Genomic DNA, 57671 nt, shown 5'->3' on the forward strand with positions numbered 1-57671 from the left:
TTATTATTGATATAGAACCTACTCGTGAAGGCGGTAAAGAAGCACTCGCCCGAGTGATGAATCAGCCCGAACCCCCTACTGCCATTTTTTGTTTCAGTGACTTAGTCGCATTTGGGGTCATTCAAGCACTGTCAGCACGGGGCATCCAGCCTGGTGAAGATATTGATGTGGTTGGATTCGATAATGTTCCTGAAGCGGAGATGTACCATCCTCCGCTCACCACTGTTTCCTCCTTCCCCCGATCCATCGGGGTAAAAGCAGCGAACCTTTTATATCATAAAATGAACGAACAGGATGAAGAGCTGCAGCGGTTGATTTTAAAGCCTCAACTTCATATTAGAGAAACCTCTCCATCATGATGAAAAAGAGAATTGTGTGCAGCAATTCTCTTTTTTTATTGGTCAAGTCAACAATTTCTTTGTTTCATTTTTCTTTTTTTAAATCACAAAGTCATAAACTTGACACATTTAAAATGCAGGAGTATATTTATCTCGTTGCTTCTTTTAGTATATCGTTATACCTATTTCGTCATATCGTTATTTCTATCAAAAAACAGTTAAAAGTGATTTTTCATGATTCTGATCAAATCATGAAGTTTCACTTCCTAATCAAGGCTGTTATTATTTTTTACATTTTAGTAGAACGATATACTTAATTGGAGAACAGATGAATATTCATTATTTTTTCATCAATAAGGGGTGTTGTGATGGGCTTCGTATTCTTAATTTTGAAGGAAACAATAACAAAGGGTATACAAAGAATTTGACCTTAAAGGGGTTTCAAATATAGGAGTGGGAACATGAAAAATCCTTATATAAAATCGTCACTTGGCATGTATTTAAATTACTTCATGCTTGGCATGATCAATATTATTGTAGCTTCCAACATGGACAGCTTATCTGAACGCTACCAGGTAGATATTCCGAAAATCAGCTTGCTTGTATCGGCGATCGGAATTGGTAAACTCATTGCGCTCTTTTTCTCAGGCCGGTTAGCCGACAGCTGGGGACGTAAGCCTGTCATTATTACAGGAAATTTTCTTTACTTATTATTCTTAATCGGTATTCCAACGACAACAAGTTATACACTGGCATTTATCTTTGCGATTTCAGCAGGTATTGCCAACTCACTGCTTGATTCAGGAACCTATCCTGCTTTGTCAGAGTCATTTCCTAAAAAAGCAAGTTCGGCTTCTGTTTTAGTAAAAGCGTCTGTATCCATTGGGGCGACTGTTCTTCCATTTATCTTGGCGTTCCTAGTGGCACATGACATCTTCTGGGGCTGGGCGTTCTTTGGACTAGGGCTTCTTTATTTACTTGTAGGAATTTACTTAATCTTTATGCCATTCCCGAACCATAAGCAAGTTTCTTCACAAGACGCTCTTCCAGTACAGGATCAGCTTAAGGAAGAACCAAAAATGCTTGGCGAAGGTTTAGCTGTTGTACTGATGGGATTCACATCGACTGCATTGTTTGTCGTATGGCAGACATGGCTTCCGCAGCTCGGGTTGAAATTAATCGGACTTGGCACAGAACAAGCCACACAGCTTCTATCTTATTTTAGTATTGGTGCACTGGTATCTGTTCTATTGCTTTCGATCGTCTTAGATAAATTCATTTCACCGATTATGGTCGCGATCATTTATCCAATTGGGGCGTTCCTTGCAATGCTTTCACTTTTCCAAATCGAAACGTATAGCATTGTCATTGTCAGCACCTTCTTCTTAGGACTATTTACAGCGGGAATCTTCCAGCTGGCGATGAGTATTATGATGAAATTGTTCCCGACAAACAAAGCAACGGCTTCATCCTACGTCAACATTGCGGCAAGCTCAGCGTTTATTCTCGTGCCGCTCATTACAAGTGGATTGGTCAGCTCGTACGATATTAAAATGACGTTATTTTTCGATATGATCATCGCAGTTATTAGCGTATTACTAGCGGTCTTTGTTCTTGGACGCATGAAAAAATTATTTAGATAATTAAAGGAGATGAAATCATGACAAACATACATGAACGAAATATTGATGGGAAAACAAAATTAGTCGGCCTTCTTGCTACACCAATCGGGCACAGCCTTTCACCACGTATGCATAACCTTGGCTATACACTAACAGGTATCAACTATGCTTACCTTGCATTTGAAGTAGGGAATGATGAACTAGAAGCAGCCGTAAATGGTATGAAAGCAATGGGTGCAGCTGGATTTAACGTCTCTATGCCGAACAAAATGAAAGTACTGGATTACTTAGACGAACTAGATGATTCTGCAAGATATACACGTGCTAGTAACACTGTAGTGAACAAGGATGGTAAGCTCATCGGCTACAACACAGATGGTCTTGGATATGTAAGAAACTTGATTGAACATGGCGTTGAATTAGCCGGCAAGAAAGTTACACTTGTTGGCTCTGGCGGCGCTGCGACTCCGATTGCGATTCAGCTTGCACAGTCCGGCATTCGTGAAATTAGCATTTTTGCTCGTAATGATCAATACTTTGTTCAAGCAGAAGAAAATGTAAATTACATCAATAACGAAATGAAATCCTTCGGTGTCAAAGCAAACATTTTCCCACTTGAAGACAAAGACGCATTCCGCCGTGAAGTAGCAGAAAGTGCGATCCTAGCAAACGGGACAAGCCTTGGCATGAAACCACTAGATCAGCTCAGTATTATCGATGATACACTTGATGTACTTCGTAAAGATTTGATCGTGACAGATGTCGTATACAACCCGCAAAAAACAAAGCTTCTTGCACAAGCACAAGAAGCTGGTGCCAAAACGATTAACGGTCTTGGAATGATGCTATGGCAAGGAGCACTTGCTTACAAACTCTTTACTGGTGAAGATATGCCAGTTGATCAAGTAAAACAAATTCTTTTTGAAAATGACCGTTTCTAAAACAAAAGAAAGACGACTTCCTAAGCGGAGGTCGTCTTTTTTTTAATCATGTACCATAACTTGGCGGTAGCGATACAGGATATACAGTGCGCCGATAATGGCCGCAACAGCCACCACTGCATCGAACATAAAGATTTGTAAAATGGACGCGTGACTCTGAATTAAACCTGTTACGACCGGGATGACGATAGCCGACACGCCGCCCGCTGTAGAGATAATCCCAGTCATCGTCCCTTTGTTTTTCCAGAAGAATTCAGCCATCACAGTTAACGTCAGCTGAAAAACTCCTGCTGTTGAAAATCCCAATACAAACGCATTGACGGTTCCTATGACTGGCGATTTCACGACCAAGAGCACACAAATAGAAACAAGTGTAATGATTGGATAGATCAGCAGCACAGTGACCGGACGGACAAAGCGGCGCAGCAGAAATGCGAGCATCACAACAGACAGCAGCCCGCCCATGCTATAGTAACTGAGTAGTTTCACAGCACTGCCCGATGCCATCCCCAAGATGGCCTCACCGTATGTAGGAAGCCAAATTTGCGGCAGTGCATACAGCCCATTTGACGTAAAGCTGATCAATATGAGTGCGATCCCTTCCCTCCAAAATGTAGGCTCTGTCGAGAAGCGCGGAAGTCCATCATGCTCCGTTACCTGGACTTGCTCCACCTTGCGATGATTCGGAAATGGCAAGGTCCACAGCATCACGACATTCACAAGATAGATCAGAGCAGGAACAAAAAATGCTATTCCATAAAACAAATCATGCTCTGCTAAAAAGAAAATCGCCAGTGGCAAAATGGTGGCCCCAATGGAGATAAAGGCCTTCACCATCACATTCGCAGATCCCGAGTTTTGCGGAAAAGCCTCCATTAACGCAGGATATGTTCCTGCATCCATTGCCGAATTCGCGACCCCTGCCAAAATCGCAAACGCAAACGCGATTTGATAATTCGGAGACAATGGGATTCCGATGAGGAACACCGCCATCAGCACACCAGAAACCAAAATGACCGGCTTCCGCCCAAAACGATCTGACAGTACGCCTGATAAACCATACGTGAGCACCCTGCCAATGCCAAGCGCCGAAATCATATAACTAATTCCCGCACTATTGGTATCTAATTGTTCGATTAAAAATGGCATATTTGAAGCCAAAATAATATTGACCATACCTAATAAAAAGTAATTAATATACAGACTAGAAGCCGTTCTCACATACGGATTCCTCATCCTGACACACCCCTCAACACCATCGCAATGAAGTGACAAATAATGGTTACGCTTACAAGATCTCATATGTGAGGAAGAACAGCTTTGCAGCCTTCACGTTCATACATCTCATCATGTCATGCAGCTCACAGCTTACACGCCCTTCATGTATCAAGCATTTCTTCAATTTTTCACTGCTCTTATTTTATACGAATGCGAAAGGTAAAGATAGTGAATTGCTTAAATTTGAGGGGAATTCATCGATCAAGCGTATGACACCATCGATAGAAAAAAGGAGTGGTTCATTCCACTCCTTAAGTGATGTCTCAATTCTGTTCATCGCAGCCCCCAAATACTTAGCTCATAAAAATATTCCGTTCTCTCGATGCATAATCCAAAACGGAAATATTCTGCCAAAAATAAAATCCCCATACCCACTTGAAAATTTTGTTTGCTCAAGAAGGTGATTTAAATGAATAAAGACTTCATTCACATTCACTTTAAGTGCTTCAATTTCATGCTCTCGAAAAAACATTAATCGCGCTTGTGCAGGAGTTACTTTCACCTAGCTGATCCATTCCTTTAACATTGTACAGACTTTTCAATATGCTCTCGATAGTGTTCTCCATGTATTGCAATTTTATGTTCTCTCGATTGAAGGAAAGCAAACACCTTCTGACAAAACAATTGATTTTCCTCGATATCTAAAAAGGGGTTTTCTGGAAGTGTCATATAGCTTAATTCGTTCATTAAGTGTTTTCTTCTGCTTTTTCTTTTTAAGGTTTTGATTTTTGGGTTTCTGTTGTTATTCATAGAAATCACCATTTTAGAGTTACCGTACTTTTTGTATTCAAACATCTTCAGATTTCTAATTAAACAAAAGCACTTGTAGCCTGAAGGACTAATCAAGTGCCTGAATCATTATTTTTCTACTCGTCAATAATAATATTTAATCTTCAAATATTTCTGGTATTTTTTCTTTCCAAATCAACAACAGCTCTATGAATTCCTGGTTCTTCAATCCTATAATGATGTTCAACTGTTGTTTCATTTTTTTGATAATTACACTTGTAGCATTCAATGTAATTTCAAAGTTTACGTATTCTCCATCTATAACATTTTGAATATATCCTAAATACTCATCAACTTCTTCTGTTGTTGAAATATCTTGTATAAAATCTGCGAAAATACTTATTTCTTCTGGGAGTATTATTGCTAAGTTACCAAATTGATCTTCCTTAAATTCATATGAATACTCCATATAAGTTAATCACCTTCATACTTAAGGTTTATAGTGACTAATTTATACAGTCCAACTCATCATCTGTTTCAAAGCCACAAAATTTAATCATCATTTATTTGCTCGTCAACTTCTTCTAGATACTTTTCTGTATCCAAATAAGATTCAATAAGATTATCTAAAAATTCAACACTAACCTCTCGACTATCTTCATAAATATGCATTTTAGCTCCGGCTTTTTCTAGTAAACTGATAATTTTTTTCATCTCTTTCAATTCATCAATATCTAATAAATTATAAGATAAAATAAAATCATTTTTATTTATTGCTTCTTTTATTTCAGAAATACTTTTATCTGTAAGTTTTCTTAGAATCGAGATATATTTGATTTGATTATCATCTTTCTCTATTCGCATTTTTATTTTAGGCATTTATTTTCTCCTCCATAGTTTAGAAATCGTCAATAGGTTTAATTCTTTCTCCAGGCAGACTGTTCTTCCAATTACCTCCATGCCAACCATTAAAATGTTCATTTGGTGTGGCTGGATATATAATTTCACCTTTGTTCGCTAAATGTGGATATTGTGATGCACTGTAAGAATGGTGACCTTGCATAGTTTTTCCATCTACTTTAGGCTTCTTACCATTTAGAATATCACTTAATTGCTGCTTATCCCAGTTTCTGGTTGGACCCTCTTTATTCAAAATCCTTTGACGTTCCTGATACCAAAACTCATTCACACCAGTGTTTCTATGTTTGGCAAACTTTTTATTCCATCTATAATTTTCGTATTCTAATTTCGTAATCGTCCTATTCTCAAATTTGTCTTTCAACTCTTTCATCTTCTTAGCGCTTAACTGCTTTCTTTGTATAGGGTGCTTCTTTAAATCTAATCCCTTGGTTCTTTCTGCTATAATATTCTCAGCAACTTTTTGTTCACCGATCCTCAGACTACCATTGAAGCTCTTTTTACCAAACGGCAAAAGCATCCCCAGAGCCGTGTTCATACTCGCTTCCTGCTGTTCTTTAGAAATTTTATTTCCAAACATATCTCGGCCAGTGATCGCTTCGCTGAAGCCGTTGGTGGCGGTGAGGCCATATAAGCCTTTTTGAGATGTTTTCAAGGCGTCAAAGGATTTTTGTGATGTCTTGTAGATGTCAACTGCCCTGACTGCGGCTGATGTGGCTTGGGTGGTTTTATAGACAGCTTTTCCGCCTTTGAAAATGCGGCCTGCCCAGCCGACGATTGGGATGTAGCCTGCTGCTGCCATGCCTCCTGCCGCGACTCGCTGGCCTGCGGTGAGTTCCTCACCTGTGATTGGATCAACACCTGTTGCGGCACGTTTTGCATCGTTCACACCAGTCAGTTCATTGACGATATTTCCACCGTAATCGAGCGCTTTTTCATACCAAGGACGGTTGGCGAGGGCTTCTTGTTCCTTTGCGATCTCGCGGGCTTCTTCTTGTTCTTTTTTGATTTTCAGATATTCAGAAGTTTGCTTTTCAATATCACTTTTTGCCTTGTAGATTTCGCTATTTTGATACGCTTTTTTGTCAAAATTCATAGGCGAAATCGCTTTTCCGTCATTTGTCGCATTCATCATTTCAGCGTACAATGCCATTGTAGCTTGCTGCTCCGTCTCTGACAAAGCATATTCATCTTTTAAATTTTGATCAAGCTCTCTTAGATCTTTGACTGTCTTTTTTCGTTCATCTTCCGCATCTTCTATTTTTTCGTCAAAGTTTTGGCTATCAAATACCTCTAGTGAAATGAGATCATCAATGTCTTGAAAAATCGTTTTGAGTGCCTTTTTTTGATCCTTTACAATGCTTTTGGCATTTTTAATGCCCATATGTACTGCGTTGTCTAAAAAGTGTTCTTCTACAAAGGTATCGCCACCAAAGCTCGTATCATCAAGTGCCCCAGAAACACCTTCATGAAAGGCTTTTTGCTTATCGATGAAGCTGATAAACATGTCTACATTTCCGGCGAGCTCTTTATAAAAGCTTTTAATGTTATCGGCACCTTTCCCAGTAAAATCATCACCGAGGTTGGCCACACCTTGTAATGCCTTTTTTAAATCTACCATTTGTTCGCGGAGTTCCTGATAGTGTTTTGCCCTTGTGTCCATGGCACTTGTTAGTGCTTTTGCATCAAGTATCTTGCCCAGAAGAAGTCACTCCCTCCATTATTGATCATAAAGTCTATTTTACCGTGCCCCTCAAAACGGAAAAATAGGCTAAATAACATAAATAATGGAATAGGCTCTCTATTTAAAAGTTAAATAAAATAAGCTAGACAATGGACTTTGCTCTGTCTAGCCATACATTCGTTTTATTTATAATCATTGATTGGTCCTTTATCCATCAAAACATCAATTTCATTAGAAGACTTCATTTTTAATTTAGGTCTGCGCTCGGAATTTGGTTTGCTGTAAAGCTCTAGCGGACGGATGATCACACCATCATTTGTATTTTGAAGCATACCCGGCACACAAGAATAAATCCGATCATTATCATTCGCATGTTTGGCATGAATTGTCACAGATGTTCCTTGGTGATTATCGATACTCATAGATACCCTATATCTATAAAAGGAACCTGTTCCGTTTGATTGAGCAGAATAAACAACCGGAACGATAGCAAGGATATCGTCATTTAACCGTAATTTAATGACTTCTGTTTTCATCAATTCACGGTCTCTACCGACATCTCCCATATGCTCTACAGCTCCGTTACCGTAACTTTTGAGAGCAGGAACACCTTTTGCGCCAAACATGGCCACATCTATTTGTTTTCCTGACTTCGTATAGACCAATGCATAAATATCATAATCAGTTCCAGACGCCCAGGATACTGTAGCTGTAATCTCAGGCGTTTTTTCAATGATGATCGGTTTATGACCTTTGTCTAGACTAATTTTACCTTGAACTTTCTCTAAGCTAATTGGTGCAGCGACTTTCTCTTTAGCAGCTGGCTTCATTGGAGCAGGCTCATCAATTAATTTTTCAGAAGTCATTTGAGGAGGTGTAGAAACATCCTGTTCATCAGGTTCAACCTCTACCCCAAAAAGCTTGCATAGCCCTTCTAATCCAGAATCGAAGCCACGCCAGATGGATCGTGCTTTCGTTTCACCATTTCTGATATATAGCTCTACTACGACAATACCCTTTTCATTTGTAAAGCTTACTGGTGTAAGGTATAGTACCTCATCGCCTGTTTGAATTTCTGCTTGCAGATTCTTCACTTGAGAAAAACCAATGCCTTGATCCTCTGTTAGTGTAATCGCCACCTTTGTGATTCCAGCAGGCACTTTGCTCATATCAAAATTCAATTGATGCCTTTTCAACTGACCTGATATCTCTGCTGGTAAAAGTGTCGCGACACCCGTGGCACTCTCCGGCTGATTGTAAAAAATAATGCCATTATCTCCTTGAACTATATCTGAATCTGTTAAGAGAAACGCTGTTAAAGAAATATCAATTGCAGATGATACTTCATAACTGATGGATACTTGTCCCTTTGGAGAGTTTAGTACGGTTCCCATTTGCAGAGTTTGATTCATTTCAACACTCCTATTCTTTATCTACCATTTATCGCTTTTATAGATCAATTATACCAAATTATATAATAGAACCTATGAATATCTTTATCTCATTTCAATCTCTGCAATGATATGAGACAATGCCAATTAAAAACAAACTACTCTCAAAAGGAGAATCATTATGTATAAAAAAATCATTCCTGCTGTTATGGTGATATTCGGCTTTTGGATCCTTCTTCAAATATCCTTGAACATTAAGATATTTCACAATCCAATGAACTATTTTGTCGCTATTACTCTCTTTTTTCTTTGTATTCAGGCATTAATAAAACTTAAACAATGAAAAACCCGAACAAGCATTTACCACGCTCATCCGGGCTTCTATTTTCCTTTATTACACTTCTTCACCGTTCGTTGCGATGACGTTTTGATACCAAGTAAACGAATCTTTTTTAAGGCGCTTCATTGAGCCGTTTCCTTCGTTGTCGCGGTCAACGTAGATCATGCCGTAGCGTTTTTTCATTTCACCTGTTGTGAATGACACAATATCAATGATGCCCCAAGGTGTGTAGCCAATAAGGTCCACACCGTCGTATTCAATCGCTTTTTTCAGTGCTTCGATATGAGAAGCGAGATATTGAATTCTTTCTGGATCGTGAATAGAACCGTCTTCTTCCACTTGATCTATTGCACCAAATCCATTCTCTACGATAAATAGCGGGATTTGATAGCGATCGTAAAAACGATTCAATGTATATCTTAAGCCTGTCGGGTCAATGGACCAGCCCCAGTCACTTGATTTGATATAAGGGTTATCTACACCATGCGGCAGGGCTCCATTGACAATGTCTCCGTTGTGATCAGACACCGTATCACTTTTAACCGTTGTCGACATGTAGTAGCTAAAGCCTAGATAATCCACTTTCCCTTTTCTTAAGCTTTCTTCATCGCCTTCTTCAAATGGAATATGATAGCCTTCGCGTTCGAATTCTTTTAGCGCATAGCTCGGATAGTAGCCGCGAACCTGTACATCTGGGAAGAAATAGCGCTGTCTCATATACTCCTCTGCAAGCATGACATCCTCTGGATTTGAGGAATACGGATAGATTGGCACGTGAGACACCATCGCTCCAATTTGGAAAGCAGGATTGATTTCTTTTCCTTTGGCTACTGCCCATGCACTTGCAAGTAATTCATGATGTCCTGCTTGATACATGACTTCTTTGGCATTTTCGCCTTCTTTGACTGATACCCCTGAATTTGTCCAAAGGAATAGTGGGTTGTTGACATCCATTTTGTTGTTGATTTCATTAAATGTCATCCAGTATGTGACCTTGTCTTTGTATCGATTGAAGCATACTTCTGCGAATTTCGCGAAATACTCAGCGACTTTTCGGCTGCGGAACCCTCCGTACTCTCTTGCCAAATGAAGCGGCATCTCAAAGTGAGACAGCGTAATCACAGGCTCGATGCCATGCTTGAGCAGTTCATCAAATACATCATCATAGAATTGTAACCCTGCTTCATTCGGTTCTGCTTCATCTCCCTTAGGGAAAATCCGGCTCCAGCCAATTGATGTACGTAAACATTTTAGACCCATTTCGGCAAACATTGCGATATCTTCCTTATAACGATGATAGAAATCGATCGCTTCATGATTCGGATAAAATTTATCTTCTTCTACCGTTTCAGTTATTTGTCTCGGTACTCCGTGAGCACCGGCTGTCATCACATCTACAACACTTGGGCCTTTTCCTGCTTCGTTCCATCCACCTTCAAATTGATGTGCAGCTAATGCTCCGCCCCATAGAAAATCTTTTGGTAATGTCATTATTCATTCCTCCTATTTCACAATTGTGATCATGACGTCTGTTGACTGGCATGTCGATTGTTCTTCTACAATCACATCTTCGTACGCTTGTGTATTGGTGATGATGACTGGTGTGATTGTTTTTAATCCCTTGCTTTCAATGGCTACTTGATCAAATGTCATCAACAAGTCACCCTTCTTCACTTTGCTGCCTTCTTTGATATGAAGAGTAAATGCTGAGCCATCTAGGGAAACCGTATCAATTCCTACATGAACTAGTAACTCCACCCCGAATTCTGAGCGCAGTCCAATCGCATGCTTTGTCGGCGCAAGCATGACGACACTGCCATCAAACGGTGCATACAGCTTGTTGTCTGTCGGTTCAATCGCAAATCCTTTGCCCATTGCCCCAGAGCTAAATACGGCATCCGGCACTTCAGATAACGGGAGTACTTTCCCTGCAAGCGGTGCAGGAATGGTTTTTTCATTATTCATCGAAGCATTCATTTTTTCTCCAACTTGATCTTTATCAGACGTTGCACCGGCTGTCTGTTCCACTGTATCTTCCCCATAACCAAACATTTGAATGAGCACAACTGGTAAGATCAGCGCAATTGCGCCACCAATCAATATGGCCTGCTAAAGTTGGGACATTTTCTGCTAATATATGTACATTATAATTATACCGGTACAATTTATCAATACATATATAATCTCAATTAGCATATCAAAGGAAATTTGGTATGTGCTATAATACAAAGACAATAAATCGTGAAAACAAAGAGGAATAGCCATGTTAAAGTATCAACAAATTGCGAGCGATATTGAAAAATATATTGTCACCCATGAGATGCAGCAAGGGGATAAGCTCCCTGTACTCGAAACACTCATGAGCCAATTTGCTGTGAGCAAAAGTACCATTATCAAATCGTTAGAATTACTCGAAAAAAAAGGAATTATCTATCAAGTGAGGGGCAGCGGCATCTTTGTTCGAAGACATCGGCGCAAGGGCTACATCAGCCTTTTATCCAACCAAGGGTTTAAAAAAGATTTAGAGGAATTTCAACTGACTTCAGAGGTTTTAATGCTAGACACCATCACACCTACCGAAGAAGCTGCACTTAATTTGAACATTGAACGAGAAGAGGATGTTTTTTATCTAAAACGAATTCGTTACATCAACGGACAAACCTTATGTTTAGAAGAATCCTATTACCGAAAAACGATCATTCCTTATCTCAACACAGAAATTGCCGCCGATTCCGTTTTTAAATTCGTCAGTGAAGGTCTTGGACTCAAAGTCGGTTTTTCCGATATGTACTTACAAGTAGGCAAATTGAATGAAACCGAAGCGACGCACCTCGGCCTCAAACAAGACGATCCCGCCCTCCGCGTCGAGACGGTCTTTCATCTCACAAACGGCCAGCCCTTCGACTTCTCGAAAATCACCTATAACTACATGCAATCCCAATTTTTTATTCAAGCGAATAATTATTATGGATGATGGACGGAAAAAGCCCCTCATAAGCTGAGGGGCTTTTGAAAATATCCTATCACTTGTAATAGTTATAATCATTGAACGTTGCGATCATATCTTCTTGTGTGGCGTTCTTCCCGCGATTTGTATTAAAATATAACGTTCCGTCATCGAAATCAACAGCTTCTATTTCAAAAAGAGTAAATGCACTGCTCGTAATTCGGAATGAAAGGTCTTTTCTAGTAAACAACTCTTTTGAAAAATCTTTTGCAGGTGTTTCCTTTTGCTCTTTCAGCATTTGATTGATATTTAACGGGTATGTGAGAATGACACTCACATTAGAAGCTCCGCCATTGGAGTCTGGCTTAGATAATGGTACATATAATGTTCCTTGGTAGAAAGAAATACCTTGAAGAATGTACTTAGAAACATCCACCACTGATTGATTTACAATCGCTTTCGAATCATTTAATGTAAACGTTGCCTCATATTCAAATTGTCCTTTTTGGTCATTAAAATTCCCAATAAAAAAGCGATTGCCAGACCTTACAATAAACTTGTCCGCTCCAACAGAATATGTGATACCGCTAATTGATAAATTCGCCCCTTGGTATGGAAGGACATAAGATTTAGCCACTTTGTACGTATTTTTCTTCGTGTTCACACTTAACTTCACTATCTTTTTTACATACTTTACACCATCAGACATAGGCGCTACATATAAGCTAACTTGATCATCACCTTTTTGAGCTTTCACAGCTAAGTCATTGGCATGTCCTAAGTCATTGCTAGTACTGTTGGTGTCAGAGTTTTTAAGGAGCTTCACAGTTCTATTACTTGACGAGCCATTCATTTTAATAGCGTACAATTGCGTTAAGTGATTTGACGTATTTATTTTTGCAGCATAAATCATATTATTATTACGATCTACAGCCATCCCTTGCATAGAAGTGTAGAACCCAGAACCTGACATTGCAGAATACGTTGTATACGTGTTGAAATATCCGGATTGTGCCTTAACAGTCGCGGACCACATACTGCTGCAAAGGATGACAGCCATTAGGATAAAACACTGTACTTTTTTCAATATAAACACTCTCCTATCATTGAAATTTAAATCGTTTGGCTATTAAAAATAAAATCGTCATCCTAGAATGAATGACGATTTTTTTAAAATTGTAAGATTAAACTCTACTTTTCAGCTTTAAACGCCTTTACCGTTTTACTGCTTTCAGACATGCCTTTCCCAGTCACGGTGAAGTATAGTTTTCCTCCCTTAGCGCCTAGTTGTTTGAAAGTGACTTTTACAACTTTGCCTTTAGTAGCTGTTGACTTCCCAATAAGCTTTCCTGAAGAATGATAGATTTTAACAACATCTTGATTTGTTAGTTTACTGACCGTGACCACGTCTTTTTTCTTTTTATTGTTCACGATGTTGATTTGGTTGCTTTTTAACGAAGCAGACGGCTCACCTTTAAAAGAAATAGCTTGCTTTCCGCTTTCCAGCATCTTATCGCTCTTGCGCGTGACAAACACTTTACCGCTCTTAGTTCCTACTTGTTTGACGTACAATTTGATGGATGAACTGTTAGCTGGTTTTGATGTGGTTAGTAATTTCCCGCCTGCTGAGTAGACTTTAATCACATCTTTTTTCTTCAATTTACTGACTGTAATGATGTCATTTTTATTTTTAAGATTATTGATTTTGACTTGGCTGGCTTTTAAAACGTCTGACTTTTCACCCTGATAACGAATTGGTACTCGATTTCCCTCTTTTAAACCAGGCTCTTTTATACTGATATAAAGCATTCCACTAGTTTGGCCCAATTGTTTGAGGGAAATTGCCATGTTCGAACTTGAAGCAGTCTGCTGGGCAATCGCTTTACCGCCAGAGGCTTGTTTAAATATTTTGATGACTGATTTCTTTTTGATTCCTTTTATCGTCACCGTATCATTTTTCCCTTTGTTGTTCGTCACCTTCACTTGGGATGCTGCAAGTGGAGATGTGACGACTTTTTTGACGGTGAAAGCTGGGAGGGAAACCTTTCTCTTTCCACTTTGCAACGTGATTGTTACTTTAGACCCTTGTTGTAATTTTCCCGTTTTCAATTTAAAATCTTTGCCCGGCGTAATATTGAATGGTCCAAATTTCTTTTTCGTTGTGCTAGCGCTGAGTTTCGACATTGCTTTTATTGTGTTATTCGCTGAATCAGATTGCACTTCTACAATAGCTTGATCGCCAAACGTACTCATGCCATTAATGGTATCACTTGAATCATCGATTTCTTCCACAAAAACTTTCTGTACATCTTCCTGAGATTGATCCGTTTCACTCGGATTATCAGCCATGAACGACTTGACTGTAATTAAGTCACCACCGATTAACTTTGTAACAGGAACATCATAGACGCCATTAGAGTCTGTCTGACCTTCCCCAATGACTCTTCCCTCTCCATCTAAAATATTGATCATACTTTTAGGAGTTGCAGTTCCGCCCACTGAAGTTGAAAGCTGAGTAAATGGATCAATAGTTGGAGTGGTTGATCTCAGTTGGAAAGTGGTCTCATACAAAGCATTATCATAAGAGGGTTCCAATACTTGAAATTTACTTTGATTTAATGATTTTATTGTGTTTTTGTCCAAACTCAATTCAAAGTTGCCATCACCATCTGCAGTAATTGATTGAATGATGTCACTTGATTTTTGATTTTTAAAGACGATCTTTGCATAAGGAATTCCCGTTTGGCCTTTCACTGATTTAGACCATTTTGTCGTAGGAATAAGTGAGATTTTCTTAGGATTTACAATTTTTTTGTAAATGTCGATATTGCTACCAGTCGTCATTTTCACTGTTAGGAATGTACCTGCATTTAGGGCAGGCAGCTTTAAATGAATGGCATCATTGAATGTGCCTGTGGCAATCACTTTGCCATCTTTCATGACCTCTACTTTTGTGTTCTTCACAGTTTTCCCAGTTAACTCCTGAGAAGTATCATATATCGGATCTAATGAGCTGAAAGATTCCTTGAAAACATACACTTTGTTTGAAGAAAGCATTGTTCCATTTTGGTCATATGTATCTAACTCAAACGTTTGGCCTGAACTAAAGTTCCAAGAAAACAACTTAAAGTTTCCATCACTATCTGCTTTTGCGTAGTGCATATATTTAGATTTCCAGTTACTCGGAACACCCCAATCTGCGAATGCAACGATTGCGTTTGGCGCTGTTTTACCTGTCAGATAATTATCACCATATTGGTAACGATCAACCGTTGTTTTCGTTCCACCCTCTGTGGCACTCACACTTTCTTGTATATGAAAACTCAACATCATCACACATAGAATAGAAGCTACTAATTTCAGGACCATTTTCATAAATATATCCTCACTTTTCCTATTAATGTTTTTATATACAAATATTATACATTTCATCTAATGTAGATACAAGAGTTATTAACATGACTAAAGACTTATCAAAATACCAATTTAATAGGTACAGTGAACCCTCCTCTCTTACATGAACACTTCCGATTTAAACCATCAAAAAGATTCATTTTACGAATGCATCAAACAAACTTATGATTAACGTAACAAGAGTGTATAGGAGGGTTCGTCAGATGAGAGACATTAGGGTGTACCACGTCGATGCGTTTACAACTGAGAAATTTGGAGGAAATGCCGCTGGGGTGGTGTTGGATGGTGAATTTTTAACAGAAGATGACATGCAGAGCATCGCCAAGGAGTTGAATTTACCGGAATCCGTCTTCTTACTGCCCGCCCATGATCAGGAAGCCGATTATCGTGTCAAATACTTCACCCCGACGGAAGAGGTCAATTTCTGCGGGCATGCGACTGTTGGATTGACTTGGCTTCTGGCGACGGAGCTAGGGCTGGCTAAAGAGAGATCAGGGGTTGTGTTAGAAACAAAGATCGGCAATGTTCCTGTTGTATGGCATGAAGAAAATGGCAAGGTCGTTGATGTGGAAATGACGCAGGTGACACCGAAGACACGAGATTTTGTCATCGATTTAGAAGAGCTTAGTGACATGCTTGGTGTGAGCAGTGACCGCATTGATTCATCCTATCCTATCAAATTAGCAAACACCGGTAACTGGCATCTTCTTGTTCCGATGAAGGACCAACAGGACATTGATCAAGCGGCACCAAACTTAGCGGCTTTAGCTAGAATGAATAAAGAGCATGGCATCTCGACAACCCACCTTTATACGTTCCACCCCTCAAAAGAATGCGATCTTTATACGAGGGATTTTGCACCTGGGATTGGTATACCCGAAGATCCTGTGACGGGGGCAGCAAATGGGGCGTTGTCTGGATATCTTTATTTGGAGGGTATCATTTCTCAGCAAGAAATCACTCACCTGAACATTGCCCAAGGGGATGCCATCGGCAGACCTGGCTTGCTTCGTATCACAGTCATTCCGAATGAATCAAAGCCGGTGATCAAAGTGGCAGGCGCAGCTGTCATCACTATCCGCGGCGTGTTAACTTTATAACACATCAGCTTGAATGGGAGACATCCTGTTCAAGCTGATTCTATTTAAAATGAGTTTTGACCGTTTCGATCCATCTTTTGGCCGATGGGGAAGCTGCTTTGAATGATTTGAGCGCCAGATTGACCTCACGAAAGACGCTCGTCTCCAGTGGAATAACTTTCGTATGAGGTATGTGCGGTGGCAAAACCAATTTTGGAATGATCGTGACCCCAAGCCCTTCTTGAACCATAGAAATGAGCGTATTGTTGTCTTCAATTTCAAACAAAACATGAGGCTTCACCCCGCCTCTTTGTTTTAACAGCTTCTTAACGAGTATGTCACAGCCCGCTTTCGGCATGATAAAGGCTTCATCATGTAGCGAGTCCACTTCAATCACTTTTTCCGTATGTAAGCGATGATTCTCTTGTATCAGCACCACCAATTCATCCTGAAAAAGTGGAACGGTCTCAAATTCCCTCGATGACTGCGTTAAAAAACCAACATCAACCGTATCTGAAGCGATCCATTCCTCAATCTCCTCATAACCGCCTTCATATAACTCCAGCTTGATATGCGGATAGCTTTGCGTAAAGCGATGAATAAGGCGTGGAAGGACATTTGAAGAAAAACTGGGGAATGTCCCAATCTTGATGCTCCCTACTTCCATCCCTTGAATCAGCGCCGCCTCCTGCTCAAGCAATGCCGCATGATGCATGATTTGCCGGATATGCGGCATCACCCGCTCACCTGCGTCCGTTAACGAAAGCCCGTTTCGATTCCGCCGAAGCAGCACAATCCCTAATTCCGACTCAAGCTTCGCAATATTATGACTTACCCCAGACTGCGTCAGCCCAAGCTTCTCCCCGGCTTTTGTAAAACTGCCGCATTCGACGACTGTTAGAAATACTTTGTATTGGAATGTGATCAGTGTGCTCACCTCACAAGCTCATATTAGATCTTGGCAAAATCTACTTTTAGATATTTCTTTGATTTTTCGATTTAAATGTTGTTCTATCATTTGAAAGCATACCTGCTGAATCCATAAACGTTTAAATGTATAGAGCTGTTCTTTTTCATCACCATGCAAATCTTCATCTTTCTCCAACTGAAAATCTGTTAAGTTCATTTTTTCATGAACGTGCATATTAGTATAAACATGAGCATTGTGAAAATCGTGCATATGCTCTACTAAAGATGAGATCGTGGTGATAAAATCATCAAATGTATCTTCTTCAAGCGTTTTTTTGAGATCCAGATTACTATGGACATCAATTGAAATATAATTATCTCTTTCATCTAATTCTTCTCGGATAGCTAGCGGGTTATCATGGGTCGTTGCTTTTCTATTTAAATCTGTAATGGAGAAATAAATAATGATTTCTTTTTTATCGAGAAATTCATACTCCCATAATTCTGCATCTCTTAATCTTATAATGCGAGTGAGGTTGTCCAATTTTTAAACCTCCAATTAATTCGTCGTTGCCGACGACGAAGACCTAGACGCTGCTTCATCAGCCTTCACACAATCAATCGCAACAACGAGCGCAATCATCACAGGCTCCATTTCTTCTTTCAAAATATCAACCTTATAGCTATCACCCCAAGTAAACCATTCCTTCTTCACCTGACCGATCACTTCGCCGTTCTGCAGCACTTGGAAATTCATATCCCACCAGTTACCTTGCACTTCAATCCCAGCAGCATCAATTGAATATTTGGCTTTAAAGAACGTAAACTCTTTTTTAATCGTCAATACCTCTTGACCATCAACTTCTACTAAAAACTTCGGTAGAAAGCTAAACATTTTCTTCGTAATCACAGCGATTTCATCTCGTTCTGTATTCAAAATGGTAAACGTCTTCGGCATCTTCATAAAGCTGCCTTCGACCACATACACATCGTTCTCCTGCTGATCCTTTACCGTAAACCTGCCGCTTAGACTAAATACTTTTTGCTTCATGTAAAGCTGTTTCATATGTACCTCCGATTCAGTTCAAAAATTTATCCGTTCTTACATTACCTCTGATTATACCAAAAAATAGAATGTACAAAAAACCACCTGCTATCAGGTGGTTTTCGATTACTGATCCATATTCAGAGATTCTTTTTCATATGTTTGAAAAGCATTTTCCATTCCCATGATGACCTCTTTAATTTTGACATAACCACTTGTGTAAGGAATAGAATCTCTAATCTCTTCCCACATAAAATGATAGAACTTAAGGTCATCCGTTTCACACATCACAAAATCTGTGTAATCTTTACCTGGAAGAGCTTCAGCATCAAAAAAGCGCACCGTCACATGTTCTTTATATTTCTGCATCAACTCTTGCAGCGATGCCGCATAGGTTCTTCGCTCCTCTCGTGGTAAAGCAAGCCAAGATGGATAGAACTCTAATAAAACAACCATCATATATTTCATCATCATACCCCCGATTCTTCTATGATGTGATGATTGTACGTCAGTTCTAGAGGATGTGCATTAACATAGGTTAATGTTCAGCAGGATGGAGCAGCCTGCTCAGCGAAACCGGAGAAATACCGATATATGAGGCAATATGATATTGAGCGATACGTTGATGTAACCCGGGATATTTCAATAAAAACGCCTGATATCGCTCAATGGCTGGCAAATATAGCAGTTCCCTCTCACGCTCTTCCTTTCTCGTATACAGCCTTTCCACACTAACCCGAACAAACCGCTCCCACATATGACTTCTGTCCATCAACATTTGAAGCAGATCAGACGGAATTTCAATCACGATAGAATCCTCCATCGCTTCAATCGAATAAGGAGAAGGCTGCCCGTTGATCATACTTGCATAAGAAGTAGCAAAATCATCTTCCAACGTAAAAGCCACGTTGTACTCCCTTCCATCCGGTAACAAATAGAAGAGACGGAAGAGCCCCGTTATGCAGAAATAAGCATGCTTCACCGGATCGCCAGCTTTGATTATGCATGTACCTGCTTTTAATTGTTTAATCGTTGTTCCATCTTTGAAGGCTTGCCAATGATTTTGTTCGATTGGATACTTGGATATTTTGGTTTTGAAAGTGTCGTATGGGTCAGTTATTTTGTCCAGCTGTAAGTACCTCTCTAGTAAAGGAAGACTTGATAAAAAATTGTATCAGAAAACACTCAAGCCTACTTGGGATTTTTTTATGATTCATGCTAAAAATAAGTCTGTCACAATAAGTGATGCAAAAAAAGTCTCGTTTGAGGGAAATCACTCAAATGAGACTTTTTATAGTGTTTATTTAATAGCCATTTACAAAGTAAGCAATGGTTTCTAATTCATCTTCTTTCAGTTCTCTGTTCACGTCATTTTGATATTCTTTCGTGATTTTCTGCTGATCTCCACCACATTGATCAGTGAGTTTCGCAATCATTCGAAGCTTATCTCTTTCCTGACGAAACTCCTCTTTTGTCCACGGTCTTTGGTGTGAAGGAATATACGTATCGGCATCAAAAGCATCTAACTCATCTAAAAGACGCAATATTTCTTTCACCGTGTAATGTACTTTTTCGGCATACATTTTCGGATAAATGCAATCACCAAGAAACAGGATTTTCTCTTCTTTCACATACACGATCACTGAATCAGCAGCATGATCGCCTCCAACATGCTGCACGACACAAGTAACCCCGCCAAGATCAATCTCCATCCGACGGTCAAACGTGACATCCGGTAAAACCACCTGAATATCTCGATGATTCTTATATTCTTCTTTGATGGCCTTCGCGCAAAACTCAATCTCCGTTCCTTCCCTCACCCGCTCATCAATCGCCTCATCTGACCACGAAAATGGAAGAAGCTTCTCCATTTCCTTTCTTGTCTGTGCAGAAGCAATTGAAACCGAATCAGACAGCGCTGGCAGACCAAAAATATGATCCCAATGCCAATGCGTGAGGAGAACTAGATCGGGCATGGCGTTCTCGTGTTTTAAGGTTTCTTTGATAAAGTATTTGGCATGATCTTCCGAGTTACCAGCATCGATCATTAAGGTTTTGTTATTGCCTGCGACCATGCCTAGGATGGGGCGGTCGGTAAGTGATACTGGTGTGATGTACCAAAAACTCTGACCTATTTTTTTAATTGAGTGCATTGGTGCTTCCTACCTTCTGTCATTATATTTAAATTGAAACACGTTTTTTCCCATCGTTCTACTGTTTATGATTAAGTATATCGAATTTCATTACTCGAAGTAGCACGTGAAGCCAATATTGTTACAATGATCGCGATTGCAACGCCTAAAGCCCCTACCCAAGTAACGGAAGATAGAGAAACCCTCTCTACAAAGATACCTCCAATAGCTGCACCTGTAGCCATCGCCAATTGCATCATTGACTGATTGAGACCTAATAGTATACCTGATGACTCTGGCTCCATTGTAGCTAAGTGATATTGTTGAGTCGGGCCAGAAGACCATGCAGCAAATGACCATAATATTAAAATGAGCAATACTCCAACATAAGAATGCGTAACTAGTGAGAGCAATATGAGCATGATGACATGTAATGTCATTCCACTAATCAGAGTAAAATTCACACCCCATCGATCAGTACTAAATCCACCAAACTTTGACCCAACTAGACTAGCAATTCCGAATACGAGGAGAACTCCACTCAGCAAGTTGCTGCTTACACCTGATATATTTAAAAGGTAAGGGGATAGATAGGTATAGGCAATTGAATAACCACCAAGCCAGAAAAAGGTGATGGCTAATCCTAACACTACTTTTGGTTTTTTAAAAAGAGCAAGTTGCTGAATTAAAGGTACAGGTTTATCCCCTTGGATTTTTGGAATCGTAAGAGAAATTATCACCATGGCTAATAATCCAAGTAAGGCTATTCCTCCAAATACAGCTTTCCAACCGAAGAAATCACTAGTCATTCTGCCCAGTGGGACTCCAATGATCAATGATGCTGTAAATCCCATTACTACTGTAGCAATAGCGGTACCTTGCTTACCTTTTGGTGCAATTTTTTCAGCAATTGTTAATGCAGTAACTACGACCATCCCCGCTCCAAGAGCCATAATAATTCTTGACACAATAAATAATTGATACCCAGGGAGGACGAATGCCAGAATATTACCTAGAATAAAAACGCTAAGTGAAAATAACATTAACTTGCGTTTATTCATTCCCGATGTTAAAGCCATTAATACTGGGGTGAAGATGGCATACACAAGAGAAAAAATCGTAATTAACTGGCCAGCTGCAGCTATCGTAATCCCTAATGATTCAGAAATATTATCCAAAATACCAGAGATGATATACTCTGATGTACCAACTAAAAAACTTACAATAGCTAAAATGTAAATCTTTACAGTGTTTGACAATGTAGATCACTCCTTATATATAATACATTTACATATCTAGAATTGTTAATATGTATGGACAAAAAAACATATTACGATAAGTCGATTTGTATTTAATAAATGAAACTGAATTCTAATGTATGAATTCAGTTCATTTATTAAATATTTTTTTCTAGAATCTCAGCAATTTTTTTTATGGCATTTTCATCTCTTTTATAATACGTGTATTTACCTATACGCTCTGTCGTAATTAATCCAGCTCGTAATAAAATTGAAAGGTATTGAGATGCTGTTGATTGCGTCATTTTCAATTTATCTGTTATTTGACTAACACATACCCCTGTAGTATTCATATCAATCCCTTCATGGGGTGTAAAATGACGATCAGGTTCCTTTAACCATTGTAAAATTTGCAATCTGGATTCATTGGATAAGGCTTTGAAAACTTCTATTGGCTCCATACACCCCATTATATCGATAAATAACGATATGTCAACATGATTTGTTTGAGATCCCTTACAACTTTCTATTTTCCTAGGTTATTCTCGCCGCTTTAGGCTTAATCGTGGTTTTTGCGGGATGGTTATATCTTCTATTCTGGTGCAATGGAGATGTTTGATGGAAAAGGATTTGAGTACTTTTTTGCTGCTTGTACAGCTAAATTTAGCCTTCTCACCCCTCACTAACTTATGATAAGGCTCACCGTGATGCCCTTAAATGAGGCTATTATCTACCAAGGTTCTTAAAATATTATTTTATGTTGGCAGATCTCTAGAACTACATTTAAATTAGCTCATCAAACACTCAAGTTATAATGGCAATATAAGTGAAAATGAAAGGAGAAACAATGAAAAATTGTCATTTTAGAACCATCAATTGCATGAAGCGATTTGATTTTTTTGGACGAAAACACGTCCTGAAAACTAAGCCTACTTGGGATTGTTTCTATTATCAATGCCAAAAATAAGTGTTTCACCATCCGTGATGCAAAAAAAGTCCCGTTTGAGAGAAATCACTCAAATGAGACTTTTTTAGTGATTATTTAATAACCATTTACAAAGTAATCAATGGTTTCTAATTCATCTTCTTTCAGTTCTCTGTTCACGTCATTTTGATATTCTTTCTCGGCATCAAAAGCATCTAACTCATCTAAAAGACGCAATATTACTTTCACCGTATAATGAACTTTTTCGGCATACATTTTCGGATAAATGCAATCACCAAGAAAAAGGATTTTCTCTTCTTTCACATACACGACCACTGAATCTGCCGCATGATCGCCTCCAACATGTTGCACGACACAAGTGACCCCGCCAAGATCAATCTCTATCCGACGGTCAAACGTCACATCCGGTAAAACCACCTGAATATCTCGATGATTCTTATATTCTTCTTTTATCGCCTTCGCGCAAAACTCAATCTCCGTTCCTTCCCTCACCCGCTCATCAATCGCCTCATCTGACCACGAAAACGGAACAAGCTTCTCCATCTCCTTTCTTGTCTTTGCAGAAGCAATCGAAACCGTATCAGGCAGCGCCGGCAGACCAAAAATATGATGCCAATGCGTGAGGAGAACTAGATCGGGCATGGCGTTCTCGTGTTTTAAGGTTTCTTTGTTAAAGTATTTGGCATGATCTTCCGAGTTACCAGCATCGATCATTAAGGTTTTGTTATTGCCCACGACCATGCCTAGGATGGGACGGTCGGTGAGTGATAATGGTGTGATGTACCAAAAACTCTGACCTATTTTTTTAATTGAGTGCATGGTGTGCTACCTACCTTATGATTTATCTTATTTTTTTCCAAAGCTATTTCAAAAGAGTTAATTTAAATTCTAAATTATGCTTTTACTTTAAAATTAAATAGGTTATATAAAGCTTACAGGCTATAGTATTTATCAGACCTTTACCCGCAAGTTTTTCGCTTCAGAAAATGCACATTCTTTTAACGAATTTTCAACAACACGATTAGACAAAAGTATTTCTCTAATATTCTCCTCAACCTCCTCACCTAAAGATTGCAAAATTCCCTCTGCAATAGCCCTAGCAAGCAATGGGGGAACCGCATTTCCAATTTGTTGATACTGTGAGTCCTTTGATCCACAGAATTTATATGAATCCTGGAATGATTGTAGCCTAGCCGCTTCTCTAATACTGATAGCTCTGTCTATAACAGGATGAACCCACATCGATTTTCTGGCATTAAGTACAGTATCTGAAGGCTCATTATATGCAAGTCTTCTGTAAATCGTATTTTGTGTTCTGCTATGATCTGTGTAGGTTGTCTTTAATGAATCATCCAGATTGTGGAAATTCTGACCTTCTTTAAGGGCCTTAAACCTTTTTAGAGCTACTTCACCAGTTTCAGTTCTAACATGGTTGTAAATCTTATCTATATTATTAAGATAATTATTAAGAGGACTATTAAGTAGCGGTTGATGGGACGACTTATCTAGTTCATCATCTTTAACATTTACACCTGGTGAAATGTTTTCTAAATCACCTATAGCATCATAGATTTTATTATACTCTTTCTTTTTATGAAATAATGGCTCAGGCGTTTTAACTGTTTCCGTTTTTAAACAAGTACCTTTGATTCCCATTAAAACTAATCGGCTTCTTTCTTGCGCTACTCCATAATGAGCAGCATTAAAAATATACTTATTTTCATTTAATACATAACCCAAGCTGGTAAACTTTCTTTTAATATAATTAAACACATTAAATGATTTAATGATAATCTCAATATCGTCATGATTTTCTTCTATATCGAATAACAAAACTTTATTTTCAATTACTTCTGATATCTTGCGTATTATCTTCTGAGCCTCAATGATGTTTTCAAGACTATCTGTATATGAAGCGAAATCTTCAGTTGTTTTGTCTAAAAGATTCTTCAGCTTTTCTCCCAGGTCAGTCCAATCTAATTGGTATAGGCTATTCCAGTATTCACAATGCTGACTAAGCCATTGCTTGTTTATTACCTTCATAAAAAATTTATAGTTTGCCTCTTTTTCTATAAAACGCAATAAATCAATGGGCGATTTCTTTTTAGCATGTTTTAAAAGTGTATTTAATTTAGAAAAGAGTTCATTACTTATCATAAAAGGTGTTAAATCTGTCCTCTGTTCGTACGCATTCATAAGAAAATTTCTCAAGTTAACAGAATAAGATGTCCTTCTGCCGATCTTAATATGTTCTTCCACAGGCTCGATTTCCAGCTTAACAAGTTCGACTTCGTCACCTTCACTCAAAAAAAACTTATGCTTTTCTGACTCCATACTTTTCACGTTTTCCATCACAAAAGCTAAAGGACGAATTTCTTCAATCGCCCGCAAATACTCCTTAACAAGATTATTATTCGAAGAAATTAAGGTATTCTGCTGCCGATTCGCATTGGAAAATCCTTGACATGGCGGTCCTCCGATCACAACATCAATATCACAGAATTCACCAATCTTTTTTCCATTTTCGTCTGCATATTGAAGTTTTGTAATATCCTCATGTAAAATGACATCATTATGGTGGTTTATTTTGAAGGTTTTACGTGCGTTCTCATTAATTTCGACAGCGACTTTCACTTCGAACCTGCCTGTCTGTTCAAAGCCGTTGCTGAGACCGCCTGCCCCTGCAAAAAGATCCATTACTTTAAATTTTTTCATTATAAAACCTCACTTCATTAAGAAGTAGTCTTTCATACTATATTTTCGATAAGAACATAAGTTCCTAAATTTGTTTTTTAATTAACTTTTCAATTATATCATAATTATATTTATATCAAGTGGTTTAATGTTGGGTACTCGAGTAAGATTCCTGAATATACACTAGACAATTTTTTCTCACAAAGAATAACAAAACCACAGCGCTCCTATCCATGTCAGAAAATGCTCTCTAAAGTTCTCTGGCAATGTCTTCAGATATCAGGAAGTGAATCAAAAAGACTGCTATATAATGAAGTTAATATGCATTTGGGAGCATGAACTCATGCAGGACTTCAACACTCCGTTAATCATATTGCATCGTATATAAAACACTATATGCCCTTAAATTAAAAACACCCTGAATCTCTGTCAAAGGATTAGGGTGATAAGATTAAATTAAGTTTTTTAATTCCTGTGCGCAGGTTTCTTTGTACTGAATCCAGCATGCTTCTTGCTTCGCCCATTGTGTAACGTTTCGCTCTCCCGCAGATTCCCTAAGGTAGGACAATGTCTTTTCTGCGATTATTCGAATAATATCATCCCATTTTTCGGAAAGGGATTGTTTTTCCCATACTTCAACTAAATCTATCTGTTCACTATATATTTGATGAAGCATTGCAGTTGTATAATAAAGGACGTTTGCTTTGTAACCTCTTAGCTTCATTTCATCAACAATTTTCTTTACCCTAAGATTAATTATAGCTCGGGCAATTAGTTTTTGATAGACAGATAATGTTATCTTATCTAGGGTATTACCGCTCCAGAAGCTCTTATTCAACTCCATGAATTTTTTAAAAGCTTCTTCCCCTCCTTTACTAGAAACGTGAGGATAGCCTTCCCATGACATGAAATATTTAGCCAAATCAACTTTTGTGAGGACTTTATTTTTCGGATATTGCTTCTTAAAGTCGGTCTGTTCTTTGCCTCTATTGCGTCTGTTTATATCAACCATATACTGCCCTCTGGCACGTTCAAAGTACCATTTGCTTTCGGATCTTCTGCCCTCTATTCCAGGAATCCAGATATTTCTTGAAAATTTTTCGAGGTCAGACATGAAACGTGTATTGGCTAATAAATCTGATTTATTAATCTTGTTTTGTGTATTAGCATACTGTGATATGCGTGAAATCATCTCATCTTCGATCTGGTGCTGATCCCTTTCAACAAATTCATTCACCTGTAGGATTGTAAGTTTTGCCTGAACATAGACATCCTTCAGACTGATACCATCCTTGTAGGCTTTATGAATAGAAGCTGTCGTTTGACCTCCGTTGACAATCTGCCAGCCACTTAATCCCTTAATCTTAAATTGGTTTACCCCGTCTTTTACTGGTTCAAAGTCACCAGTACGAGCAACTGTTGATATACCATTGTTATATGCAACAAACATTTTACGCTGAAAAGGGTCCTTTAATGTATCGCGAATGCCTTTGTTGGTTCCGCCCCTCGCTTGAAGGAATGAACGTACATTTCGCTCAACAAGCTTTTGCCCCCATTCATCATAAGCTTTAGCTAGTAACTCAGCTGAAATATAACCTATATAACATTCAAAATCCTTCACACCACTTGAAGGGCCAGGGACAAACATCATTTCAAATGTTTCACCGTAGTCCTGTTCAAAATTAATGTAGTCTGTTTCAATAGCTTGCTCAGAAGTGATCAGTTGCTGAACTCGATCGATATCCCATACTTGAACATTAACCGTCTCAATTCCAGGGATGGTTATTTCTACAGGCTTATTGGAAGTATAATACATGTTTGTGATAACAAAAATATTAATCTCATTTAAACTATTCAATACTTCATCAATGATTTTAGCAAGATCATGAGCTTCCAAAGAATGATCAATCGTCTGAAGGAGATTCTTTGAATTTGTAATAAAGCGTTTTGCCCTATTGGCTATTTCAGTAACAGCAGTCATGTTGATAGAAAGCAAATCTTCTTCATTCTGCTCAAAGTTATAATCAACAACGTAAACATCTAATACTTGATTCTCATCATCATAAGAATAGGCATTTACGGCAATGTTTTTTCCAGAATCCTTAAAAGGAGGTAACAGAATTTCAGGTTCATCTGGTCTATCCATAAAAGAAATCATTTTTTCCAGGAAAGGAACCTGGTAACTACCAGATTTTATTGCTTTTTCTTCTAACTCTTCTGTAAAATCGAGCAGGAATTCTTTTCTTTGTCTTGTTTCTATCATCTTTTATCCTTCCACTCTAAACAATTGATATATGGTTTCCAGCTGCTTCTCATGTGCTGAACAATGAGTCAAATCAATATTATAGCTTACATGTGAAATTCCTTTTGGCAGATGCTCCTTTATTAAGCGGGGAAAATTTTCACCAGCCTCATACACCTCTGTCTTTTCCATAAAATACAGTACATCTTCATATTCTTCTTCTCTAAACCCCAGATCAGTCAATAAATCGCTAAAAATGAGTGCAATTCTTTCAGATCTTTCTGCAAGCTTGACACGAACCTGTCCTGCCAGCTCTTGAAGAGAAAGTCCATGTGTTCGGCTTTGCTCTAGAAAACATACATAGAGATAAATTGAAGATACGGCTTCATTCAGCTTTAGCTGGTTTTCATTTGATATTTTAATCGTTTTTGATAATTTTTCAATAATTGTCTTGATCTCAATTCCGCATCTAGTCCCCTTAAAATCAATGCGACCTTTCGTTGGTCCTTCCCAATGCTCGATTATAAGAGGCGGCTGGCCAGGATGCTTTTCCAGCCATTCATTAATAAACCATAATTCCCCAAACAACCCACGCTGTTGCTCTTCTGAAAGCCGCTTAAATCCTCCGCGCTGAAAGAAAGTCCTCCATCGATCAAGTACTTTATAGACTGTTGAAAAGAGAGAGCCTTCTTCTTCAGCTACTGCCAGATGATCAGCGAGATTCTGCAGAACAAGTTCAAAGATTTCTGGGCTTTGTTCATCCTCTTGTCGGATAACAAGAAAATAATGTTCCTTTAAGAGGGATAGTTTTTCAAAGTATTCCACCTTAACGGACATTCCCCTCCATTTAGGCAATGCTTTTTCCTGGTCTTCGTCCCATCCTCCTGGCCCCAAATCAATGTACAGCTGCCTATGATGATTAGCAGGATCAATTCCTGCAAACATAATTGGATTCTCATAAGTCAAGACATTTAATTTGTAAACTTCACTATCATCCTTGCCCCTAAGTTCTTGTATCAATTCCTCAAATTCTAATTTTAGGTTCAACACAAATACTCTCCTTAAAAATTATATCGTTTTATTTGTCTGGTAGATGCCTTTCTCTTCGATTTCCGTCGCAGGGAAAGAAAACGCAATTCCAATTGGCACTAGTTTCGAGGAGAATTTCACATCTAAACTCTTAAAGATAGGAACTTCTGGATGCAAAGGATATATTAACATTAGGCCATTTTTCTTTGAACGCACTCCTCGTTTATCTTTACGCTCTTTAAGTTCTTTAATTTTATCGAAGTCCAAATCCATGTCCTCATGATTTGGAGACACAATAGCCCCAATGTCTCTAATTTGATACTTGCTATCAGGCGCTTTGACTTTATTCCCAAGTGCAGAAGCAGATTTCAAACTGATTTTCCCTAATTCAACCGGGTATTCTGATAGACCATTAGCAGATTTAAACTGACCTTCTACAATTGAAACTGTCCAATTTAATAACTCGCCCTCTTTGTTCACTCTATCAATATAGTCAGCAATTAGTGCAGAATTTACAATATTACTGTCAGCCGTTCGATATTCTGACAGAAATCCCTTTATGTGTTCTGCGTTCACACCAGATGCCGAGTAGAAGTTGGTCTTTTTGTATGTTGTCTTTGTTAAAGGAAGTATATTAACGAGCTTAACAGTCGCATCCATGTTTCCTTTCATTACATCTTCACTTGGATCAAATAGTCTTGTCTGTTGTAGGGTACCAGCATAAATGACATTTGAAGAAACTGCATTTCTCATTTTCAAAGGACTTGTAAGCTTCATTGTTGGATGGCTGAGCATTTTTATTGCATATTCAGAAGGTGTCTTCTTCATTGCAGCCAGACGGTCAAATTCCTGTCGAAGTTGAATCATCGCAATAGACAGATGTTCAAAATTTGAAGCAATCTCATTAGAAGTATAAATGCGGCAGATATCCATATAACCCCTTCTATAGCCAAACCAGCGCCCCATCTGCATGAGAGTGTCGTACATAAGCGTATTACGGAAATAATAGGTGATACTTAAGCCTTCTAGTGTTAATCCTCTGGATAATTTGTCTCCACCAACAGCAATGACATTTAACCCTTCTTCTTTATATTGATGGTAGTCTAATGCATCCCGACTGTTACCATTTATCTCAAAAACTTGGATACTTTCACAGCAATTCATCAATTCTTTATATACTTCATTCCAGCTGAATTCTGGATGATTTTCATTAGGCCAATCTTTACTTGTTGGGAGAATATCATTTTCATAAAGGTCTTGTAGCTCTGCAATCACAGTGCTTTCTGGATTATACTGTAGTTGCTTTGATATAGCATCAAATGCCCGCGCCACTGCGTCTTTTACACTTGACTGGACATCTTTAAAGCGAGAAGTATGTATGAGCATTGAATTATGCTTATTTCTTTGTCCTCTCAGATTGCGGATAGCAATCACAAGGAGGAATTCAAGTATTGCTTCACGCATTTGAGGAGGAACTTCTTCGAATTTATTTGCGTCAGATTTCTTTTTAATTTTTGTAAATACATCAAGGTCTTCTTGACGCAAATGGCGGATCAGACTTGGGCGAGTATCTTCAGCGTCCTCTTCCACATTAAAATATTCCTCAGGTCCGCAATATTCCTTCGGCTTTGGTAGGCCGACAAGGAAATCTTTTGGATACAGGTCATCGCCTTCTTCATTTGTACTTCCTTCATTGCTGATTAGAAGATTTGCAAAAGGTGTTGCAGTATATCCGACAAAAGCCTTCCGACTAAAAATTTCAAGAATTTGCCTGATCAAACGATTGATCGTTTTCGGATCTTCATTTTTATCAGGGTTGGAAGTGTCAACGGATGCCTGATCTGCTTCGTCATCAACAATTAAGACGGGAATATCCAAATTATATATATCCCGATGATAAATTAACTGGTCTCGAAGCGACTCTAGTACAGTTTTATTTTTCTTAACAACCATTAATGTTGGTGAATTTAGGTTACTAGTACCCCTTTGGCTTGATTTGATATCATGGTCTTCTGTTGTCCAAGAAGAAATGATATGATCAGCCGTGTTTGCGCTTATTTGGGCAACCCCTATTGGATTTCCATCTTTGTCTGTTCGATTTCCGATCACCTCTTCATTCAGACGGATCTGTGTCTGAGTTCTTAAATCATTATGAATACCTGACAGCACAATTATTAGCATATAGCCGACATCAAAAGCTTTATTGATTAAGCCAGTGAAATTAGCTGTTTTACCTGACTGAACGTAACCTAATACAAGCCCACGTTTATCGAATGGGTCCATCGAGCTTGGATTTCCTATAGATGCCATTATCTGATTCGTTGTTTCATCTATTGCAGTAACTGCCTCAAAAGGCCAGTTTTTCGAACTGGAGAGATATCTACGGTACCTGGACCAGAAAAATCCGCTAGCTACCATCTTAGGCTCAAACCAGCTTTTTTCTTTGGATTCTCTCATTACATAATCCTTTGGAACTTCCAAACCAATTTTGTACTTTATGTACATTTCAAGTGACCACCTTTGAAATGTTGGCTCGTCAATATGGCTCTCCGCCGACGCTAATCCTCTTGCTGATTCCAAGGCTTTTTCAGCTGCCTCTTCCTGATTTTTATAAACTGTTTTTAGGTAATAATATGTATTTGAAAAGTTCTGTTCAAAAAAATCTTTCAAATCAATTGCTGACATTCAAATTCGCCTCCAATAAAATTACTTTTAAAGTTGCACGGTTTAATTCATCAAATGCAGGCTGCGTTAACAAAATATTCAAAAGCTGTTCTTCGTTTTCAGCAACATTCAACTGCATCATAGAAGAAGCAAATTGGACTACCAATTCTTTCTTGCTGTCTGAAACCTTTTGCACTTCTTCTTCTGGAACCTTAGGAGCATCAATAATATTGCTTGGCGAGCCAAGCTGTACAAATTTCAAGTATAAGTTTAAGAGTTTTACATGTTCATCATCCAAATTTTTAAGCAACTCAGAAAGAATCGGATGATTCCGATTTAAAATAAATTGAGGACCATCATCTTTTCCTGACTGCTCCCATGTATTTAGACTTCCCTTAACAGAAGGATTTCTAGGACCAGACTGTGTCCGGAAATAAAACATATCCCTTGAAACTTTTCGTGCAATGGATGAAATGGATTCAAGTCTTCTTTTAGCGTCTTCAGGCAAATTAATGCCCGATTTTTTTATATCAACCTGCCATTCTGAATCAGCTGAATTCGGAAGATCGATGCGAACCCTGGCCAGCTGTGAAGCTGCATCCTTTGGAAACAACCCCATCCAATCACCAAAATATAGAAGACGATTTTCTCTATAGATATATAACCCCTGGTGATCACGCCAGCCTTTATAACCGCCAGCCTTCTTATATTCAGATTCTGTTAGATTGGATGCATGAGGCAAAATAAAATACTGTACTTTAATTCTATTATCATTAATTTTAAGAATCTGCATTTCTCCTTCCAGTGTATTTGAATGACTCCTCATAAAGGGATCCCACGGATCTATCACTTTACCGTTAATAAAGAGGCTTACTTCTTTTTCCTCTAGTATAGAGTGAAAGACAAATTCCAGGTGTCTATTAATACGGGAAACTTTATTGTAGAAGCTTGTTTCCTTTAATCTGCGCTTTCGTCCGACTCCCATAAAACGGTCAAGTTTATCTATACAGACGACTGTGCCGTTTTCTTCCTTTATTTCACCCATTTTCAATTTGATTTCTTCAGGAATTCTGGTAAAAAGCTGCCATTCATTACATTCCGATACATGATCAAGATCCCAGCATCTCTCATAATATACTCCATCTTTTTTTGTCAAAACACTCAACCGCTTCCCAAGTGAAAAAGAAGCCGTTTTTAACCCCATTCCAAAACGACCGAGTTCGTTTGCTCTTCTATGCTCTCTTGGGTCTTTAGAACCAATACTCATGGCAATTTGAAGCATATCTTCAGTCATACCGAAACCATTATCTTTTATGGTAATCATTCCATCTGTATCGTTATAAGTAAAATTAATTTTAATAGTTGATGCCTTAGCATCGAGACTGTTATCTACAAGATCAGCAATAGCTGTGCTAGCGTTATATCCAATAGAACGAAGCGCCTGAATCACAGGCGCTGCTGATGGTCTTGTCAGAACTGTATTCATCTATAAAACCTCGTTTCAAAACAATATTCATCATAATTATAGCAAATAATTAGTAGAATAAAGTGTAGATAATAGTTTGTACTTAAGTTTACAGATAGATAAAACAAAGGTTTCTTATTAGGTTTTATTAAATGGTAAATACCTCTCTACTTATGATAAGGCTCCCCCCGCACAATCCGAAACGCCCGATAAATCTGCTCCACCAACACCAGCCTCATCAACTGATGCGGGAACGTCATCCTCGAAAACGATAACTTCTCATTCGCACGCTGCATGACGGCGTCGCTTAAGCCAAGGGATCCGCCTATGACGAAACATACTTTGCTTTTTCCGTATGTTGCCAGCTTATCTATTGTATCGGCTAATTCTTCGGAACTTTTCATCTTTCCTTCAATGGCGAGGGCGATGACGTGGGCGTCTGGGTTGATTTTGCTTAGGATGCGTTCGCCTTCTTTGTCTTTGATGATTTTCATGTCTTGATCACTGAGATTCTCGGGTGCTTTTTCGTCCGCGAGTTCAATGATCTCGATTTTCGCATAGGCTTGTAATCGTTTTGTGTATTCGGCTATGCCTTGCTTTAAATATTTCTCTTTTAATTTTCCTACTGTGATAATTGATATATTCACAGGTCATCCCCACCTTAAGAACAAGTTATTCATATAAGTTATCAACAATTGTGGATAAAATTTGTGTATTTTGTGTCCGATCATTCGTTCCCCACTATATATATTGCAGGTTCATCGCACAATTCACAGGTTGTGGATAAACTGTGTGTATGTTCGATTTTTCTGAATTCCGGCGGCGTTTCGTGATCATCTATGTACATGTCTAATACGGTTTCTATGTGTTCTGCACACGCATAAAATGTTTTGTTCATAAGTTTCTTATTCCTCCAATATGTTCTCTGGTTATTCACAAGTGTTTCGCTCATTGTTCAATATAACCGATTTATTCACATGTTAATAGTCTTTTACCATTCCCTCCTCCTTTTATCCACAAACCAAACAAAGAAAGCCTCCACTCCTGTGAAGGCTTCCTTCTATCAAAACGGATTATAAAATCTCGTTCCTCTAACAAATGTAATCACTAGCGACACGATCAGCACCACACCAACAAACAATAATGCAGCATAATCTGCTTTTTGAAAGTCTTTCGCCGTAAACCATGTGCGTTTTTTATGCTTCCCAAACCCGCGCAGCTCCATCGCATTGCTGATCGTTTCAATCCGCTCTAGGCTGGAAAAAATCAGCGGCATCACAATCGACAGCGCATTTTTGATTCGTTTTCCCAGCTTTTCATTCTTCGATAAATCAATCCCTCTTGCTTGCTGAGAAATGGCGATCGTTCGAAAATCCCGCTGAATGTCCGGAATATAGCGCAGAGCAATCGCTACAGCATACGAAATCCGGTAGCTGACACCGATTCGGCTGAGAGATGAGGCGAATTCACTTGGATTTGTTGTCACAATAAATAAAAGCGCTGCTGGCATCACGGTCACATATTTTAGCGTAATGTTCAATTGATAGAAAAGCTGTTCAAGTGTGACATTGTACCAGCCGGCAATATGAAATAGCTCGTGCTTTGCTCCGTAGATGGCGACACCTTGCTGGGGCGCAAAGATATAAATGGCGATGTTATTGATCACTAGGAAAATCGCCAGGACGATCACCACGAAGGAAATATCACGAAATCGTACGTTCGACATCTGAAAGAATACGATACTGGCGGCTAACATAAAGACTAAAACGCCTGTATCATACGTGAGCATCGCTGCGGATGACCAGAGGATAAAGCAAATGAGTTTGGTTGCACCTGTCAGCCGGTGAATCGGTGACGGGCGATCGATATAGGACAGCATGTCTACAGCCATGTCATTCGTTCCTTTCTGTCAACCTCAATGAAGCGTTCCACGAGTTCATTTGGATTCGGCCAATCTGCTTTCAGCGCCAGTTCATACAACGACGTTTCCTTTAAACTCGCCTTTTGGACAAGCAGTTGATTTGTCAGTACTTTGGCTGGTGTATCATCTGCGATTTTTTCTCCATCTGAAATGACAATGGTTCTTGTTGTGTATTCGAGCATCAAGTGCATATCATGGGTGATCATGAAGATCGTGACTCCCTGTTGATTTAATTGCTCTAAAAACGTCATCATCTCTGTGTAATGTTTAAAGTCCTGTCCTGCGGTTGGTTCGTCTAGGATGAGGATTTCTGGTTCTAATACAAGAATTGATGCGATGGTGACGCGTTTTTTCTGTCCAAAGCTAAGGGCTGAGACCGGCCAGTTCCGAAATGGATACAGTCCACACACTTTCAGAACCCGCTCCACACGCTCCTTGATCTCGTCTTCCTTTACGCCTCTTAAAACGAGACCGAGTGCCACCTCATCAAAAATCATTTGTTTTGAAATCATTTGATTTGGGTTTTGCATAACAATACCGATTCGTTCGGAGCGCTGTTTGATCGTATCTTCTGTGATGTCATCACCATTTAAAAGAATGGACCCTTTCGTTGGTTTTTCAAATGCACAGAGCACCTTAGATAATGTCGTCTTGCCTGCGCCATTGGCTCCTGCGATGCTGATCATTTCTCCTTTTTTGACGGTAAAAGAGATGTTGCTCAGCGTGTTTGGTCTTGTTGGATAATCAAAACTCAGCTCGCGCACTTCTAGTAAATCCTGTGCTGCAATCTGTTCTACTGATGGCTCAGATGCTTCCATCCACTGTTCGATTTTCTCTTTTGCCTCATCATCTAAGGTGAGACGCTGTAAATCAGCGATCTGATCTCCTGTTTCAACCGGAATACCTGCATATTTCATCGCTTTCACATATAAAGGCTCACGCAAATACGCCGCTTCTAATACGTTTGAGGCGAGCAATTCATCTGGTGTCATATCCGCTACAATCTTTCCTTCATTGACAACGATAATACGGTCCACATGACGGAAGAGGGCGTCTTCTAATCGGTGCTCAACCATCACAATGGTTTTTTTCGTTTGTTTTTGCAGCCGGTCAATGAGGTCGATGACTTCTTTACCTGTTGCGGGGTCTAGGCTTGCAAGTGGTTCATCAAACAGCAGAATGTCGACATCATTGACAAGTACACCCGCAATGGCGACACGTTGTTTTTGCCCGCCTGACAGCTCATGCACGGACGATGCCAGCTTGCCGTCTATCTCTGTTAATCTAGCTGCTTCCTTAACACGTGTGTTCATTTCTTCGCGTGTGACTTGATCATTTTCAAGTGTAAATGCGATGTCCTCTCCAACGGTCAGCCCGATGAATTGTCCATCGGGGTCCTGAAGCACCGTTCCGACAAGCTGTGAGAGGGAGAAAATGTTCTCTTTCTCTGCATTTTTTCCGCCGATGTGAAGACTTCCTTCCATAGAACCTTTATAAGACGCAGGAACTAGCCCATTGATACAATGGGCTAGTGTGCTTTTTCCCGATCCAGACGGGCCTGCGATGAGAACTTTTTCACCTTCATAGATGGTCAGGTTGATATCCTTTAATGTTGGTTCTGCCTGACTGCGATACTTGAATCCGAAATGTTCGAATTGAATCATCGGTTTCTTCATTTATGTGTTCCACCTTGCTTCATGATGTTTCTTTCGATAGGCTGCCGCTTTTGCTTCTCGTTTTCGCATAAGCTGCAATGATAATGGTTCCTAGTACACCAACTGTGATGATGTTTGAAATCCCTGCCACGATGCCTTGAACAAACACTTTGTTCGCAGGTTCTGCATAGATCACAATGTCAAGTACAGGAGCAATGATAAACCAGCCTAATGCCTGTGCGCCTGCTTGTACGGCATTAAAGAGCGTGATTTTCTTCCAGCCGAAGTCTCCCTCTTCTACTTTTAAACGGTTAGAAATAAAGCCGATCAATAAACCAACCACACCCGATACAATAATCCAGCTCCACCAAGGGCCAAATGTGGTCGCATCTTTAATGAGATGGCCAATAAAACCAATCAGTGCGCCCGCAACAGGACCAAATAGCACGGCCATTAATGCTAGAAATGCGTATGAGGTTTCAATTTGTGTATTCGGAATACCAGTTGGAATGGAGACGAATCGTCCTAGAATCACAAAGACGGCTGCGCCAATTCCAATGGCAACGACAGTTTTCGTTGAAAGTTGTTTTCCTGCCATGATGTATCCTCCTCTTATTCGTATATAATGCGCGGAGCTTTGCGAATCGAAAGGCGCCAGCCTGTGCCTGTACCGATGTTATAAGCCTTTGCAAATGACCCTTGATTGATCGCCACGCCTAAATGGTCGAGTGAATTGACATATACGAGTGGTTCGCCTACCTTTAAGTCGGCAAAAGATCGTCCATAGGTCATGATATTTTTATACACATTTTTTGGCCCGTTGGCAATGGTAACTTCTATTGCATCGCCGTAATTAATTGAAAGCTGCTCAAATAACGTGTGATGAATGTTTGTCCATAGGTTTCCGAATCTCACATCTAAAATATCAATCGTCCCTGTGATCACATCTTCTTCCGCATAAGCCTGTACGACTGGAAGATGGATAATATGATCAATATTCGCCTTTGGCCCAACCTCTTCAAAAGAAATCACACCTGATGCAATTCTCGCCCCTGTATAAGCGTAAATATCTCTCCCATGGAATGTATGTGATTTTCCCGACTTTGGCAGCCGGTTAATGGTTTCATCTAAATAACGGGCTTCCACAATGCCAATATCCTGGGCAACGTGCGTGAGTGTCCCGTTATCTGGGGTAATGATATAGTGTGAGCTTGTTGTTTTGACGACAAGACTTTTTCTCTCTGATCCAACGCCCGGGTCAACGACGGAAACAAATACCGTCTCTTCCGGCCAGTATGTGACGGTTTGAAGCAGGCGATAAGATGCCTCCCAAATGTCATACTGCGGAATATTGTGTGTTAAATCAAAAATGCGGATGCTGCTGCTGACCGTATTTGCCACTCCGTACATTGCACTGACAGCTCCATCATCAATGCCGAAATCTGATTGTAAAACCAATGCATGTTCACTCATGTCAATCTCCCTTTCATTTGAAAAAATGGATGTGGTGTTTCACGTGGAACATTTGAACAATTGTATGAAAAAAAGTGGACAATAAAAAATACCCCATCCTTATCTTTGAATCATAAGGACGAGGTATTTGTCTCGTGGTACCACCTTTATTTACTGTTTGCTCGCGCTAAACAGCCTCTACAAGTACAAAGCTCCAATCTGGCTCATATACTGTGGTTTTGATAACGAGTACCAACTCTCGTCGTCACCTACTAATATCATAGATATGTTCAGCACGAGGCTCAGAGACCATTTTTCGAATCATTATTTTTGCTTCTTTTCAGCTGCCGAAGCTCTCTGTGAAAAAATTGATGATTGTACTTTCTCTCGTCATTGCCTGTATAACTATCTTGAATTAAAGCTATCATACATGATGTTTTTTGATAAATCAAGATATTTTTCTGAACATTTTTAAAAATGAGTCAACTGGTGCTGGAAGAGTCTTCTTTTTATGAAATTTAAACAAATGTTAAAGAGCGAGATATGGTGTCTTTCTTTTCTAGGGGTATAATAAAGGTGAAGGGAGGTACAGCGTGTGTGGACCATCTGTATGAATGAGTTTAAGCAGCTCTTCAAAAGCACAAAATCTATTTTAACAATTGTTATTATTTTCATTTTATCTACTTTTGTTTCAAGTCTTCCGTTTATCGCTGCTCATCAGGAAAAATGGGAACTGGCAAAGGATCCTTATTCTATTGGGAATGAACTGGTGATGTCTTTATTTGGTTTCTTCCTTATTTTTTTGTTGTCTCATGATATTTTAAGCCGCGAAATTCATTTGAAAACCATTCGTTTTCTCGTCAGTAAAACAACCCGTTTGAACATTATCATCGGGAAATATCTAGGACTGATGCTGTTTTGGCTTAGCTGTATTATGACGACATATGTGCTGAATATGGTGATTTCACACCGTTTTCTGTTCTCAGATGCCTTAAAAATCTTAACCTTTATCAGTGTCGGTATCTCATGTGCTTTATTTTTGTCTATGCTCTTTCCAACACCGCAGAAATCAATGTTTGTCGGCATGTTATTTTCCTTTCTTTTCCCAATCGTCAGTATGATTTCTGTTCTTTCTTCAGAACGAATGATTCATTGGTTCCAATATATGACGCCTTATTATTATGCGCGTTGGAGTGAACCGCTGACCTACGTCCTAATGAACACGGCATTGACCGTTATCTTACTCATTGGAACTGCACTGCTGTTTCAAAGGAGGGATGTGTAGATGCTTCATACAAAAGGGCTCACAAAAAAATATCGTACAAAAGTCGCGATAGATCATATTAATCTTGATGTCAATCAGGGCGATATCTTCGGACTCATTGGACCAAAGGGATCTGGTAAGACGACGTTTTTCAATATCATTACCGGCATCTCCCGCCCTACCTCTGGTACGTTTACAGTGATGAATATGCCTTCGCTAAAAAAAGTGAGACAGCATATCGGTGTTCTGCCAGAATATACGGATTTATATGAAGGTCTTACGGCTCTTGAGCATATTGCCTATTTATCAAAAATCACCGGAACACGCCAGAAAACGAGTGATTATGAAGAACTGCTCGAATTTGTCGGCTTACATCACGATCATCAGGAGAAGGTCGGTGCCTTCACACCTGGTATGAAAAAGCGGCTTGGAATGGCGCAGGCCATCGCCCATCAGCCGGAATTTATTTTACTCGACGAGCCTTTTGCCGATATTGATGCCGATTCGATTTTCCACATTCAGCGGGTCATTGAAGCATTAAAGGATGAAGGAAAAACCGTATTTTTAACAGCTGACCGCCCAAGGTTCACCAATAGTATTTGTACCAAAACTGCATTCATTTCTGAAGGAAAATTAGTGTCCCCACATACTCATCCTCAAGAGAAAACCATCACATCCTCAAACATACGTGCAACCTTCAAGCATGCATGGATTGATGATGAGGTGAAACCTGTTCTCATGCAGTACCTACAAACTGTCGGAACAGATCTTGTGATCAGTGATGACGAGACCTCATTGTTAATTCGTTCAGAAGCTCAAGTTCCAGCGATCATTCGCGCTTTCGTGAAGTGCAAAGTCGATTTATACAGAGTCACGGCTCAGGATGCCATGATGTCCTCATAAAAAAGTACCGTACGCTTTCTGCACGGTACTTCTTCTTTTTTATAAAGGTTTACTCATATAAATACCGGTTTCTGCAAATCCCGTTTTCTCGTACAGCGAACGGGCGATTTGATTGTGAGCAAAGACATGGAGCGAGAGTTTTTGCACACCTAATGACTTTGCCTGCTCCTCTAATGCAGCAATGGCCTGCTTTGCAAAGCCTTTTCCTCGATAAGCTTCAAACAAAATAAAGTTATAAATAAATCCTTCGTGTTGCGGGTGATTCGGATCATAGCAAAGCCAAACCCAGCCAATCGCTTCTTCCCCATTTAAGAAATTCCACAGCTCATGATGCTCCGTCTGAAGTCCTTCTGGAAGGAGTCTGTCAAATTGTTCTTCTGCGTTCGCAAGTGATTCGTCCTTCTTCCATGTTCCTGCGAGTACCTTTTCTTCCGCGTACCGCTGAATGGCCTTCTTTATCAATACATCGTAATCGGTTTGTGACATCCGTTGTAGTGTAACCAATCGTACCGCCCCCTTTCCATTATCATATGATGAGCATGCAAAAAAAACCAGTCCCTTATTGGAACTGGTTAGCCGCCATATCGGTCGGTTTGAGAAAGTTTGATTTCTGCTGATTTTTTCTTCCCGCTTCGGTAAAATTGGACCTTTACCTTGTCGCCGACCTTCCTTTGATATAAGTACTTACGAAGATCCACGATATTCTGTACACTCTTGCCATCAAAGGAGGTCACGACATCCAGCTCTTTTAGTCCCGCTTTTCCTGCTGGAGATAACGGCTCAACACTCATGACAACAACCCCAGATGTGACCTTGGAGGGCAGCTTCAACGTTTCTTGCCAGTGGTAGCTCGCAATATCCGCTAATGATTTCATGCCGACGCCAAGATACGGACGCTTTACCTCTCCGTAGCGCTCTAAATCCTCTATGACAGGGATGACCAGATTCGCTGGAATAGACAGCCCGATTCCTTCTACCTCTGATTCAGCAATCTTCATTGAGTTGATGCCGATCACCTTTCCGTCCATATTGATCAAGGCACCACCGCTGTTTCCAGGATTGATGGCGGCATCTGTTTGCAGTACCTCTGCATTCCAATCCGTCTGTCCGTCTCCATTTGAGTCAACAGGGATCGCACGCTCTGTGCCTGAAATGACTCCTTGTGTGACAGAGCCTGCGAATTCAAGCCCTAATGGATTTCCAATGGCGATGACTGGCTCACCCGGCTTCACATGATCTGAGTTACCGAAGGCTGCGGTTTTCTTGATTTTATCACTTTTGACAGTGAGAACAGCTAAATCCATGAGCTGATCGCTGCCGATAAGATTGGCACTAATTCTTGTCCCGTCATGGAGGCTCACTTCAAGCTGGTTGGCGCCTTTGATGACGTGATGGTTTGTGACAATATAAAATGTGTCACCCTTTTTTTTATAGATCACACCTGACCCGCTGCCTGCTTCTCCGCCTTCCTCCCAAAAGCTCGACTTTTGGATATTAATGACGCCGACCACCGTATCTGACATATTAGACACCACTTTTGTGACAGCATCATTGACGTTCACATTCACCGTCTTTAAAGGACCCTGTGATGCTTGTCCATCACCGTTCTGCTGCCATCCAAAGGGACTGCCGCTCTGTCCAGATACATAGGGAAAAAAGAATCCCATTAAAAAAGCTCCTACCAATACACCGATCAAACCAGAAAGAAAATATCCTTTTCTGTTTCGTCTCGGCTTCCACTCTACATCGCGATAATCCACTATGTTTCCTTCCTTTCAGTGAATAGATGATGTATATAGTGTTGGTAAGAAGCTCTTATCTTAATCATACGATTATAAAAATCATACGGCGCAAAGCGGGGTTGCTTTTTTCGGGTCCGTATCAAATAAATCAAAGCCGTCCCCCACAACAAAGCCCTTCATTTCAAGCGTCTGTTGGACCGCCATACGGGCTAAATCCTTCATGTTGTTGTCTTGACTCAAGTGAGCCAAGTAAATGCGTGAGGTGGCATCTCCAATGACATCTGTCATCGCAAGAGCAGCATCTTCATTTGATACGTGTCCGACATCACTCAGAATTCTGCGCTTAATGCTCCATGGGTATCGGCCCATTTGCAGCATCCCGACATCATGATTGCTCTCAAACACAAACGTATTGGCTGACTTAATAATGCCTTTCATACGGTCACTCACATAGCCTGTATCTGTCATGAGGGCAAGTTTGCGCCCTCCATAATGGAACACGTAAAACATAGGCTCTGCCGCATCATGAGAGACGCCAAATGACTCGACATCAAGACCGCCAAAGGATTGAACGGTCTCCATATCAAAATGGAATTTCTGCTCTGTGTCAATCTTTCCGATATGAGACTCCATTGCCTTCCATGTTTTCGCATTTGCATAGACAGGAAGCTTGTACTTTCTTGCCATGACACCAAGCCCTTTAATATGGTCAGAGTGCTCGTGTGTCACAAAAATGCCGTCCAAGTCTTCAGGCTTGCGGTCGATTTGACCAAGCAGCTCGACCATCTGTTTCCCGCTTAAACCAGCATCTACCAAAAAGGCATGCTCGTCTGTTTCTAAATAAAAAGCGTTCCCCGTACTTCCGCTCGCTAGTACACTGAACTGCAAGCTCATGTTCTCTCACTCCATTGAAGATTTGTCATCTTTCTCTATATGATCAAGTGTTGAGCCATCAATGGCATTGATCAAATATTCTTCCTCTGTCTTTTTCTTTGAACCTGCTGATACGCCTTCAAGCTCCACCCGCCATACAGGAACCATGACTTGCGTGCTTGCCCCAGGGTATTGCGTATAGTAGCCAAGCTCTACCTTTTTCACGGTCGTATTTTGACTCAGCATATTTTGCGTATATAAGTCCTTCACTGTTTCAAGTGCTGGGACAAGGGTTTCTTTTCTCACTTCATTAATCGATGTCACCATCGATTGCTGATATGAGACGACTTCGTTTTGATCGTTGAGATTTAAGGTGATTTGCCCAATGGTTTCGGTGTCATCAAGGCCTTCTTGGAAGATGTATTTCCCTTTATACGTTTGGAAAAAGACGATTTTCCCTGTCTCCTCATCTATACTCCACAGCTTATAATTCTTCCCGTCCAGCAAACGCTGGTTCACAAGGTTCGTCGCCGCTGTTTTGATATCCTTTTTCGGCAAGGCAACTGGCTTGTTGAAGGTCATTTCAAGCAGCGTGACAGGATCATCTTTGTCTGTTTTCGGGAATGTGCTTTTCGCCTTTTGATCAGCTAATCCGTCGACATCCTTTTTCGTATATTGCTTCTTTTCAGCTGTAATGCGGTATCCAATCTTCGCTTCATCTGATAGATTGCCATATTTGATCCCGTCTGCCTTCATTTCTTCCAGCGTATCCGTTTTTTCGATAATCGCAAAATGATCGGTTGACCGTTTTTCAAAGTATTGAAAACCTAGAAAGATATCGAGAACGAGAAAGGCTAGGATAAAGATCGTTTTGGTCTTATTCCACTCCATGATTCTCGCTCCCCTCTGTCAAAAGATCATTCGATAGAATCACGGTTTTGCCGTTATATTTCATACACCATACAGGCTCCAGCCAGACAAACATTGCTTGATCTTGATCTGATGCAGTTGAAGCAGCTTGATATGCAGGGAAAATCTGTTCAATTTTCTCCAGGTCATCATATTTCGTCTGCTTGATGATCAAGTCCTTCAGCTCTGTCCCATTCATCAGCTTGACCTGTTCACTTTGACTCGCTTTATTGCCAAGAATATAGTTTGGACGCTTGTAATTCAAAATGTCATCATTCGCCCATTGGACTTCAAGGGAGGTCATCCCAAATGGATGCTTTGTACTGTTAACGATCGGCAGACCGTCCATAAACATATTAAAGGACAGCTGCTGGTTGCTGTTGATGCCAAAATATTGATAGTCATCAGTAAAGCTTCCCGTATCATTGAAATATTTCACGCTTCGCTTAATCAAATCCCCCGTTTGGAAAACAGTGCTGGAATTGATATTGCGGTGCTGATATTGAATGCGGTGGTCTTTTTGATTGGCTTCAAGGCGGCTTGTGCCATCTGTGTACACCGTCCGGTTTAAATTAGATTCCTCACCGACAAGGCTCGGGTCCGTAAACAAAGCGTCTTTGAATTTGTTTGTCTTAATCGTTTCGATAAAGAACATTTTCGATTCAAGCTGCTTTTGCTTTCTCGGAAGAAGGAAATCTCGTTTAGAATTCGTCGAGAATGTATAAAGATCATAGCGCGGCATCTCGTTTTGAGCGGCTGCGATACTGTTCATTAGATTACGGTAATTGGCGGACTCAATTGTCAGCTCAAGCACCGTCTCCTTGCTGTATGAGACCAAATACACTTTTTTATTCGCCTTATCCTGCTGGGCGAACGGTACGATCATCCGATCAAACGAGTTGTATTCAATGGACTTGTTCGGCCATTTAAAGAGCGCTTGGAAAATATCAATTGGAATCGGATCATTGAACACAAGATCCAATGTCTTCCCTTGTCCTTCGCGTCCATAGAAGAAATTCTTAAATTTCTGCTCGGAATATTGATCTGACACATCATTAATCTCTTTGACATCCCAAAGGCTCACATCATTCCAAAAGTTTTGAAAGAGTTCCTTTTGATCCACTTTAAAATGCTCTCCATTTGAATGGATGAACATCTCGCGCGGCTTCACGACATCAATGAGACTTCTAGGCTCGTCGCTTGAAATCTTCTTCGTTTCCACGACCTGTGTGCCGGTATCTGCCTGATCCTGCATGACGGGCTGGAACATCCAGATATTCCACGTAAATACAAGACTGATCGCAATTAGGATTGTCAATATTATGGTTTTAAAGGTCTCACGCTTCATCCCAATCATCCTCTTGTTCTTCATTGTACGGAAGGGTAAAGGTCACCGTTGTCCCTTTTCCTTCAATGCTGTCAGCCCAAATATCTCCGCCATGAGCTTGAACCATTTCTTTTGCAATCGCAAGACCGAGGCCGGTTCCGCCGAGCTTTCTTGTTCTTGCTTTATCTACCCGATAAAAACGTTCAAAGATTTTATCCATATCCTTCTTCGGAATACCGATTCCTTCATCTTTCACGCTGAATAACACAAGGCCTTTCTCCTCATCCAAATCGACGGTAAACGTAATGTGTCCACCCTCTGGTGAGTATTTCATGGCATTGGAAATGATATTATCGAGCACCTGTGTAATTTTATCTTGATCGATTTCTACATATACTTCACGCTGCGGCAGGTTGCGGATAAAATCAACATGCTGCTCCTTCGTCATTTCAAAACGATCAATGACGAGCGAGATAAACCTGATAAAGTTCGTCCACTCACGGTTGAATTGATAATCCTTGCTGTCGAACTTAGACAGCTGCAGCAGGTCATTGACAAGCCGGATCATGCGCTCAGTTTCATTTTGCGTGACACTGAGGAATCTTGGCGCAAGCTCTTTATCACCAATCGCACCTTCAGCCAGCGCCTCAAGGTAGCTTCGCATCGTCGTCAGCGGTGTGCGTAGCTCATGCGATACGTTCGCGACGAATTCACGGCGTTCCGCATCAATTTTCTCCTGCTCTGTGACGTCATAAATGACCGCAATTAAGCCATCAATTTTCCCATGCTCTTTCTGAATGACGGAGAAATTAACACGCAATACAGACAGCTGGTCTTCGCGTTCAATTTCGATCAGCATGGAATCTTGATTTTCGACTAAATCTTCAAATGTATGAGTTTCTTCTAAGCCAAGCAAAGACGTGATCGGCATTTCTAAAGCTGTTTCACGTGAAACATTTAACAGCTCTAATGCGGGGCTGTTTAATAGAATAATCGCACCGTTTTGGTTCGTTGCGATGACACCGTCCGTCATATAGGCAATGACAGAAGAAAGCTTTTTCCGCTCCCCCTCCGTCATCAGCTGAGCTTCCTCCAGCTCTCTCGTCAGATGGTTAAAGGTTGTCGCAAGCTGGCCAATCTCGTCATGTCCATACTTCCGGACCTTTCTGGAGAAGTTCCCTTTGGCAAGCTCGATCGCCTGCTTTCTCATATCTGAAATAGGATGAGTGATCGTTCTAAAGATGAAGATACCAAGTAGAGCAGTCGTCCCAAGTGCAATCAGTGTCCCAGTCGCTAAAATGGTGTTAATGGTTCGCATTTGGTTAAACACACTTTCCATTGAAGACACAACATAAATCACACCAACGGTCTCTTGGTTCTCATTTTTTACGGCTGTCGCAGAAATACGCACCCTTTTATTTGACTCAGGGTCATAGAATTTTTTCTCATAGTCTTTGCCAACCGCAAAAATACGGCTAATGATTTGATCAGTGATTTTCTTTCCGGCAATCTCTTGGCTGCCGTTATTGACAGAGGCAATGACCTCTCTGCTTTCATCAATATAGCTGACTTCAGAGATTTCATTAGACTCATCTTTGTTGTTAAAATCGTTTAATATCTTTTGAGCATCCTCTTTTAATTCTGCCTTGCTTTTCGATGAATCTTGTTCTAGGTAATACGATAACGAGTAGATTCGCTGATTCAAGGAATTATCATATGAATTAATTAAGGACTGCTCCAGCTGCTTCACAAAGTACACGCCAATGATCTGCATGGCAACGATGATCAGCAGCACGTAAATCAAGGTCAATTTGAAGTGAATCGAGCGAAAAAAACCTACTTTACTCATAAGAATCTTAGTCCTGTTCTGGGTTTCTTAAATAGTAGCCGACGCCTCGTCTTGTCACGATCCAGCTCGGGTGGCTAGGGTTGTCTTCAATCTTTTCACGAAGACGGCGGACTGTGACGTCTACTGTACGGACATCCCCGAAGTAATCGTAGCCCCATACCGTTTGCAGTAAGTGCTCACGTGTCATGACTTGTCCGATATGTTTCGCTAAGTAATGAAGCAGTTCGAACTCACGGTGCGTTAATTCTATCGTTTCCTCGCGCTTAGACACCACATACGCATCTGGATAAATAACAAGTGATCCAACTTCAATATCATTTGATTCAGATTCTTCCTCCGTCTGCGGAGCAGCGGTTTGTCTTCTCAAATTCGCTTTCACGCGGGCAAGCAGCTCACGTGTGCTGAAAGGCTTCGTCACATAATCATCTGCGCCAAGCTCAAGGCCGATGACTTTATCAATTTCAGAGTCTTTTGCTGTCAGCATGATAATCGGCATGTCATATTTCTTTCTCACTTCACGGCATACTTCAACACCATCTTTATTCGGCAGCATAATGTCGAGCAGAATAATGTCCGGCTTGATTTCTTCTACCATTTCAAGGGCTTCGTTTCCATCATATGCACAATGAACCTCATAGCCCTCTTTCCTTAAATTAAATTCCAATATATCAGCAATCGGTTTTTCATCATCTACGACAAGAATCTTTTTTTCCATTGTGATTTCCTCCTGCATTTTTAGCATCTATGTCATTCCATTTTGCATGTATCATTACGCCTTTTCCGTTTATGAAAAAAAGGCTCACTGTCTATTATAACGTTTTACGGGGCAAAGATAAAAATAATAACGGCTTTCTTTTCTAGTAAACGTTGGATAGGAAGGCGCCGCCCGAAAAAATTGATGACTTTTTCCTTTTTTATTGAAACTTTTCCAATCACCAGCCGTCTATATAGATGTAACGTCTTCTTCTTATGGAGCCGGGCCCTACCTAGGTCCGGCTTCTCCCTTTTTATGCCTTCTTTTCATAATAAAAACGCACCTGCGATTGCAGATGCGTTTGGAAGTGGCTCGGGACGGAATCGAACCGCCGACACACGGATTTTCAGTCCGTTGCTCTACCAACTGAGCTACCGAGCCATCATCAAAAAGATGAATATGTATAAATGGCGGTCCGGACGGGACTCGAACCCGCGACCTCCTGCGTGACAGGCAGGCATTCTAACCAACTGAACTACCGGACCTCAGTAACTTGCCCGAAAAAGCAATCGTGGTGCTCCTTCAAGCAAGTGAGGAAAAAATTAGCTTAACGCTAAAGTAAATCAATGACCCGTACGGGATTCGAACCCGTGTTACCGCCGTGAAAGGGCGGTGTCTTAACCGCTTGACCAACGGGCCAATACATGGTGAGCCATGAAGGACTCGAACCTTCGACCCTCTGATTAAAAGTCAGATGCTCTACCAACTGAGCTAATGGCTCTCGGTTTGTGAAAAGTGAATCTGAAGAAGCTGTATTGCGCCAAACCAATCGCTTTAAAAAAGCTGGAACATCGCATCCTAACAAGTTTCAGAGACCTTTGCAACAACGAGATTTATAATATCATAGAGTAATTACATATGGCAATACGTTTTTCGACATTTTTTTAAAAAAAGTGTCGGATTTAAATATCTCCTATCAAAGCTCCCACTTCTGCAACCGCCTTCATTAGATACGCCTTTTCGGATGTCTTCTGCCTAATCAAACACATAGACACGTTTCAGGCCGCTCAAAAATGGCTATACATGTAACAAGTGACATTGTCATTGAAAAAGGAGGAAGCAGTATGAGTTCATTCAAATTAGGAGATAAAATGCCCAACTTTTCACTTCCAACAATACAGGGCGATCACATTGATTTCGACAAACATTTAGAGGAGCATCAAAGCTGGCACCTGATCGTTTTCTTTAGAGGATCTTGGTGTCCGGTATGTGTAGAAGAGTTAAAAGAACTCGAACAGCAGCAATCATATTTTCAGGACAAGGATATTCACTTGATGGCGATTTCCACGGATAACCCTGATGACTTGAAGGCATTTGCGGATAAAGAGGGACTATCCTTCCCGATCATGTATGACCATGACCTTACGTCATTAAAAGCATATGAAGTCCACTATCACGGGGAAGATGCCCCATATGAAGACCACGGGGTGCACGGTGAACCCGCCTATTTCTTATTAAATGAAAAAGGTCAAGTGCTCTATCAGCAAAGACAAACAAGTCCGTTTGGCAGACCGCATGCCAACGAACTACGCAAAATCATTCAGTACATCCGCAAAAATTTAAAAGGCCAATATAAAAGCCTGAAGTAAGGAAAAAGCCCTCGTGATGAGGGCTTTTTTTATGAATGCTTTTTATTATATAGCCAATCTGTGGTGAAAAAAACAAAGAGACCCGCCACGAGAATGACAAAGGTGACGGGTGGTTTATTCCCCTGGAAATACATGTACAGCGCATGCCCTCCTAATGCCAGAAGATAAAAGACAAATGCCGGCACAGCTGCTTTATGTGCATTCGTTTGTTCTCTTTTCGTCATTTTTTTAAAAAACATTGTGCTCTCCCCTTTATGATGCTTTTTTCATCGTCACCCTGCGAAGAGCCCGTGAACGGATATATTCCATTGGCCCGATTCCCCAGACGTTTAAGCAGCATGCTGAAATCGCGATTTGCAGAAGTGAAATCAACAGCCATGCCAATACAATAAGGGGCGCATTGATTTGACCGCCAAGACCCAATCCCCAGCTATAAAAGAGAATGGAGCAGATGACATTTTGCAGGATGTAACAGCTAAGCGCCATTTTCCCTACATATTCAAACCAAGTCCACATGAACCATGACTCCGTGCGTGCGAGGAGCTTCGCAATAACAGCTATATAGAAAATAGAGAGGAATGGTGAAAAGACGTAGCGAACCACAAATTCCACTAGATCGTTCGGAACGAAGACTAGTGCATTCAGCGGCAGACCAACCCACAGCCCGATTCGGAACAATATTTTCCGGAGAGATTGTCCGCGTTCATTTGCATAAAATACACCGGCTCTCATCATCCGCACACCCAATAAAAACAGAAATGTGTTCATTGGAATAATAAAGATCGCTTCTTCTCGGTACATGAAGAAGTATTGTAACCGTTCTTGAATCTGCGAGATCCATGTCTCTGGCAGCTGCTCTTCCAGCGCCGGTTCACCGCTTTGATCATCGGTCGCTGACTCCATTTCAGAGAGGGAGTACAGCATCAGACATGACATAACGAGCAGATGAATCACACCTGAGAACATCATGCCCTTTTTGATGCGCCTGCTTCCTCCCCGTACAATGTAAGCCACAAGCAGCCCAGTAACGGCATAGCTCATAAGCACATCATATTCCATCACAAGCGCAAAATGGACAAAGCCTTCGATGAATAAAAATAAAAGAATCCATAAATAAGTACCCGGCCAAGGCGTGTTTTTCCTTTTTGCCTGCTGGTATTTCAGCTCCAATCCAACACCAAACATGATCGTGAGCAGCGAGAGCATTTTTCCATAAACGAACATGGAGACAAGACTTTCTAGAAAACTGCCATTTTCATATTCATCCGCAATCTGATCTGTGGCAAAGGTATCCCCTGCATACGCAAAAAACCAGACGTTCGTTCCCAAGGTGCCTAGTATGGCAAAACCTCGTAAAATATCTAATAATCGTATTCTTTCTTTCACTAGAACGCTCCTTCCCTCCTATACAGTTATCATAATTTGGTAATGACCGGAAGTCCGTTCTGCTGAAATTAAGGAATATTTAAACAAAAAAACACCAGTAAAATGCGAGATTTTACTGGTGCTTCATCAATCTATTCTTATGGACGGTACACGCTGCGGACAACGTTCGTTTGTGAACGATCTGGTCCGACTGAGAAAATGGAAAGTGGAATACCTGTTAATTGTGAAATGCGCTCTAAATAATGGCGGGCATTTGCAGGCAGTTCACTTAAGTTCTTTACGCCTGTAATATCCTCTGTCCATCCTGGCATTTCTTCGTAGACAGGCTCACATTTCGCTAATTCATTTAGGCTTGCTGGGAATTCCTCTGTGATTTCTCCATTCAATTTATAAGCGACACAGATTTTCAATTTTTCAATCCCTGTTAGTACATCAATTGAGTTAAGAGATAAATCTGTAATTCCACTCACACGGCGTGCATGACGGACAACAACGCTGTCAAACCAGCCGACACGGCGCGGGCGTCCAGTTGTCGTACCGTATTCACGGCCAACCTCACGAATTTGATCGCCAATTTCATCATGGAGTTCTGTTGGGAATGGGCCATCTCCAACACGTGTTGTGTACGCTTTTGACACGCCGACCACATGTTGAATTTTTGTTGGTCCTACACCAGAACCAATCGTCACGCCTCCAGCTACTGGGTTAGATGACGTCACAAATGGGTATGTCCCTTGATCGATATCAAGCATGACCCCTTGTGCTCCTTCAAATAGCACGCGGCGGCCTTCATCTAGTGCATTATTCAGGACAACAGATGTGTCTACGACATATTTTTTCACTTGCTGGCCATATTCATAATACTCGTCTAAAATATCTTCAATCTTGAAGCCTTCTGTGTCGTACATTTTCTCTAAAAGACGATTTTTCTCTTCTAGATTACGTGCAAGCTTCTCTTCAAATACTTCACGATCTAATAGATCTGCGACGCGGATACCGACGCGGGCAGCTTTATCCATATAAGCTGGTCCGATTCCTTTTTTCGTCGTACCGATCTTGTTAGCCCCTTTCCGCTCCTCTTCTACCTCGTCCAATTTTAAATGGTAAGGCAGAATAACATGGGCTCTATTGCTGATTCTGAGGTTATCTGTACTCACATTCCGTTCGTGAAGATACGCAAGCTCAGTGACCAACGCTTTAGGATCAACCACCATTCCATTACCGATGACACAAGTTTTCTCTTTATAAAAAATACCGGATGGAATGAGGTGTAGCTTATAAGTCACTCCATCAAATTTGATCGTGTGACCTGCATTGTTTCCCCCTTGATAACGGGCAATCACCTCTGCATTTTCTGAAAGGAAATCGGTAATTTTCCCTTTCCCTTCGTCACCCCACTGCGTACCTACTACGACTACTGAAGACATATCGTGCACCTCCGTTAACCTTTCAAAACGTTATCTCTTTCAAACACATTTATTTTATCAATGCACAACGAAAAAGTCAACGCAAAATCCGAACATTAATATCTCGAAATCGAATTTTGTTCGTTTTAAATATGAGAAAAAGCGCTTTACTCACTTCTTCAGCGCTTAAAAAGGGAGGTTTTGAATAAAAACAACGTTTTTGATTGTTCTTACTTTCTATTGATTTTCAATTAAATGAATCATCGAATTTGCCATAAAGTCTGGTGAGTACGGTCTACCTGTCCTCAGCCACCATTCAGCCGTTCCAACGTAAGCAGAAATAACGAATTGCTTCTGCATGTCGATAGGAACGAGATGCGGATCAGGCTTTGAGCCTGCAACCCCCTCTATCCTCCCCAAAGAAAAGCTTTCTTCAAAAAAAGCACGAACCGTTTCATGAATATTGAGCTCTCGCCCTCGTTTCAAGAGAATTTGATACTCCTTTTCATGTTCTTGCAAATGCTGATAAAATCGAAAAATATATACATATGCCGGATGCTCTTTTTCCAAATCATCTTCTTGTACAGGCGCAAAAATGGCACATTTCATCACATCAAACATCTCATCCATCACCTGCTGGGCAAGATCAAATTTATCCTCATAATGCTGATAAAAGGTCGTGCGGTGGATGCCTGCCACTTTCGTCAAATCCTGTACAGAAATCTTCCCCCATTCTTTCTCGCTTAATAACTGAAATAATGCTTTTCTTAATTGCTGCTTTGATTCCGTTGCGCGCTTATCCCCTCTGTAGCAGTCCGCCACAAGCCGCTCTCCCCTTCCTATTTTCTTCAACAGATTTCGCTTTTCTGTTGGTTGAATCCTCCAGGCTGATGAATTAACTTTAATCTAACACAATGAAAAAAAGGAAGCATCTGACAACCTATAAGGAGTGATGATCATGGAAACAATGTCCCCAAGTGCCGTGCAAAAAACGTTATTAAGAGGAAAAAACAAGCAGGACCCGTATCACCCATTTGATTGGTATGCCAACATGCGTCAGACATCACCTGTTCATTTTGATGAAGCCAGCCGAACGTGGAGTGTATTCACCTACGAGGAAGCCAAGCGTGTGACAATCGATAAAGATACCTTTTCGAGTCAGCCCCCTAAAAACCAGCGGAAGCATTCCCTGATGAAAACAATGGTGATGATGGACCCGCCCAATCACACTCGCATCCGCTCCATTGTCAGCAAAGCCTTTACTCCTCGAGTCATGAAATTGTGGGAGCCTCGTATTTATGAATTAATGGATGAACTCATGGCACAACTTGAAGGAAAAAAAGAGATTGACCTAGTGCAGGACATCTCCTATCCGCTTCCTGTCATTGTCATTGCAGAGCTTTTAGGTGTGCCGTCAGAGCATAAACAATCCTTTAAAGAATGGTCAGATATTCTCGTCAGCATGCCTAAAAGTGAAAATGAGGAGGATGTAGCTGAATGGCAGAAAACACGTGACAAAGGGGAAGCTGACATGATGGCGTTTTTTGCAGACACCATTGAAAAGAAGCGTCACAATCTTGGTGATGATTTGATTTCCCTCATCATTCAAGCGGAGGAGAATGGAGACAAGCTGGCAGCGGATGAATTAATTCCATTCTGTAATCTTCTTCTTTTAGCCGGCAACGAAACAACAACCAACTTGATCTCCAATATGATTTTCAGCTTGTTAGAACAGCCGGGTGCGTATGAAGCGCTCGCGCAATCACCTGAACTCATCCCACGTGCGGTGGAAGAGGCCGTCCGTTTTCGTGCACCAGCTCCTACAATCGTCCGCTATGTCACAAAAGATACAGAGCTTGGAGGGAAAGTGCTGAAAAAGGGTGACAATGTGATTGTGTTTCTTGCTTCTGCCAACCGGGATGAGCGTCAATTTTCAAATGCACATGAATTCGATATACACCGCCACCCTAACCCTCATATTGGTTTCGGGCACGGTATCCATTTCTGTCTTGGTGCACCACTGGCACGTCTTGAAGCATGTACAGCTACAAAGATTTTAATAGAACGATATGAGGCACTAGAGCTCCTCTCGTACGTTCCAATGACAAGCAGCAGTATGTATGGGCTGAAAGAGCTAAAACTGTGTGTCACGCCTCGTTCATAACAGAAAAGACTCCCGGGCATGGGAGTCTTTTTTAAACAGGTGTAATACCATCTGTGTTCATCAGCACAACTCGATACCCATCTGGGTCTTCAATGGTTGCTCCTCCCCGGTCCCAGTATGGATTCGTTGAGGTGACATGCCGTCCGCCAAATGAGAGCAATCTCTTTTTCATTTGCTGAAATTCCTCTTCATCTGGAATATAGAAAACAAGCAGCTGTTCTGGATGCGGGACGGGCAGGCTTTCTTCTTCTTCATGTTTGGTGATTTCTAAATGAACATGCTGGTGAGGCAGCCCGAGCATCACACCATCGTACCCTTCATGCTGATCAAATGAGCCTATTCGTTTGAGCCCTAAGCCTTCTTCATAAAAGGAAACAACCTCTTTCATGTTGACGGTTGGGCGTGCGATACGTAATTGAGCGGCTTCAAACTGTTGAAATTTCATCAGTCTTCACTCCTTTTCTCCTTTTAGTATACGCTCTCTCTTTTTCTCTCTCCTCCTCATTTTGATTGTTTTTTCAATCATTCTTTCGATGTAGATCAATCAAAAAAGCCCAGCTTCTTGAGCTGGGCTTTACGCACCGGGCGGAACACCCGCATCATCAAATCTTCTTTCCAGATTGACGAATTTGTTATATTCTTTGACGAACGCCAGTGATACTGTACCAACTGGACCGTTACGCTGTTTGGCAATAATGATTTCGATAATGTTCTTATTCTCTGATTCTTTGTCATAGTAATCATCACGATAAAGGAATGCCACGATATCGGCATCCTGCTCGATACTTCCTGATTCACGAATATCAGACATCATCGGACGTTTGTCCTGACGCTGCTCTACCCCACGGGAAAGCTGAGACAAGGCAATAACCGGAACTTCAAGCTCCCTTGCCAGCGATTTTAATGCCCTAGAGATTTCAGAAACCTCCTGCTGACGGTTATCGCTTGATCGCCCGCTCCCTTGAATGAGCTGCAAGTAGTCAATCAGGATCATGCCAAGACCATTTTCTTGCTTCAATCGGCGGCATTTCGAGCGAATTTCACTTACTCTAATTCCAGGTGTATCGTCAATGAAAATCCCACTGTTTGACAGCGAGCCCATCGCCATTGTCAGCTTGCCCCAGTCTTCTTCTGTCAGATTACCGGTTCTTAGGTTCTGTGCATTGATATTTCCCTCTGCACAAAGCATACGCATAACGAGCTGCTCCGCACCCATCTCTAAACTAAAGATAGCAACACTTTCGTCCGTTTTGGTTGCGACATTTTGGGCAATGTTCAATGCGAATGCGGTTTTCCCTACTGATGGACGAGCCGCTACAATGATTAAATCATTTCGCTGGAATCCAGCTGTCATCCGGTCAAGCTCAGAGAAACCTGTTGGAATCCCTGTAATATCGCCTTTACGGTTATGAAGCTGTTCAATATTATCGTATGTTTGAACAAGAACGTCCTTAATGTTTTGAAAGGCTCCTGAGTTTTTACGCTGCGCCACTTCCATAATGGTCTTTTCAGCATCGCTCAACAGGTCCTCTACTTCATCCTCACGCGTATACCCATCCTGTGCAATGGTTGTCGCCGTACGGATCAGACGTCTTAAAATGGATTTCTCTTCTACAATTTTTGCATAGTATTCTATGTTTGCAGCAGTTGGGACAGAGTTCGCAATATCGGTTAAATACGAAATCCCGCCTACCTCTTCTAGTAAATCTGTATTGGCAAGCTCAGATGTCACCGTGACAAGATCGACCGGTTCTCCTCTATCGCCAAGTATAAGCATCGCATTGTAAATCTTTTGATGCGACATTCTATAAAAATCTTCTGGAATTAATACCTCAGAAGCGAGCGTTAGCGCGGATGGTTCTAAAAAAACAGCACCTAATACGGCCTGCTCGGCTTCTATATTTTGCGGCGGCAGCCGGTCATCGAGAAGTTCCGTCATGCCAAGCACCGTCCTTTCATAAAAAAATACGCTACTCATCATTTTAACATTTTCATCAATAAAAAAGTGAAAAACATCGACTATAGTCAAAATTACCATGTTGATATTTTGTGCAAACCAGCGCATTTCAATAGAAAAGACTCTGTAACACCAACTGTTATAGAGTCCTTCGTTATCGCTAATGATTTTGTATCTGTCATCGTTCAAGTTTGTTTTGTTTATCTATCACTTTGATAACTCCGTAATTCACCTTTTGTCCAATGTCTTGTAAAGAACCGTTTTGATAACCAATAGATAACACCAAATCGGGAATGGAATCAAACCCATTTTTCGCTAGATCAAATAGCTGTGCACCGTAATGTGAAGCGGCAATTCGTGCATTTTCTGCTGTGTATGGGTTTTTCATGAGATCTTCTTTGTATATATCAAAAATATTGATTCCTTTATCCGTTACAAATTGACCATTTACAATGCTTAAATCTTTTAAATTGTAGCCTGTCACCGTTTTGATTTGATTGACAAGATGGAACTTTGCTAGAGAATCCGGTGTGAATTGAGTAGAATCATCATTTCTGCTTTTCATAATATGGAAAAATAATTCTCTTGTATTGTTGGTTGTATTTAATAGGTCTTCTATTTGTTTCATCAGCGATTCGTCTTTTGAACCACTTACCACTAATTTAAAATTGTTCGGGTCAATGGTAAAAGTTAAATTTGTGTTTTTAGGAATGGTTATACCATTTTTAGAGAATAAATCTTGTAATTGTTCGTTCACTTTTTGGCGATTGAGTATTTTCTTTTCTACACTTTCTTGGGTAGGGTCATACCGTTTTTCATTACGAAAGGCGGCATCATTAGAATTAAATTGTCCTCCTGTTCCACTATTAGCCCATCCAATTTCAATAGAGTAAGCCGCCTCTCTTTCCGGTTTAGTTAAATCGTTTCTGAAATAAGGGGAGTTTGGATTTCGATACTTATCAAATATATGACCATGAGGATCTTTGAATCGTTTATTTTGTTCATTTATTTTTTCGTATTTTTCATCTAAAATTTTCATTCTTCTATCAGCTTCGGTCATCACCTCGTTTGTACTTTTAATAGCTGATTGATCTTTAGAGTCTATTCGGTTCTGATTGTTTGAAGCAACTGCCGTGTATGACGAATTTATATTCATTTTGATTCTCCTTTTTTAAAAAAATAGTGATTATTAAATATATCGGCATTTAAGTTAAAATTTGTTAGTTTTGATCCGATATAGTAATTATTACAAGGAGGGTTAAAATATGACAAATACTATCTTTAAACATTTTTTATTACCAGCATTGTTTTTGGTGCTTGTTACTAGTTTTTTTGCACCTCATTCAGCGGAGGCGGCTATTACGGGGAATAACAGTCCTAACACAGCCAGCTTAATGGGATATTGGAAAAATAGTCGCCCAGATACGACAATCTTACCTGAAGGTGAAAATGAAGCGTATTATCAGTTTACGATC

Annotated in this window: 54 protein-coding genes, 4 tRNA genes, 2 pseudogenes and 1 other annotated feature (2 of these 61 only partly in view); of the genes and pseudogenes, 10 read left to right on the forward strand and 50 right to left on the reverse strand. The window is 40.3% G+C overall.

Going from position 1 to position 57671, the window contains the following annotated elements; translation table 11 throughout:
- The 3 genes from BAE31_RS12645 to BAE31_RS12660 form a co-directional block, all read left to right on the forward strand.
- Positions 1–359 carry the 3' end of a LacI family DNA-binding transcriptional regulator gene (locus BAE31_RS12645; RefSeq protein WP_041087430.1) on the forward strand. Its footprint begins 661 nt before the window's first position, so 359 of the gene's 1020 nt are visible here — the last part of the coding sequence; its start codon lies beyond the left edge, outside the window; the stop codon is at positions 357–359.
- Positions 360–799: 440 nt separating this feature from the next.
- Positions 800–1981 carry an MFS transporter gene (locus BAE31_RS12655; RefSeq protein ID WP_076840585.1) on the forward strand — a complete coding sequence of 394 codons (1182 nt, stop codon included), beginning with the start codon at positions 800–802 and terminating at the stop codon, positions 1979–1981.
- Between the two features lie 17 nt (positions 1982–1998).
- Positions 1999–2901, forward strand: a complete 903-nt coding sequence (locus BAE31_RS12660; protein ID WP_058838381.1) for a shikimate dehydrogenase — start codon at positions 1999–2001, stop codon at positions 2899–2901.
- A gap of 42 nt (positions 2902–2943) precedes the next feature.
- On the opposite strand, the gene BAE31_RS12665 is transcribed toward BAE31_RS12660, so the two are convergent.
- The 10 genes and pseudogenes from BAE31_RS12665 to BAE31_RS12705 all read right to left on the reverse strand — a co-directional run.
- On the reverse strand, positions 2944–4137 hold the full coding sequence (locus BAE31_RS12665; RefSeq protein ID WP_041087422.1) for an MFS transporter: 1194 nt from the start codon (positions 4135–4137) through the stop codon (positions 2944–2946).
- Between the two features lie 315 nt (positions 4138–4452).
- Positions 4453–4548 carry a YxiF family protein gene (locus BAE31_RS20160; protein WP_423231207.1) on the reverse strand — a complete coding sequence of 32 codons (96 nt, stop codon included), beginning with the start codon at positions 4546–4548 and terminating at the stop codon, positions 4453–4455.
- 43 nt (positions 4549–4591) lie between these two features.
- A pseudogene (locus tag BAE31_RS20165) lies at positions 4592–4651 on the reverse strand (YxiF family protein); the annotation flags it as partial.
- Positions 4652–4698: 47 nt separating this feature from the next.
- Positions 4699–4974: a YxiF family protein gene (locus tag BAE31_RS20170; protein WP_426052458.1), complete on the reverse strand. Its 276-nt coding sequence runs from the start codon at positions 4972–4974 to the stop codon at positions 4699–4701.
- A 91-nt stretch (positions 4975–5065) separates the two neighbouring features.
- Positions 5066–5377 (reverse strand): tRNA-Val4, encoded by a 312-nt coding sequence (locus BAE31_RS12675; RefSeq protein ID WP_139336387.1) that lies wholly within the window; start codon positions 5375–5377, stop codon positions 5066–5068.
- An 83-nt stretch (positions 5378–5460) separates the two neighbouring features.
- Positions 5461–5787: a hypothetical protein gene (locus BAE31_RS12680; RefSeq protein ID WP_041087420.1), complete on the reverse strand. Its 327-nt coding sequence runs from the start codon at positions 5785–5787 to the stop codon at positions 5461–5463.
- Between the two features lie 19 nt (positions 5788–5806).
- Positions 5807–7489, reverse strand: coding sequence for a T7SS effector LXG polymorphic toxin (locus BAE31_RS12690; RefSeq protein ID WP_083704007.1), 1683 nt, complete (start codon positions 7487–7489; stop codon positions 5807–5809).
- 203 nt (positions 7490–7692) lie between these two features.
- The gene (locus tag BAE31_RS12695) at positions 7693–8922 is read right to left on the reverse strand and encodes a TerD family protein (RefSeq protein WP_076840586.1); all 1230 of its coding nucleotides are present in this window, start codon (positions 8920–8922) and stop codon (positions 7693–7695) included.
- Between the two features lie 373 nt (positions 8923–9295).
- The gene (gene bglA, locus BAE31_RS12700; protein ID WP_117612512.1) at positions 9296–10735 is read right to left on the reverse strand and encodes a 6-phospho-beta-glucosidase BglA; all 1440 of its coding nucleotides are present in this window, start codon (positions 10733–10735) and stop codon (positions 9296–9298) included.
- A 9-nt stretch (positions 10736–10744) separates the two neighbouring features.
- Positions 10745–11344, reverse strand: a pseudogene (locus BAE31_RS12705) (PTS sugar transporter subunit IIA); the annotation flags it as partial.
- Positions 11345–11504: 160 nt separating this feature from the next.
- Here BAE31_RS12705 and BAE31_RS12710 point away from each other — a divergent pair.
- Positions 11505–12215 carry a GntR family transcriptional regulator gene (locus tag BAE31_RS12710; RefSeq protein WP_076840587.1) on the forward strand — a complete coding sequence of 237 codons (711 nt, stop codon included), beginning with the start codon at positions 11505–11507 and terminating at the stop codon, positions 12213–12215.
- Positions 12216–12264: 49 nt separating this feature from the next.
- Here the strand turns inward: BAE31_RS12710 and BAE31_RS12715 are convergent, their stop codons facing one another.
- Entirely contained in the window at positions 12265–13248 is a 984-nt protein-coding gene (locus BAE31_RS12715) for a hypothetical protein (protein WP_431020827.1), read from the reverse strand.
- Between the two features lie 131 nt (positions 13249–13379).
- A complete protein-coding gene (locus tag BAE31_RS12720) occupies positions 13380–15563 on the reverse strand; it encodes a hypothetical protein (RefSeq protein ID WP_076840588.1) in 2184 nt (727 codons plus the stop codon).
- Between the two features lie 242 nt (positions 15564–15805).
- Between BAE31_RS12720 and BAE31_RS12725 the strand changes: the two genes are divergently transcribed.
- Entirely contained in the window at positions 15806–16702 is an 897-nt protein-coding gene (locus BAE31_RS12725; protein WP_076840589.1) for a PhzF family phenazine biosynthesis protein, read from the forward strand.
- Positions 16703–16742: 40 nt separating this feature from the next.
- Here BAE31_RS12725 and BAE31_RS12730 read toward each other — a convergent pair whose 3' ends face one another.
- From BAE31_RS12730 to BAE31_RS12825, 20 genes are all read right to left on the reverse strand, one after another.
- On the reverse strand, positions 16743–17618 hold the full coding sequence (locus BAE31_RS12730) for a LysR family transcriptional regulator (protein WP_249895866.1): 876 nt from the start codon (positions 17616–17618) through the stop codon (positions 16743–16745).
- Positions 17619–17627: 9 nt separating this feature from the next.
- Positions 17628–18134 (reverse strand): hypothetical protein, encoded by a 507-nt coding sequence (locus BAE31_RS12735; protein WP_076840590.1) that lies wholly within the window; start codon positions 18132–18134, stop codon positions 17628–17630.
- 15 nt (positions 18135–18149) lie between these two features.
- Positions 18150–18656 (reverse strand): LURP-one-related/scramblase family protein, encoded by a 507-nt coding sequence (locus BAE31_RS12740; RefSeq protein WP_076840591.1) that lies wholly within the window; start codon positions 18654–18656, stop codon positions 18150–18152.
- A gap of 105 nt (positions 18657–18761) precedes the next feature.
- Positions 18762–19103, reverse strand: a complete 342-nt coding sequence (locus BAE31_RS12745) for a darcynin family protein (RefSeq protein WP_076840640.1) — start codon at positions 19101–19103, stop codon at positions 18762–18764.
- Positions 19104–19173: 70 nt separating this feature from the next.
- Complete coding sequence (locus BAE31_RS12750) at positions 19174–19764, reverse strand: Crp/Fnr family transcriptional regulator (protein ID WP_076840592.1); 591 nt, start codon at positions 19762–19764, stop codon at positions 19174–19176.
- Positions 19765–19939: 175 nt separating this feature from the next.
- Positions 19940–20788, reverse strand: a complete 849-nt coding sequence (locus BAE31_RS12755; RefSeq protein WP_076840593.1) for an MBL fold metallo-hydrolase — start codon at positions 20786–20788, stop codon at positions 19940–19942.
- A gap of 71 nt (positions 20789–20859) precedes the next feature.
- Positions 20860–22026, reverse strand: a complete 1167-nt coding sequence (locus BAE31_RS12760) for an MFS transporter (RefSeq protein ID WP_076840594.1) — start codon at positions 22024–22026, stop codon at positions 20860–20862.
- 137 nt (positions 22027–22163) lie between these two features.
- Entirely contained in the window at positions 22164–22466 is a 303-nt protein-coding gene (locus BAE31_RS12765) for an ArsR/SmtB family transcription factor (RefSeq protein WP_025093701.1), read from the reverse strand.
- Positions 22467–23047: 581 nt separating this feature from the next.
- Complete coding sequence (locus BAE31_RS12770) at positions 23048–23770, reverse strand: MBL fold metallo-hydrolase (protein WP_076840595.1); 723 nt, start codon at positions 23768–23770, stop codon at positions 23048–23050.
- 132 nt (positions 23771–23902) lie between these two features.
- Positions 23903–25666, reverse strand: a complete 1764-nt coding sequence (locus BAE31_RS12775; RefSeq protein WP_076840596.1) for a DNA cytosine methyltransferase — start codon at positions 25664–25666, stop codon at positions 23903–23905.
- A gap of 430 nt (positions 25667–26096) precedes the next feature.
- The gene (locus tag BAE31_RS12780; RefSeq protein ID WP_076840597.1) at positions 26097–27908 is read right to left on the reverse strand and encodes an AIPR family protein; all 1812 of its coding nucleotides are present in this window, start codon (positions 27906–27908) and stop codon (positions 26097–26099) included.
- Between the two features lie 3 nt (positions 27909–27911).
- Entirely contained in the window at positions 27912–28937 is a 1026-nt protein-coding gene (locus tag BAE31_RS12785; RefSeq protein WP_076840598.1) for a PD-(D/E)XK motif protein, read from the reverse strand.
- A gap of 18 nt (positions 28938–28955) precedes the next feature.
- A complete protein-coding gene (locus BAE31_RS12790) occupies positions 28956–31601 on the reverse strand; it encodes a Z1 domain-containing protein (protein WP_076840599.1) in 2646 nt (881 codons plus the stop codon).
- Positions 31588–33066 carry an ATP-binding protein gene (locus tag BAE31_RS12795; protein ID WP_076840600.1) on the reverse strand — a complete coding sequence of 493 codons (1479 nt, stop codon included), beginning with the start codon at positions 33064–33066 and terminating at the stop codon, positions 31588–31590. Before BAE31_RS12795 ends, BAE31_RS12790 begins: the two co-directional genes overlap by 14 nt.
- 146 nt (positions 33067–33212) lie before the next feature.
- Positions 33213–33692, reverse strand: coding sequence for a 23S rRNA (pseudouridine(1915)-N(3))-methyltransferase RlmH (gene rlmH / locus BAE31_RS12800; protein ID WP_003214880.1), 480 nt, complete (start codon positions 33690–33692; stop codon positions 33213–33215).
- An 80-nt stretch (positions 33693–33772) separates the two neighbouring features.
- A complete protein-coding gene (locus BAE31_RS12805; RefSeq protein WP_065215011.1) occupies positions 33773–33943 on the reverse strand; it encodes a CxxH/CxxC protein in 171 nt (56 codons plus the stop codon).
- 165 nt (positions 33944–34108) lie between these two features.
- Complete coding sequence (locus BAE31_RS12810; protein ID WP_075621389.1) at positions 34109–34936, reverse strand: energy-coupling factor transporter transmembrane component T family protein; 828 nt, start codon at positions 34934–34936, stop codon at positions 34109–34111.
- The gene (locus BAE31_RS12815) at positions 34927–36642 is read right to left on the reverse strand and encodes an ABC transporter ATP-binding protein (RefSeq protein WP_076840601.1); all 1716 of its coding nucleotides are present in this window, start codon (positions 36640–36642) and stop codon (positions 34927–34929) included. Before BAE31_RS12815 ends, BAE31_RS12810 begins: the two co-directional genes overlap by 10 nt.
- Before the next feature lie 19 nt (positions 36643–36661).
- A complete protein-coding gene (locus BAE31_RS12820) occupies positions 36662–37219 on the reverse strand; it encodes an ECF-type riboflavin transporter substrate-binding protein (protein WP_024424020.1) in 558 nt (185 codons plus the stop codon).
- A 14-nt stretch (positions 37220–37233) separates the two neighbouring features.
- Complete coding sequence (locus tag BAE31_RS12825) at positions 37234–38094, reverse strand: SAM hydrolase/SAM-dependent halogenase family protein (RefSeq protein WP_024424021.1); 861 nt, start codon at positions 38092–38094, stop codon at positions 37234–37236.
- 111 nt (positions 38095–38205) lie between these two features.
- Positions 38206–38476 (reverse strand) — a binding site (T-box leader).
- A 192-nt stretch (positions 38477–38668) separates the two neighbouring features.
- Between BAE31_RS12825 and BAE31_RS12830 the strand changes: the two genes are divergently transcribed.
- Together BAE31_RS12830 and BAE31_RS12835 are read left to right on the forward strand one after the other, a co-directional pair.
- The gene (locus BAE31_RS12830) at positions 38669–39358 is read left to right on the forward strand and encodes an ABC transporter permease subunit (protein ID WP_025093692.1); all 690 of its coding nucleotides are present in this window, start codon (positions 38669–38671) and stop codon (positions 39356–39358) included.
- On the forward strand, positions 39359–40240 hold the full coding sequence (locus BAE31_RS12835; protein WP_076840602.1) for an ABC transporter ATP-binding protein: 882 nt from the start codon (positions 39359–39361) through the stop codon (positions 40238–40240). It begins immediately after the preceding gene.
- A gap of 39 nt (positions 40241–40279) precedes the next feature.
- Here the strand turns inward: BAE31_RS12835 and BAE31_RS12840 are convergent, their stop codons facing one another.
- From BAE31_RS12840 to BAE31_RS12890, 11 genes are all read right to left on the reverse strand, one after another.
- Complete coding sequence (locus BAE31_RS12840; RefSeq protein ID WP_076840603.1) at positions 40280–40744, reverse strand: GNAT family N-acetyltransferase; 465 nt, start codon at positions 40742–40744, stop codon at positions 40280–40282.
- A gap of 68 nt (positions 40745–40812) precedes the next feature.
- The gene (locus tag BAE31_RS12845) at positions 40813–42003 is read right to left on the reverse strand and encodes a S1C family serine protease (protein WP_481747483.1); all 1191 of its coding nucleotides are present in this window, start codon (positions 42001–42003) and stop codon (positions 40813–40815) included.
- A 78-nt stretch (positions 42004–42081) separates the two neighbouring features.
- Positions 42082–42876, reverse strand: coding sequence for an MBL fold metallo-hydrolase (locus BAE31_RS12850; RefSeq protein ID WP_024424026.1), 795 nt, complete (start codon positions 42874–42876; stop codon positions 42082–42084).
- Positions 42877–42882: 6 nt separating this feature from the next.
- Positions 42883–43746, reverse strand: coding sequence for a two-component system regulatory protein YycI (locus BAE31_RS12855; RefSeq protein WP_056766722.1), 864 nt, complete (start codon positions 43744–43746; stop codon positions 42883–42885).
- Positions 43733–45112, reverse strand: coding sequence for a two-component system activity regulator YycH (yycH, locus tag BAE31_RS12860; RefSeq protein ID WP_076840605.1), 1380 nt, complete (start codon positions 45110–45112; stop codon positions 43733–43735). The genes BAE31_RS12855 and yycH overlap by 14 nt, the downstream gene beginning before the upstream one ends.
- Positions 45102–46940: a cell wall metabolism sensor histidine kinase WalK gene (gene walK, locus BAE31_RS12865; protein WP_024424029.1), complete on the reverse strand. Its 1839-nt coding sequence runs from the start codon at positions 46938–46940 to the stop codon at positions 45102–45104. The genes yycH and walK overlap by 11 nt, the downstream gene beginning before the upstream one ends.
- 7 nt (positions 46941–46947) lie before the next feature.
- Positions 46948–47655, reverse strand: coding sequence for a response regulator YycF (yycF, locus tag BAE31_RS12870; protein WP_024424030.1), 708 nt, complete (start codon positions 47653–47655; stop codon positions 46948–46950).
- Positions 47656–48002: 347 nt separating this feature from the next.
- Positions 48003–48075 (reverse strand) — tRNA-Phe (locus BAE31_RS12875).
- A gap of 27 nt (positions 48076–48102) precedes the next feature.
- A tRNA-Asp gene (locus tag BAE31_RS12880) sits at positions 48103–48179 on the reverse strand.
- Between the two features lie 82 nt (positions 48180–48261).
- A tRNA-Glu gene (locus BAE31_RS12885) sits at positions 48262–48333 on the reverse strand.
- Positions 48334–48339: 6 nt separating this feature from the next.
- Positions 48340–48415, reverse strand: a tRNA-Lys gene (locus BAE31_RS12890).
- A 343-nt stretch (positions 48416–48758) separates the two neighbouring features.
- On the opposite strand from BAE31_RS12890, the gene BAE31_RS12895 reads away from it, so the two are divergent.
- Positions 48759–49283 carry a peroxiredoxin family protein gene (locus BAE31_RS12895; protein WP_024424031.1) on the forward strand — a complete coding sequence of 175 codons (525 nt, stop codon included), beginning with the start codon at positions 48759–48761 and terminating at the stop codon, positions 49281–49283.
- 29 nt (positions 49284–49312) lie between these two features.
- On the opposite strand, the gene BAE31_RS12900 is transcribed toward BAE31_RS12895, so the two are convergent.
- The 4 genes from BAE31_RS12900 to BAE31_RS12915 form a co-directional block, all read right to left on the reverse strand.
- On the reverse strand, positions 49313–49522 hold the full coding sequence (locus BAE31_RS12900; RefSeq protein WP_076840606.1) for a hypothetical protein: 210 nt from the start codon (positions 49520–49522) through the stop codon (positions 49313–49315).
- A 13-nt stretch (positions 49523–49535) separates the two neighbouring features.
- Positions 49536–50669, reverse strand: a complete 1134-nt coding sequence (locus BAE31_RS12905; RefSeq protein WP_076840607.1) for a DUF418 domain-containing protein — start codon at positions 50667–50669, stop codon at positions 49536–49538.
- Between the two features lie 137 nt (positions 50670–50806).
- A complete protein-coding gene (locus BAE31_RS12910) occupies positions 50807–52096 on the reverse strand; it encodes an adenylosuccinate synthase (RefSeq protein WP_041106753.1) in 1290 nt (429 codons plus the stop codon).
- 216 nt (positions 52097–52312) lie between these two features.
- The gene (locus BAE31_RS12915) at positions 52313–52897 is read right to left on the reverse strand and encodes a TetR/AcrR family transcriptional regulator (RefSeq protein WP_029707888.1); all 585 of its coding nucleotides are present in this window, start codon (positions 52895–52897) and stop codon (positions 52313–52315) included.
- A 136-nt stretch (positions 52898–53033) separates the two neighbouring features.
- Between BAE31_RS12915 and BAE31_RS12920 the strand changes: the two genes are divergently transcribed.
- Positions 53034–54239, forward strand: a complete 1206-nt coding sequence (locus BAE31_RS12920) for a cytochrome P450 (protein ID WP_076840608.1) — start codon at positions 53034–53036, stop codon at positions 54237–54239.
- 31 nt (positions 54240–54270) lie between these two features.
- Here BAE31_RS12920 and BAE31_RS12925 read toward each other — a convergent pair whose 3' ends face one another.
- From BAE31_RS12925 to BAE31_RS12935, 3 genes are all read right to left on the reverse strand, one after another.
- Positions 54271–54684, reverse strand: a complete 414-nt coding sequence (locus BAE31_RS12925; RefSeq protein WP_076840609.1) for a VOC family protein — start codon at positions 54682–54684, stop codon at positions 54271–54273.
- A 129-nt stretch (positions 54685–54813) separates the two neighbouring features.
- The gene (gene dnaB, locus BAE31_RS12930; RefSeq protein WP_024424034.1) at positions 54814–56178 is read right to left on the reverse strand and encodes a replicative DNA helicase; all 1365 of its coding nucleotides are present in this window, start codon (positions 56176–56178) and stop codon (positions 54814–54816) included.
- A 196-nt stretch (positions 56179–56374) separates the two neighbouring features.
- Positions 56375–57352 carry a DUF4885 family protein gene (locus BAE31_RS12935; RefSeq protein ID WP_076840610.1) on the reverse strand — a complete coding sequence of 326 codons (978 nt, stop codon included), beginning with the start codon at positions 57350–57352 and terminating at the stop codon, positions 56375–56377.
- Positions 57353–57461: 109 nt separating this feature from the next.
- Here BAE31_RS12935 and BAE31_RS12940 point away from each other — a divergent pair, with 109 nt between their 5' ends.
- Positions 57462–57671, forward strand: the 5' portion of a protein-coding gene (locus BAE31_RS12940; RefSeq protein WP_041105825.1) for a hypothetical protein. The gene runs 648 nt beyond the window's last position; only the first 210 of its 858 coding nucleotides appear in the window; it begins with the start codon at positions 57462–57464; its stop codon lies beyond the right edge, outside the window.

Source organism: Bacillus sp. I-2 (genome assembly GCF_001974945.1).
GTDB classification, from domain to species: Bacteria; Bacillota; Bacilli; order Bacillales; family Bacillaceae; genus Bacillus; species Bacillus safensis.

Excerpts from the sequence above, each read along its gene's own strand:
- BAE31_RS12715 (WP_431020827.1), bottom strand. The coding sequence starts at position 13,248 with ATGGCTGTCATCCTTTGCAGCAGTATGTGGTCCGCGACTGTTAAGGCA.
- BAE31_RS12680 (WP_041087420.1), bottom strand. The coding sequence starts at position 5,787 with ATGCCTAAAATAAAAATGCGAATAGAGAAAGATGATAATCAAATCAAA.
- BAE31_RS12835 (WP_076840602.1), top strand. The coding sequence starts at position 39,359 with ATGCTTCATACAAAAGGGCTCACAAAAAAATATCGTACAAAAGTCGCG.
- BAE31_RS12690 (WP_083704007.1), bottom strand. The coding sequence starts at position 7,489 with ATGGACACAAGGGCAAAACACTATCAGGAACTCCGCGAACAAATGGTA.
- BAE31_RS20170 (WP_426052458.1), bottom strand. The coding sequence starts at position 4,974 with ATGTTTGAATACAAAAAGTACGGTAACTCTAAAATGGTGATTTCTATG.
- BAE31_RS12675 (WP_139336387.1), bottom strand. The coding sequence starts at position 5,377 with ATGGAGTATTCATATGAATTTAAGGAAGATCAATTTGGTAACTTAGCA.
- BAE31_RS12895 (WP_024424031.1), top strand. The coding sequence starts at position 48,759 with ATGAGTTCATTCAAATTAGGAGATAAAATGCCCAACTTTTCACTTCCA.
- BAE31_RS12720 (WP_076840588.1), bottom strand. The coding sequence starts at position 15,563 with ATGAAAATGGTCCTGAAATTAGTAGCTTCTATTCTATGTGTGATGATG.
- BAE31_RS12795 (WP_076840600.1), bottom strand. The coding sequence starts at position 33,066 with ATGAATACAGTTCTGACAAGACCATCAGCAGCGCCTGTGATTCAGGCG.
- BAE31_RS12745 (WP_076840640.1), bottom strand. The coding sequence starts at position 19,103 with ATGAAATATATGATGGTTGTTTTATTAGAGTTCTATCCATCTTGGCTT.
- BAE31_RS12820 (WP_024424020.1), bottom strand. The coding sequence starts at position 37,219 with ATGGCAGGAAAACAACTTTCAACGAAAACTGTCGTTGCCATTGGAATT.
- dnaB (WP_024424034.1), bottom strand. The coding sequence starts at position 56,178 with ATGACGGAACTTCTCGATGACCGGCTGCCGCCGCAAAATATAGAAGCC.
- BAE31_RS12810 (WP_075621389.1), bottom strand. The coding sequence starts at position 34,936 with ATGGCTGTAGACATGCTGTCCTATATCGATCGCCCGTCACCGATTCAC.
- BAE31_RS12805 (WP_065215011.1), bottom strand. The coding sequence starts at position 33,943 with ATGAACAAAACATTTTATGCGTGTGCAGAACACATAGAAACCGTATTA.
- BAE31_RS12655 (WP_076840585.1), top strand. The coding sequence starts at position 800 with ATGAAAAATCCTTATATAAAATCGTCACTTGGCATGTATTTAAATTAC.
- BAE31_RS12775 (WP_076840596.1), bottom strand. The coding sequence starts at position 25,666 with ATGAAAAAATTTAAAGTAATGGATCTTTTTGCAGGGGCAGGCGGTCTC.
- BAE31_RS12790 (WP_076840599.1), bottom strand. The coding sequence starts at position 31,601 with ATGTCAGCAATTGATTTGAAAGATTTTTTTGAACAGAACTTTTCAAAT.
- BAE31_RS12770 (WP_076840595.1), bottom strand. The coding sequence starts at position 23,770 with ATGCACTCAATTAAAAAAATAGGTCAGAGTTTTTGGTACATCACACCA.
- BAE31_RS12850 (WP_024424026.1), bottom strand. The coding sequence starts at position 42,876 with ATGAGCTTGCAGTTCAGTGTACTAGCGAGCGGAAGTACGGGGAACGCT.
- BAE31_RS20160 (WP_423231207.1), bottom strand. The coding sequence starts at position 4,548 with ATGGGGATTTTATTTTTGGCAGAATATTTCCGTTTTGGATTATGCATC.
- BAE31_RS12665 (WP_041087422.1), bottom strand. The coding sequence starts at position 4,137 with ATGAGGAATCCGTATGTGAGAACGGCTTCTAGTCTGTATATTAATTAC.
- BAE31_RS12825 (WP_024424021.1), bottom strand. The coding sequence starts at position 38,094 with ATGAGTGAACATGCATTGGTTTTACAATCAGATTTCGGCATTGATGAT.
- BAE31_RS12660 (WP_058838381.1), top strand. The coding sequence starts at position 1,999 with ATGACAAACATACATGAACGAAATATTGATGGGAAAACAAAATTAGTC.
- BAE31_RS12935 (WP_076840610.1), bottom strand. The coding sequence starts at position 57,352 with ATGAATATAAATTCGTCATACACGGCAGTTGCTTCAAACAATCAGAAC.
- BAE31_RS12815 (WP_076840601.1), bottom strand. The coding sequence starts at position 36,642 with ATGAAGAAACCGATGATTCAATTCGAACATTTCGGATTCAAGTATCGC.
- BAE31_RS12765 (WP_025093701.1), bottom strand. The coding sequence starts at position 22,466 with ATGGAGCCAATAGAAGTTTTCAAAGCCTTATCCAATGAATCCAGATTG.
- BAE31_RS12710 (WP_076840587.1), top strand. The coding sequence starts at position 11,505 with ATGTTAAAGTATCAACAAATTGCGAGCGATATTGAAAAATATATTGTC.
- walK (WP_024424029.1), bottom strand. The coding sequence starts at position 46,940 with ATGAGTAAAGTAGGTTTTTTTCGCTCGATTCACTTCAAATTGACCTTG.
- BAE31_RS12925 (WP_076840609.1), bottom strand. The coding sequence starts at position 54,684 with ATGAAATTTCAACAGTTTGAAGCCGCTCAATTACGTATCGCACGCCCA.
- yycH (WP_076840605.1), bottom strand. The coding sequence starts at position 45,112 with ATGAAGCGTGAGACCTTTAAAACCATAATATTGACAATCCTAATTGCG.
- BAE31_RS12900 (WP_076840606.1), bottom strand. The coding sequence starts at position 49,522 with ATGTTTTTTAAAAAAATGACGAAAAGAGAACAAACGAATGCACATAAA.
- BAE31_RS12695 (WP_076840586.1), bottom strand. The coding sequence starts at position 8,922 with ATGAATCAAACTCTGCAAATGGGAACCGTACTAAACTCTCCAAAGGGA.
- BAE31_RS12855 (WP_056766722.1), bottom strand. The coding sequence starts at position 43,746 with ATGGAGTGGAATAAGACCAAAACGATCTTTATCCTAGCCTTTCTCGTT.
- BAE31_RS12725 (WP_076840589.1), top strand. The coding sequence starts at position 15,806 with ATGAGAGACATTAGGGTGTACCACGTCGATGCGTTTACAACTGAGAAA.
- BAE31_RS12780 (WP_076840597.1), bottom strand. The coding sequence starts at position 27,908 with ATGATAGAAACAAGACAAAGAAAAGAATTCCTGCTCGATTTTACAGAA.
- BAE31_RS12755 (WP_076840593.1), bottom strand. The coding sequence starts at position 20,788 with ATGCACTCAATTAAAAAAATAGGTCAGAGTTTTTGGTACATCACACCA.
- yycF (WP_024424030.1), bottom strand. The coding sequence starts at position 47,655 with ATGGAAAAAAAGATTCTTGTCGTAGATGATGAAAAACCGATTGCTGAT.
- BAE31_RS12740 (WP_076840591.1), bottom strand. The coding sequence starts at position 18,656 with ATGAAACAGCTTTACATGAAGCAAAAAGTATTTAGTCTAAGCGGCAGG.
- BAE31_RS12910 (WP_041106753.1), bottom strand. The coding sequence starts at position 52,096 with ATGTCTTCAGTAGTCGTAGTAGGTACGCAGTGGGGTGACGAAGGGAAA.
- BAE31_RS12920 (WP_076840608.1), top strand. The coding sequence starts at position 53,034 with ATGGAAACAATGTCCCCAAGTGCCGTGCAAAAAACGTTATTAAGAGGA.